This is a genomic window from Enterobacter cloacae complex sp. 385G4 (assembly GCF_057320665.1).
The window spans coordinates 57,030-113,541 of record NZ_JBXWDD010000009.1; the positions used below are offsets into that span (position 1 = coordinate 57,030).

Genomic DNA, 56,512 nt, shown 5'->3' on the forward strand with positions numbered 1-56,512 from the left:
CGACGTCAGACGCGTAATAAGTTCGTAAGCACTTACTTTTGTAATCTCAGCAATGCGTTCAACGGGCAGACCTTCACCCCACATCACCGCATCGTCGCCCGCTTTATCCTGCGCGCCGGGCCCAAGATCCACGCAAATCATGTCCATCGCCACGCGGCCGACAATTTTCACTTCACGACCATTGACCAGCACCGGCGTGCCCGTTGGTGCCGCGCGCGGATAGCCGTCGCCGTAGCCCATCGCCACCACGCCAAGCCGCGTGTCGCGCTCGCTGGTCCAGGTACCGCCGTAACCCACCGGCTCGCCCGCTTTGTGCTCCCGCACGGCAATCAGCTTTGATACCAGCGACATCACCGGCTTAAAGCCTAAGTCCGGCCCCCAGGGCTTATTCTCAAGCGGGGAAACGCCATACAGGATAATCCCCGGACGCGCCCAGTCGAAGTGGGACTGCGGCCACAGCAGAATGCCGCCGGATGCCGCAATGGAGCGCATTCCCGGCTTGCCTTCGCAGAAGGTGTTGAAGATATCAAGCTGCTGCTCGGTTGCGCCACATTCGGGCTCATCGGCACGGGCAAAGTGGCTGACGATATTGACCGGCTGACGCACATTTTTGCACTGGCACAAACGCTGATAAAACGCCTCCGCGTTTTCCGGACGCACGCCCAGCCTGTGCATGCCCGTATCGAGCTTCATCCAGACGGTGACCGGCTCGCTCAGTTCAGCCGTTTCCAGCGCGGCCAGTTGTTCTTCGTTGTGTACCGCCGTGTGCAGCTGCTGGTCTGCAATGGTCGGCAGATCCGAGGCTTCAAAAAAGCCTTCAAGGAGCAGAATCGGTTGCGTAATGCCGCCTGCGCGCAGGCGGAGAGCTTCTTCGAGACGGGCGACGCCAAAGGCGTCGGCATCGGGGAGCGTTCGCGCGGTCTCAAGAAGACCGTGTCCGTAAGCGTTCGCTTTCACGACTGCAACGAGCCTGCTGGCGGGTGCCAGTTCACGCAGACGTTGCAGGTTGTGTCGCAGAGCGCGGCGGTTAATCACAACAGTTGCCGCTTGCATTTGAATTCCTTAGAAATTACTCATCATCATATTGAGGACCGGCATAGTTGTCGAAACGCGACCACTGGCCGTTAAAGGTCAGACGTACCGTACCGATGGGGCCGTTACGTTGCTTACCAATAATAATTTCGGCGATCCCTTTCAGGTCGCTGTTCTCGTGATAGACCTCATCACGGTAGATGAACATGATTAAGTCGGCATCCTGCTCAATGGAGCCGGATTCACGCAGGTCGGAGTTGACCGGGCGTTTGTCTGCACGCTGTTCCAGGGAGCGGTTAAGCTGCGACAGCGCCACTACCGGCACGTGCAGCTCTTTAGCTAACGCCTTGAGCGAGCGGGAAATCTCTGCAATTTCCAGCGTACGGTTGTCTGAGAGCGACGGGACGCGCATCAGCTGAAGGTAGTCGATCATGATAAGGCCGATGCCGCCGTGTTCACGGGCGATGCGGCGCGCGCGGGAGCGCACTTCCGTCGGCGTCAGGCCGGAGGAGTCATCGATGTAGATGTTCCGTTTTTCCAGCAGAATACCCATGGTGCCGGAGATGCGTGCCCAGTCCTCGTCGTCGAGCTGGCCGGTACGGATGCGGGTCTGATCCACGCGCGACAGGGATGCCAGAGAACGCATCATAATCTGCTCCGAGGGCATCTCGAGACTGAAAATAAGCACCGGCTTATCCTGCAACATCGCCGCGTTTTCGACGAGGTTCATCGCAAATGTCGTTTTACCCATCGACGGACGCGCCGCGACGATAATTAAATCCGACGGCTGTAAACCGGCAGTTTTTTTGTTCAGATCGTCATAGCCTGTGTTCACCCCGGTCACACCGTCGTGCGGCTGCTGGAAAAGCTGCTCTATACGCGCAACGGTGGCGTCGAGCACGTCGGCGATGTTTTTGGGGCCTTCGTCTTTGTTGGCGCGGCTTTCGGCGATTTTGAAGACGCGGGACTCGGCAAGATCGAGTAGGTCTTCACTGGTTCGACCCTGCGGATCAAAACCGGCTTCGGCGATCTCATTCGCCACCGAGATCATCTCTCGGACAACGGCGCGTTCACGCACGATGTCAGCATAAGCGCTGATGTTCGCCGCACTTGGCGTGTTTTTTGACAGTTCTGCCAGATAGGCAAACCCGCCGACGCTGTCCAGCTGTCCCTGACGCTCCAGCGATTCCGCGAGTGTGATCAGGTCAATCGGGCTACCCGACTCCTGCAGGCGCGCCATTTCGGTAAAGATATGACGGTGCGGACGGGTGTAGAAATCCTCAGACACCACGCGCTCGGCGACGTCGTCCCAGCGTTCGTTATCCAGCATTAAACCGCCCAACACCGACTGTTCCGCTTCAATCGAGTGCGGCGGGACTTTTAACCCTGCGACCTGGAAATCACGCTCGCGAGGTTCAGTCTGTTTGTTGAAGGGTTTGTTTCCTGCCATAGTGAATGGAGTTACCGAGATAAAGAGTGGGTCGAAAGATTACCACATTCTGGAGGAAGCATGGCAACACGTATTGAATTTCACAAGCATGGTGGCCCTGACGTACTCAAGGCGGTGGAGTTCACCCCCACCGCGCCTGGTGAAAACGAAGTGCAGGTTGAAAACAAAGCCATCGGCATAAACTACATCGACACCTATATTCGCGGCGGGCTCTACCCGCCTCCGTCGATGCCGAGCGGACTGGGCACCGAGGCGGCCGGTGTCGTCGTCAAAGTGGGCAGCGCGGTTAAGCATATTAAAGAAGGCGACCGCGTGGTGTACGCGCAATCCGCGCTGGGCGCTTACAGCTCCGTCCACAACGTTCCGGCGGATAAAGCCGCCCTGCTGCCCAACGCCATCTCCTTTGAGCAGGCGGCGGCCTCCTTTCTGAAAGGGTTAACCGTTTACTACCTGCTGCGTAAAACCTATGAAATTAAACCCGATGAGCAGTTCCTGTTTCATGCCGCGGCGGGTGGCGTCGGGCTCATTGCCTGTCAGTGGGCAAAAGCGCTGGGCGCAAAACTGATCGGCACCGTGGGCAATGCCCAAAAAGCCCAGCGCGCGCTGCAGGCGGGTGCCTGGCAGGTGATTAACTACCGGGAAGAGAGCATTGTCGAACGGCTGAAGGAGATCACCAGCGGCAAAAAGGTGCGCGTCGTGTATGACTCGGTAGGGAAAGATACCTGGGAAGCGTCGCTGGACTGCCTGCAGCGTCGTGGGCTGATGGTGAGCTTCGGGAATGCGTCAGGTGCTGTCACCGGCGTGAATCTCGGCATCCTTAACCAGAAAGGCTCGCTGTACGTCACGCGCCCTTCCCTGCAGGGCTACATCACCAACCGGGAAGAACTTGAGGAAGCCAGCAACGAGCTGTTCTCGCTGATCGCCAGCGGCGTCATTAAGGTGGATGTGGCAGAAGCGCAGAAATACCCGCTAGCCGATGCGCAGCGTGCGCATGAGGTGCTGGAGAGCCGGGCAACGCAGGGGTCGAGTTTGTTGATTCCATGAGCCCCAAAAAGAAATTGGGCTTCCCGTGGGAAGCCCTTTCTTTTTTTAGTTCGGCTGTATGTAGGGTACAGCGCGATGAATTCTTTAACGGCAGTCATAGTGACAGATTCGATAAGTAAATCCTATTCTGTTCTAAGCCATGCTGCCGGAAAAGTTACAAGTATGTGACGAACCCCTCAATACCTTAGTAACGGAAGCGGTTATTGCGCTGATAAGTCGGCAGTTTTGGCGCTTTAATCGCCCGTATTACCCACACCACGGCGATAGCCAGCAGCAGCCACGGCAGCAGTTTGATCGTCAGGGCAAATAATCCGCCGATAAACATAATTACCGTGGCCACAACGAGCGCGGCCAGAATGCCGAGCAGCGACACGCCCGTGACCATCAGCATGACAAAAAAGCCAATCACAAAAAGTAGTTCAAGCATGGTGCTCTCCCACGAGTTCCCGAATGATGCTGCAATCATTACAAGAATCATGCCAAAGCTAACCTATTGTTCTTAAAGCAAAACGCCCCGCGAGGATCCGCAGGGCGTGGTGAATTTGACGATCTTTTAGCGAAATTATCGCTTATCCGCCACCAGCCGCAGCGCATGTTCCAGCACCTCAATATCGGCACCAGCTTTATGCGCGTTCTCACTGAGGTAGCGACGCCACTGGCGCGCGCCCGGAATACCCTGGAACAGGCCAAGCATATGGCGGGTGATGTGGCCAAGATAGGTGCCATTGCTCAACTCGCGCTCAATGTAAGGGTACATGGCACGCACGACGGCAACAGGATCGGTGTCTGCGCCTGCAACGCCAAAGATTTCGCGGTCGACGGTCGCCAGAATGCCCGGATTTTGATACGCCTCGCGCCCGACCATCACGCCATCCATATGCTCAAGGTGCGCTTTCGCCTCTTCCAGCGACGTAATACCGCCGTTGATTGACATCGTCAGGTGCGGGAAATCACGTTTCAGCTGGTACACGCGCGGGTAGTCCAGCGGCGGGATCTCACGGTTCTCTTTCGGGCTAAGGCCTGAAAGCCAGGCTTTGCGGGCGTGGATGATAAACATCTCACACTCGCCTTTCCCTGACACCGTATTGATGAAATCACACAGGAATTCGTAGCTGTCCTGGTCGTCGATGCCGATACGGGTTTTGACCGTCACCGGAATGGAGACCACATCGCGCATCGCTTTGATGCAGTCCGCCACCAGCTGTGCGTTGCCCATCAGACAGGCGCCGAACATGCCGTTTTGCACGCGGTCGGAAGGGCAGCCAACGTTCAGGTTGATCTCGTCGTAGCCGCGTTCTTCCGCCAGCTTTGCACACTGGGCCAGCGCGACCGGATCGCTGCCCCCCAACTGCAGCGCAACCGGATGCTCTTCTTCACTGTATGCCATGTAGTCGCCCTTACCGTGAATAATTGCGCCCGTGGTCACCATTTCGGTGTACAGCAGCGTATGGCGGGAGAGCTGGCGCAGGAAATAGCGGCAGTGTCTGTCCGTCCAGTCGAGCATCGGCGCAATAGAGAAACGGTGTGCAGGAAAAGCGGTCTGGTGTTCTGACGACATGGCGAAGTTTTAAGCATCTGGTGGAAAAGGGGCGCTACTATAGCACAAAGAAAAGCCGGAGGCGCAGCGCCTCCGGTGTACTTTAGAACGTCATGCTCAGCTGAGCCCCTGCGCCCCAGGTTTCGTCCTCGCCATACAGGCCCATCAGGTCAACATGAACGGTATTGAACGGCGCGAAACCGACACCGCCGGTAAAGACGTTGCTGTCGTTCCCTTTCATATCCGCACGATAACCGGCACGCACCGCCAGCCAGCTCAGCGGAGTCACTTCAGCACCGACCCCAACATACTGCGACGTATCTTCGCTCTTAAAGCCTTTGGTTTCGGTCAGATCGCCATCGGCGGTCAGGGTCACTAGATCGTTGTGCCAGGCAGCGCCCGCGGTCACCAGAGGACGGATCTGGTAGGTGTCTTTATAGCTCACCACTTCCCCCGTACGCCCGTTGCGGATGCGGATATCTTTGGTGTCGATATCGCGCGACATCAGGTTTTGCCCGCTCACGCCGACCGTCCAGTTTTCGCCAAAATCAGCGGCAATACCGGCATCGACGTTAAAGCCGGTATCGTCTGTACGGTAGCGGCTATCGTTCCACTTATTACTGTCGTAATCGTAGATCGAGGTGGTGTAGTTATAGATCCAGCTTTTTTGCAGTTTTGGCGTCACGCCCACGGAAACCGGAACGCCGCCAAGGTCAAACTGGCGGGCAACGGCAATACCGTAGTCGGAGATAATCGCCGCCCGACCGGACGCCGTTGAGTTGAGGTTTTTAGTGATCTGGTCCGTGCCGTTCAGCGCAGCGTCCAGGGCAACGCCGGCAGCCACCAGATTGCTTCTTTGAATACCGCGCAGATAATCAATATCCTGCTGGTCGATAGACGAACTTACCCGGCCATGGGCGTACCCTTTCGCCATAAAGGCCACGGAAAGCACATCGTTAGGGATACTCACGGCAAGGCCTGCTCCTGCCGTCGCGCGAGCGGTTTTGCCCTTGAGATAGTCCAGCTCATCGGCCAGATCTTTGGCCGCGCCCTGGAACTGGTTGATGGAGCCTAAAGGATTAGTAATAACCTCGATTGGCGTAAGGTTATCAACCACATCCTTATAGTGATTGATTTTGTCGTTGATGGTATCAATCTCATCCTGAAGATTGTCCTCATCCGTTACCTGCACCCCAACGGACGGCAAAATAACCGTCACGTCATCGTCCGGTTTTGCCTTTGCCAGCAGCGCGGGGTTAATTAACGCCCCGCTACCATAATTGCCCGAAGCAACGCCGGTGCCCCCCATCGCGTCGCTACGTGATTCTGTCCAGGTATTGGCTGCTCCCGCCTGATTTGCCATAAACAAGGAGACAGCGATGCTAACCACCGAAAATTTAAAATGTTTTTTCACAGTATGCCCGTCTTATAGTCTGTTATGAAATAACCCCTGTCTGTTATCCCCCAAACAGGCGCGAACTATTGCTGTGAATAAAGATAAAAAGACCCGCTAATTCATTCCCTAAGTAAAACTTCCTTACGGCCTGTTGTAATTTGTGACGGCCCTCAATATTTATAGAAGAGGAAATTATTTTTTCCCAGGTTTTCCATCGTGCGGCCCAAAAAACTGTGGCGGATGGTCTACCCAGCGATCTTCCCGCGTGGCGGCATAAACTGGATTGAGCGGATAGTAGATGCGGTTGTGCTTCTTGTTGGCCTCCCCCACCACCAGTAGCCGAACCTCTTCCTCTGTGTTGTTGATAAAGGTGTGGCACACCCCCGTTCCGGCGGGAAAGCCCACGCTGTCTCCGGGTTCGAGTTTCCACAAATAACCATTAATCCAGGCTTCAGGATAGCCCTCAAGCACGTAGATAAACTCTTCTTCGTCACTTTCCGCATGGGGATAGGACGTCCGACGCCCCGGCGGTAAACGTTCATGATGAATGCCTATACGCCTGAGGCCCAGGCTGCGCGCCAGCGGCGATCCAATGGAAAAAAGCTCGTTACTGTCGGGGTAGGTGGCGTCATCTGGCCCTTCTACGTCGCGCCAGTGCTTGATACAGTCTGGTTTTTTCATGGTTACATTCCCGGTTTGCGATGCGTCAGGTATAGCACAGCCTGGCGGATATCGGTGTTTTTGCCAGAACATGATAAAGTGAGGGTTTTATTTCCCAGAACATCCGAGGTGCTAAATGGATAAGTCCACAAAAGAGCTGTTAGCGCAGGCCGAAAAGCTGTGCGCGCAACGCAATGTGCGCCTGACCCCGCAGCGCCTTGAAGTCTTGCGCCTGATGAGCCTGCAACAGGGGGCGATCAGCGCCTACGATCTGCTCGACCTGCTTCGCGAAAGCGAGCCGCAGGCTAAACCGCCCACGGTGTATCGCGCGCTGGATTTCCTGCTGGAACAAGGGTTTGTGCATAAAGTCGAATCCACAAACAGCTATGTCCTGTGCCATCTTTTCGATCAGCCAACGCATACATCGGCCATGTTTATCTGCGATCGTTGCGGCGTAGTGAAAGAAGAGGGAGCGGAAGGCGTAGAGGACATTATGCACACGCTGGCGGCAAAAATGGGTTTTGCCCTGCGTCATAACGTGATTGAAGCGCACGGGCTGTGTTCTGCATGCGTTGAGGTGGAAGCCTGTCGGCATCAGGATGCGTGTCAGCACGACCACACTATTCTGGTGAAGAAAAAGCCGCGTTAAGGACAAAAAAAAGGCGGCTTAGAGCCGCCTGTGTGGGTCATTCAGCGCTACCAGCGGTAGTCGTTACGGGTTTCCCAGTCTTTGACTTCGTTTTCCGCCTGATCTTTCGCGTAGCCGTAACGTTCCTGAATTTTACCGACAAGCTGATCGCGCTTGCCTTCAATGACGGTCATATCGTCATCAGTCAGCTTACCCCACTGTTCTTTCGCTTTACCTTTGAACTGCTTCCAGTTGCCGCCGATTTCGTCTTTATTCATCATCGTGTCCTCTTAGTTAAGCGTCGGGTCGTAACGTCCGTTACGTTCTTTTCTGCTGGACGTGATAATAATTGTAGTTGAGGATTCGGCAGTTGATTTCATATTCGGAATCTTTAACCGTCACGATATATCGTGACGGGAAGGAAGCCAGGTATTATTTTGCCAGTGGCGATGCCAGATAAAGGCAAGCGAGAGGCCGCGCAGGGAGAGAAAGACCGCAAGCGCCAGCCACAAACCGTGATTACCCAGCCACGGAAGCGTCAGCAGCGTCAAACCAAACCCCGCCGCCGCAACCGCCATACTGTTGCGCATTTCCGCTCCGCGCGTCGCACCGATAAACATGCCGTCCAGCAGATAACACCACACTCCCCCCACCGGCAAGATCACCTGCCAGACGATGTAGTGGTCCGCCAGTTCGCGTAAAGCCGGGATCGAAGTGAGTAATGCAATAATGTGACGGCCAAAACAGGCATAAATCAGTGCAAACGTCAGCGCGACCAGTCCCGCTTGTCGACAGGCTGCCCGCCAGACATCCCTAAGCTGGCCACTTTCCCGCGCGCCGTACGCCTGCCCGGAATGCGCCTCAACGGCGTAGGCGAAGCCGTCCAGCGCGTAGGCGGTAAACGTCAGCAATGTCATCAGGACCGCATTCACCGCGACGATCTCAGGCCCAAGACGGGCACCAAAAACCGTCAATGCGCCAAAACAGAGTTGTAGCAGAAGCGAGCGCAGCATGATGTCACGGTTGAGCGCCAGCAGTTTACGGATATTGCCGCGCCATGCGGTTTTCAGCATTACGAGGGATATCCCGCGCAGGGCCAGCACGCGCCAGACCATCCACAGCCCAATGAGTAAGGTTCCGTATTCGGCAATCGCCGTCGCCAGTGCCGCCCCGCGCACGTCCATATGCAGGCCCATCACCAGCCAGAGATCGAGCACAATGTTGAGAAGGTTTCCCACGACCAGCAAAATCACTGGCGCACGGGCGTATTGCACACCCAGTAACCACCCCAGCAGAACCAGGTTTGCCAGCGAAGCGGGCGCGCTGAGCCAGCGGATTTCCAGGAAGCGACGCGCCTGCTCCAGTACCGCCTCGCTGCCACCAACGACATGGAGCGCAAGGTCTATCAGGGGCGTGCGCAGTAAAACAATGAGCGCCCCCGCGCCAAGCGCCAGGATCAGCGGCTGCACCAGCGCACGCGCCAGACGTAACGGATCTTTCGCACCATACGCCTGTGCCGTGAGCCCGGTAGTACTCATACGCAAAAAGAGCAGCAGCATAAACAGGAAGCTGGTTGCCGTCGCGCCAATCGCCACGCCGCCAAGATAAACAGGGGAATCGAGATGACCAATAACGGCCGTATCGACCAGACCCAGCAAGGGCACGGTGATATTGGAGAAAATCATCGGCAGGGCAAGACGCCACAATGCCTTATCAGATGCCGTCAGCAGTGACATGAGAGATACCGGGAAGGGTAAATGAAGCAGGCTACAGCGGAAGCGTAGCCTGTCAGGAAGAGATTACAGCCATTCGCCGTTACGAATCACGCCAACAGCCAGACCTTCAATAGAGAAGCTCTGTTCGCGGAGGTCGACCACAATCGGGGTGAACTCGTTGTTTTCGGGCAACAGCTGAACGGTGTTACCCTGTTTTTTCAGGCGCTTAACGGTCACTTCGTCATCAATGCGCGCAACCACCACCTGGCCGTTTCGCACATCCTGCGTTTTGTGAACGGCCAGAAGGTCGCCATCAAGAATGCCGATGTCTTTCATCGACATCCCGCTAACGCGCAGCAGAAAATCAGCGCTCGGCTTGAACATACCAGGATCGACCTGGTAGTGACCTTCAATATGCTGTTGTGCCAGCAGCGGTTCACCTGCGGCAACGCGGCCTATCAGCGGAATGCCCGTCTCTTCTTCCACCAGCAGGCGGATACCACGCGACGCGCCTGACACAATCTCAATCACACCCTTACGCGCCAGCGCTTTCAGGTGTTCCTCGGCAGCATTCGGAGAACGGAAACCCAGACGCTGCGCGATTTCCGCACGCGTGGGTGGCATACCCGTCTGGCCGATATGATCCCGAATGAGATCAAACACCTCTTGCTGCCTGGTCGTTAATGCTTTCATTCCGCCCCCTGGGTGTATATACAGTTATGCTGTGAGTATATACAGTCAAAGGCGATTTTGGAACCAAAAACTGCACAAAAAACCAGGGACTTAATTATTCCTCGAGCATCATCGGAAATGTGACCAAAGCAGCGTGACCCAGGTAATGGCTGCGGTGATAATCGCCAGCAGGACAGCGGCGGAGCCCATATCTTTCGCGCGGCCAGAGAGCTCGTGAAAATCAGAGCCGATTCGATCGACCACGGCCTCAATAGCGCTATTGAGAATTTCCACTATCATCACCAGAAGTACGGAACCGATGAGAAGCACGCGGGTAATGGCATCTACATCAAGGAAACAGGCGATGATAACCGCGACGATAGCGGCGACACCTTCCTGGCGAAAAGCAGCTTCATTGACCCACGCGGCACGGAAACCTTTCCATGAATAGCCGGCGGCTTTGATGATACGCGTCAACCCAGTGGTATTATTGGCCATTAAAAGAACCTTTTTTAAAAAAGAGCGTCAGTAACAGGAGCTGCAGCGCGTTTCGCTGCCGCCTGAAGTATGACGGGTAACAACAGAAATTTTGCGCGCTTTCTGTTATCCTTGCGCCGCAATTGCATTATTAACCAGAGGCTTTACATCGTTTATGTCCGGCTGGCCACGAATTTACTACAAATTACTTAATTTACCATTAAGCATACTGGTAAAAAGCAAGTCTATCCCAGCAGAACCCGCGCTGGAACTGGGGCTCGATACGTCGCGCCCTATTATGTACGTTTTGCCTTATAACTCTAAGGCAGACCTGCTAACGCTCCGTGCCCAGTGTCTGGCGCATGATTTACCCGATCCGCTTGAACCACTGGAAGTTGACGGCACTTTGCTGCCGCGCTACGTGTTCATTCACGGCGGGCCGCGCGTGTTTACCTATTACACACCGAAAGAAGAGTCCATCAAGCTGTTCCACGACTATCTCGACCTGCACCGCAGCAATCCTGACCTGGATGTGCAGATGGTGCCGGTATCGGTGATGTTTGGTCGCCGTCCGGGCCGCGAAAAAGGCGAAGAGAACCCGCCGCTGCGCATGCTTAACGGCATTCAGAAGTTCTTCGCGGTCTCCTGGCTGGGACGCGACAGCTTTGTGCGCTTCTCCCCTTCCGTCTCCCTTCGCCGAATGGCGGACGAGCACGGCACTGACAAGATCATCGCGCAAAAACTGGCGCGCGTGGCGCGTATGCACTTCGCCCGTCAGCGCCTGGCGGCCGTAGGGCCACGTCTTCCGGCGCGTCAGGACCTGTTCAACAAGCTGCTGGCCTCCAAAGCGATCGCCCGCGCCGTTGAAGACGAAGCGCGCAGCAAGAAAATTTCCCATGAGAAAGCCCAGCAGAATGCCATTGCGCTGATGGAAGAGATTGCCGCGAACTTCTCCTACGAGATGATTCGCCTGTCCGATCGTATTCTCGGCTTTACCTGGAACCGCCTGTATCAGGGCATCAACGTGCATAACGCTGAGCGTGTACGTCAGCTGGCGCACGATGGTCATGAGATTGTCTATGTCCCCTGCCACCGCAGCCACATGGACTACCTGCTTCTCTCCTACGTGCTCTATCACCAGGGACTGGTACCGCCGCACATTGCCGCCGGTATTAACCTGAACTTCTGGCCAGCAGGCCCGATTTTCCGCCGCCTGGGTGCGTTCTTTATTCGTCGTACCTTCAAGGGCAACAAGCTCTACTCCACCGTGTTCCGCGAGTATCTCGGCGAGCTGTTCAGCCGCGGCTACTCCGTAGAGTACTTCGTGGAGGGCGGGCGCTCCCGTACCGGTCGTCTGCTCGATCCGAAGACCGGCACGCTGTCGATGACCATTCAGGCGATGCTGCGCGGCGGTACGCGTCCAATCACGCTTGTGCCAATTTACATTGGCTATGAGCACGTGATGGAAGTGGGCACGTACGCCAAAGAACTGCGCGGCGCGACCAAAGAGAAAGAGAGCCTGCCGCAGATGCTGCGCGGCCTGAGCAAGTTACGCAACCTGGGTCAGGGCTACGTAAACTTTGGCGAGCCGATGCCGCTGATGACGTATCTGAACCATCATGTTCCGGATTGGCGCGAGTCTATCGATCCTATCGAAGCGGTGCGTCCGGCCTGGCTGACGCCAACGGTGAACGGTATCGCGTCCGAGCTGATGGTGCGCATTAACAACGCCGGTGCGGCCAATGCGATGAACCTGTGCTGTACGGCGCTGCTTGCTTCACGTCAGCGTTCCCTGACCCGTGAACAGCTCACGGAGCAGCTGGACTGCTATCTGGACATGATGCGCAACGTGCCGTACTCGGTTGATTCGACAGCCCCTTCTGCTACCGCCAGCGAGCTTATCGATCACGCGCTGCAGATGAATAAGTTCGAAGTCGAGAAAGATACGATCGGCGATATCATCATTCTGCCGCGCGAGCAGGCCGTACTGATGACGTACTACCGCAACAACATCGCTCATATGCTAATGCTGCCGTCGCTCATGGCGGCCATTATCACCCAGCATCGCCGTATTTCACGTCAGGAGCTGTTGCGCCACGTTGAGACGCTCTACCCGATGCTTAAAGCGGAGCTATTCCTGCGCTGGAGCAAGGAAGAGCTGGCCGTTGAGCTGGATAAACTGACGGAAGAGCTGCGCCGTCAGGGGCTGATCACCGTTGCGAACGACGAGCTGCACATCAATCCGTCACGCTCCCGTACCCTGCAACTGCTGGCGGCCGGTGCGCGCGAAACGCTGCAGCGCTACGCCATTACGTTCTGGCTGCTGAGCGCGAACCCGTCCATCAACCGCGGCACGCTGGAGAAAGAGAGCCGGACGCTGGCGCAGCGCCTGTCCGTTCTGCACGGCATTAACGCCCCGGAATTCTTCGACAAAGCGGTCTTCAGCTCGCTGGTGCTGACGCTGCGTGACGAAGGCTTCATCAGCGATACGGGCGATGCCGAGCCGGAAGAGACGCTGAAGGTTTACCAGATGCTGGCTGAACTGATTACCTCGGATGTGCGCTTGACGATTGAGAGCGCCACGCAGGGCGAGTAACACAATGCCGGGTTATGGCCCGGCCTGATGCCCTGGATAATAAAAAAGGCCCGGTAAGCGCTAACGCTACCGGGCCTTAGTTTTGAGCCTTGTTAAATCACCGCATTCAGCTCAGCAGCGTAAAGGCAATCATCCCGACAATGGCCCCGGTGGTGCCGAGGATGGTTTCCATCAGCGTCCAGGTTTTCAGGGTTTGCGCTTCGGTGGCGCCAGTAAACTTGCCGAACAGCCAGAAGCCAGCGTCGTTAACGTGAGAGACCACAATTGACCCGCCCGCGATGCAGATAGACAGCGCGGCCATCTGGGCACCGGAGTAGTTGAGCTGTTCAATCACCGGCATCACCAGACCCACGGCGGTTAAGCACGCCACGGTGGCGGAACCCTGAATGATACGCACCGCCGCAGCCAGCACGAAGCAGGTTACCGCAATCGGCAGGCCCATTCCGGTCAGTGCTTCACCCAGAGCCGGGCCCACGCCGGAATCCACCAGCACCTGTTTGAACACGCCGCCGGCACCGATCACCAGCAGGATAATACCCGCAGGCTGCAGCGCGGCACCACAGATCTCCATCACGCGGTCTTTCGGCATACCCTGGCGCATCGCCAGGCCGTAAATCGCCACCAGACACGCCACCAGAATCGCCGTAAACGGGTGACCGATGAACTCAAACCATTCGTACGCGGTAGAACCGACCGGCACAAAGCGCGCGGCAATGGTTTTCAGACCCACCAGCACCAGCGGGAGCAGGATCAAAGAAAGGCTAAAGCCGAATGACGGCATTTTGCCTTCGCCCAGGTGCGGCTCGGAGATGTCGTCCGGGATGTGCAACTCGACGTAGCGGCTGATGAAATTGCCCCACAGCGGCCCGGCGATAATCATCCCCGGGATGGCCGCACACAGGCCAATCAGGATCATCCAGCCAAAATCGGCGTGCATCTGGGAGGCCAGCAGCATCGGCGCCGGCCCTGGCAGCAGAAACGCCGCAGCCGCCGCCACGCCCGCAAACAGCGGAATGACCAGCTTCACGAGGTTAGTGCCGGTATGGCGCGCCATGGAGAAGGCGACGCTGATGAGCAGCACCACCGCCACTTCGAAGAACAGCGGCAGTGCGCAAATCAGACCGGCCAGGCCAATCGCGTAGTGCGCGCGGCTGTGCCCGAAGGATTTGAGCATTTTGACGGCAATCTGGTCGACCGCGCCCGTCTCATGCAGAATCTTGCCAAACATCGCGCCCAGCGCGACCACAATCGCCAGGAAGCCCAGCGTGCCTCCCATCCCTTTTTCCATCGTCGCGGCGATCTTGTCGAGCGGCATACCGGAAAAGAGACCTGCACCAATAGAAACCACCATCAAAGCAACGAAGGCGTGCATACGCGCCTTCATCACTAAAAACAGCAGCAGCAATACCGAACCCACTGCTGTCAAAACTAGCGTTAATGTACTCAAAACTTACTGCCTTTTGTTAATGACCTCGATGGTGCTGGCTACAACACCTTCCAGCGGCTGATCGATATCAACCACTAAGACGTCTTTTTCATCTTCACCCGGCTCCTGAAGCGCTTCGAACTGCGTCACCAGCATCTGGGTTTTAAAGAAGTGGCCTTTACGCGCTTTCAGACGGCTTTCAATCACCCCGAAATCGCCTTTCAGGTAGATGAACGAGAGGTTCGGATTGCCGTCGCGCAGCAGGTCGCGGTAGTTTTTTTTCAGCGCGGAGCAGACGATCAGGGAAACTTTGTTGGTGCGCTGCATCGCGAACGCGGCGTCATTCAGCGCCTGCAACCACGGTTTGCGGTCGTCATCGTTCAGCGGTTCGCCGGAGGCCATTTTCATGATGTTGCTGCGCGGATGGAGGAAGTCACCATCAAGAAACGCAGCCTGAAGTTGATGCGCCACTTCGCTCGCCACGGCAGATTTACCGCTACCGGACACGCCCATCAGGACGTAAACGTGGTGATCGTGATTAGTCGTGCTCAAAGGGTGTCCCTCAGTCAATTGTTACGGGTAACAGTTATCGGTAACATTGTCCTGCCGGGGCAAAAGAGAAGCAATATCCAAACGTGCGCGAAGTGAATAAGTGTGAGCTACTTCAAATTTGTCAGTTCAAATAGATCCACCCGGTGACAAGGTGAAACCTAAATCTAACATTTTAGGGGTAACCGTCTCTCCACGAATGCGCGCCAGCAGGCGTTCTGCGCCAATGCGGCCCATGCGTTCACGCGGTGTCAGAACGCTCGCCAGACGCGGCTCCATCACCTGACCAATATCGTGGCCGTGGAAGCCGGCAATCGCCATATCCTCAGGGATCTTCAACCCCAGACGCTGGCATTCGAACGCTGCACCGACCGCAAGGTCATCGTTGGTACAGAAAATACCGTCCAGTTGCGGATACTCGCGTCGTGCCTGACGCATCAGCTCAATACCCGAGGTGTAAGATGAGGACTGCTCAACCATCACGCTGTACGGGGTTAAATTTGCGTCGAGCATCGCCTGCTCGTATCCCTTCTGTTTGATGATAGTACGTTCATCAAGACGCGCACCCAGATAGGCAATATGACGATGACCGCGGGCGATGATCGCCGCTGTCATCTGACGAGCCGCTTCAAAGTTATCGAACCCAACGGCGATGTCGAGGCATGGCGACTGGCTGTCCATGAGTTCCACCACCGGAATACCGGCGACTTCAATCATTTTGAGCGTGCGGGCAGTGTGGGTACGTTCGGTTAAAATCAGGCCGTCAATGTTCCAGGAAAGCATTGATTCAAGACGTTCCTCTTCCAGTTCCGGCTTGTACCCGTAGTGGGCGAGCATGGTCTGATAGCCAAACGCATCGGTAACGCTTTCAATGCCGCGCAGAACTTCAGCGAAAACCTGGTTGGTCAGGGAAGGAAGCAGAACGCCCACCGCACGGCTGGTCGCATTGGAGAGAATATCGGGTGCGCGGTTGGGAATATAACCCAGTTCATCAAGGGCGGCGGCAATCTTGCCACGCAACGCCACGGAAACCTGTTCCGGGTTACGTAAAAAACGGCTGACCGTCATTTTGGTCACACCGACGCGATCGGCGACATCCTGAAGTACGGGGCGTTTCTTTTTCATCGTCCTGAGAAATCTTGAAGTGAGAGATTTGCTCAGTTTATCACGGACAAAGCTCAACCTTCCCCGTTTAAAGGGAAGGTTGAGAAATTATTTAGACCGGAGGCAGGTCAAACAGCAGGATTTCGCTTTCGCTGTCGGCGTGCACGGAGAGCGCCTGCTCATCCCAGACGGCCAGACCATCGGCGGTGGTGGCTTTGGTGCCGTTGATAGACACTTCCCCTTTCACCACCTGGATCCAGACGCGGCGGTTGGCGGCAATCTGGTGCACGGACTGTTCGTCTTTCGCCAACGCCCAGCGGTACAACTCCATATCCTGATGCACTTTCAGGGAACCTTCACGCGCGTCCGGGGACAGCACCAGCTGTTTGCCCTGTTTCGCGTCGAAGCGGCGCTGCTCGTAGCGTGGCGTGATGCCGGTCTCTTCTGGAATGATCCAGATTTGATACAGGTGCAGTTTTTCCGTTTTGCTCGGGTTGTACTCAGAGTGACGCACCCCGGTACCCGCGCTCATAATCTGGAACTCGCCCGCCGGCACCTGCTCTTTGTTGCCCATGCTGTCCTGGTGCTCAACCGCCCCTTCCAGCACGTAGGTCAGGATTTCCATGTCTTTGTGCGGGTGGGTACCGAAGCCCTGGCCTGCATCAATTACGTCGTCGTTAATCACGCGCAGCGCGGAGAAGCCCATGAAGTTCGGGTCGTAGTAGTCGGCAAACGAGAATGAATGCCATGAGTCCAGCCAGCCATGATTTGCGTGACCGCGTTCGTTTGCTTTGCGTAAGTAGATCATTGTTTTCACCCTCAGTTCGTTTCGATGGAGTAAGTGTGGACTCAAACGGTCGGGGATCATAGAGGGTGAAAATTGACTCCTCTGTTCAAAAATTATGAACAAGCCCAGAGGAGCCGTTTTTGCTTATTTCGCGAGGGTTACCGTGGCAGGAGAAGCCTGCTCGAAGGCCCGTTCAAGGATTTCAAGGTTGGTCAGAACGTCAGATTCCTTGACGTAATTCGGCGCGCCGCTGGTGAGGGTTTCATACAGTGCATCGTAGACGCGGCCATAGTCGCCGGTTTCCGGTTTCAGCTCTTCTTTGACCGTTACGCCCTCATCGTTCACATACTCCAGCACGCCCACGGAATCGTCCGCCGCAAAGCCCGGTTCGCCTGGCATGATGTTGGCCTTCAGGCTGGTCTCCTGCTGGTCAATGCCGTACTTAATGAACGAACCTTTGGTACCGTGAACGATAAATTTCGGGTAGTCGATTTTCACCAGGTGACTGGTTTTAACGATAGCCTTAAGGTCGCCGTAGAACAGCTGCGCCTCGAAGGTATCGTCCGGGTTGGCTTTATTGCGCAGGCTGCGAATGTCGTAAGCCACGTGGTCCGGGCGGCCAAACAGGGAGATGATCTGGTCCATGGTGTGTACGCCCAGACCATAGAACGAGCCGTCCTGCGGCAGGCCGGGCTGGGTTTCCGCCACCGGGCGGTAGTAATCGAAGTGGCTTTCGATTTCCACAATGTCGCCAAGCTTGCCGCTCTCAATCGCCTTTTTCGCCGTCAGAAAACAGCTGTCAAAGCGACGGTTCTGATACGGTGTGACGGTCAGCCCTTTGCTCTTCGCCAGCGTAAACAGCGCTTTTGCTTCGGCAATGGTCGGGGTGAACGGCTTTTCCACCAGCACGTTCTTGCCCGCTTCGAGCGCGCGTTTCGCATAGTCAAAATGGCTGTCGGCATGGGTGCAGACAACCACCAGCTTTACCTGCGGGTCATTCAATACTTCATCGAGATCGCTGGAGAAGTGAATGTGGGAGTACTGCGGGGATTGCTCTTCCGGCTTCGCGCGGCGGCGGTAGATATGGGCCACATGCCAGGTGTCTTTACGGTGGAGGACATACGGAAGGTGGTAACGCGTGGTGCTTTTGCCAAATCCAATAAATGCGCAATGTAGTGTCATGGCTCAGTCCTTTTGGAAGGTTACTGAATCTAACCATAACAAAAAAAAAGCCAGCGAGAAGCTGGCTAAAGTAATACTGGAAGCAATGTGAGCAATGTCGTGCTTTCAGGTTCCCGTAGGGGTCCTCCTGAATGCAAAGCAATAATAATCATTCTCATTCGCACTTGTCCAATACTTTTTGCAAAAAATAGCGGTTGACTCAAATTTTAAAGTCATTGATGTTGGAGGGGTCTTTTAACCGACTGAGGAACAAGGAATGAGTGAGATAGTGATACGCCACGCTGAACCGAGAGATTACGATGCCATTCGTCAGATCCACGCCCAGCCGGAGGTGTACCACAACACGCTACAGGTTCCTCATCCCTCAGAGCAGATGTGGCATGACCGGCTAACCGATCAGCCCGGCATTAAACAGCTGGTGGCTTGTATCGACGGGACCGTCGCCGGGCACCTGTGCATTGCCGTCGCACAACGCCCGCGCCGCAGCCACGTTGCCGATTTCGGCATTTGTGTGGGTGCGCAATGGCAAAATCGGGGCGTTGCCAGCGCGCTGATGCGAACCATGATTGATATGTGCGACAACTGGCTGCGCGTCGATCGCATTGAGTTAACGGTATTTGTTGATAACGAACCGGCAATCGCGGTGTACAAAAAGCACGGGTTCGAAATTGAAGGCACCGGCAAGCGCTACGCCCTGCGCAACGGCGAATATGTGGACGCGTACTTCATGGCGAGAATGAAGTGACTCACTCCCCTCTCCCCTATGGGGAGAGGGTTAGAGTGAGGGGAATAATCAATACCCCGCCGTCAAATCATCCACCGAACGCGGATCCGACGCGCCAAACAGCGCGCCGTCCGGCCCCACCATAATGCTCTGGGTGCTGCCCATCGCCTCTTTCACCGCAACCTTCTGTCCGCGCAGCTCCAGAAGCTTGATGGTGTCCGGGCTAAAGCCCTTTTCCACGCGCAGCTCGTCCGGCAGCCACTGGTGATGGAAACGCGGGGAGCTTGTCGCTTCGGCGACGTTCATCCCAAAGTCGATGCTGTTCACCACCATCTGCAGCACGGTAGTTATGATGCGGCTCCCGCCAGGGCTGCCGGTCACCAGCCAGGTTTTCCCGTCTTTCACCACGATGGTTGGCGACATGGACGACAGCGGACGCTTCTTCGGCCCCACCGCATTCGCATCGCCGCCGACCAGCCCGTAGACGTTTGGCACGCCCGGCTTGGCGGAGAAGTCATCCATCTCGTTGTTCAGCAGAATGCCGCTGTTGCCCGCTACGATCCCGGTACCAAAGGTAGTGTTGAGCGTGTAGGTCACCGCCACCGCATTGCCGTCTTTATCCACCACCGAGAAGTGCGTGGTCTGGTTGCTTTCATACGGCGCCAGCTTGCCGGGGCGGATCTCGCTCGACGGCTTAGCCTTGTTGATGTCGATCTGATCGGCAATGGATTTTGCATAGGCCTTGTTGGTCAGCGCCTGCCACGGCACCTTCACGAAGTCCGGATCGCCGAGGTATTCCGAGCGGTCGGCATAGGCGCGTTTTTCCGCCTCCGCCATCACCTGCATGGCATCCGCGCTGCCGAAGCCGAACTTGTGCATATCAAAGTTTTCAAGAATATTGAGGATCTGCACGATGTGAATGCCCCCGGAAGACGGCGGCGGCATGGAGAAGACCTCGTAGCCGCGGTAGGTGCCGCTAATCGGCTCGCGCTCGACCGCCCTGTATTCCGCCAGGTCAGCTTTGGTGATAAGCCCGCCGTTCTTCTGCATCTCTTCCGCAATCTGGTCGGCAATCGCCCCTTTGTAGAACGCGTCCGGGCCGTGCTCCGCAATCAGCTCCAGGCTTTTGGCGAGGTTCTTCTGCACCAGCTTATCGCCCTTCTTCAGCGGTTCACCGTCTTTCCAGAAGATCGCCTTGCTGTTTTCGTGATTGGGAATCACTTCACTGCCGTAGGTTTTGAGGTCGTCCGCCAGGGCGTCATTGACCACAAAGCCCTCCCGCGCCAGCCTGATGGCAGGCTGCACCACCTTGTTCAGCGGCATCGTGCCGTATTTTTCCAGCGCCAGCGAGAAGCCCGCAACGGTGCCCGGCGTGCCGGAGGCGAGGTGCGAGGTCAGGGATTTTTTGCTGTCCGGGTTGCCCTGGTCGTCGAGGAACATATCGCGGGACGCCTGAGAAGGCGCCATTTCGCGGAAGTCGATGGCCGTGGTTTTGCCGTCTTTGGTGCGCAGCATCATAAAGCCGCCGCCGCCCAGATTCCCCGCCTGCGGATGCGTTACCGCCAGCGCATAGCCGACGGCGACCGCTGCATCCACCGCGTTACCGCCCTGCTTAAGAATATCGACGCCCACTTGGGTCGCCAGCGCGTCAACTGAGGCCACCATGCCGTGCGTGGCCCGCACGGGGTGAAAAACATCCTCCTCCACGCCGTAAGAGACGGGAGGAGCGGCGGGCGGGTTGGCCGCCACGGTAAATGTGCCGCCTGCCATCAGCGCGGCGATGGCGACCCAGCGCAAGAAGGTTGGTTTCATGATTATTGTTCTCCAGGTGAAGGGATCCATATTCCCCGCTTAAGCCTGGTTCACAACTCCTAAAAAATCATCGTCATGGTGAAATCAGGGTAAACTTAAGAGAGGCCTCAAGAGGAGGAAATGACAATGAAACGCTTGATGATTATTGCGGCGCTGATCCCGTTTGCCGCGCTCGCACAGCCACTCAACACCCTAAACAACCCAAACCAGCAGGGTTACGTTATCCCGAGCCAGCAGCGCATGCAGACCGAGATGATGAGCCAGCAACAGCAGCAGAAAGGGATGCTCAATCAGCAGCTGAGAACGCAGACCCAGATGCAGCAGCAGAGCCTGCAAAACCAGATGAACGCCAACACCCAGCGCGTGCAGCAGGGACAGGTGCGCGAGCAGCCGCTGCCAAATAAAAACGGCGGGATGTTAGGGGGCGGGATGTCGCAAAGCAGCGGTCAGCAGCATATGCTGCCGACCCAGCAGAACGGCAGTATGCTCAATAAATAAATTTCGGGCCGATCTGGTCAATCGCATCGGTACAGATACTGTCCACGCCCCAGCGCAGCAGCTCGGCTGCGCGCTGGGGTTTGTTAACGGTGTAGACCAGAATATGCAGACCCGCGTCTTTCAGCATTTTCACCCGCGCCTCATCCAGCAGCTTGTGGTTCAGATGGATAGAGACGCAGCCTAAGCGACCCGTCAGTTCACGCCAGTCCTCACGCCACTCGTCCAGCAGCAGCCCGCGCGGCAGCTCAGGTACAGCTGCCTGTGCGGCCTCCAGCGCGTCGGTGTCAAACGACGACAGCAGCGGCGCGGTCATGCCTTCCCACAACTCGCGCGCGGCAAGGGCAATCACTTTGCCCGTCAGCGGCCCGGTGCCGGTGGTCGGTTTGATTTCGATGTTCGCCATCATGCCGTGCTGGCGACAGCGATCGGCCACTTCCGCCAGCAGGGGCAGCGGTTCGCCTTTGAACTCGCCGCTATACCAGCTTCCGGCGTCCACCTTCAGCAGATCGCGCCACGGCAGTTCACCCGCCACGCCCCAGCCGTTGCTGGTGCGTTCAAGGTTGTCGTCATGCAACAGGAAAATTTCGCCGTCCTTCGACAGCTTGGCGTCGAACTCGATCATCGTGTGGCCGTAGCGCGCGCCGACATCGATCGCCGCCAGCGTATTTTCCGGGGCCAGCTTACCGCCGCCGCGGTGGGCGACGACGTGGGGATAAGGCCAGTTGCTCATACTCGTTGTCCTGTTTCACCGTCAAAAAGGTGCAGATGGTTTTCCGGCAGGTGGAGCCACAGCGTGCTGCCCGCTTTCGGGCGCTCCTGATGCGCCAGGCGCACCACCATTTTTTGCTCGCCCCAGCGCCCGTGCGCCAGGTTATCTGCACCCAACATCTCCAGCGTGTCCATCACCAGCGGCACGCCGCCGTCCGCCTGAGAGGTTAAACCAATATGCTCGGGGCGGATACCGAGCGTCATCTTACGCCCGGCGTAGCCACGATAGTACCAGTTGATCGGCAGCGCCATCCCGCTTTCCAGTTCAAAGTGGGTGCCCGCGCTGCTGATGCGCCCTTCCAGCAGGTTCATCGCCGGGCTGCCGATAAAGCTCGCCACAAAGCGGGTGGCCGGTTTTTCGTACACTTCCACCGGGGTGCCAATCTGCTCGGCAACGCCTTTGTTCATTACCATCACGCGCTGGGCGAGGGTCATCGCTTCGACCTGATCGTGGGTCACGTACAGTGACGTGGTTTTCAGACGACGGTGCAGCTGCTGCAGCTCAAGGCGCATCTGTACGCGCAGCTTGGCGTCGAGGTTAGACAGCGGCTCGTCGAACAGGAATACCGCTGGGTCACGCACGATAGCGCGCCCCATTGCCACGCGCTGGCGCTGGCCGCCGGAGAGCTCGCGCGGACGGCGCTTCAGCAGGCCATCCAGTTCCAGAATGCGCGCGGCCTCTTTCACGCGCTCGTCTATATGGCCTTTGCCCATGCCGCGAATTTTCAGCCCCCAGGCCATGTTCTCTTCCACGCTCATGTGCGGATAGAGGGCGTAGTTCTGGAACACCATCGCGATGCCCCTGTCTTTCGGCTCCATCTCGGTGACGCGCTGGCGGTCAATCCAGATATCCCCGGACGTGACGCGCTCCAGCCCCGCCACCATGCGCAGCAGCGTGGACTTCCCGCAGCCGGACGGGCCGACCATCACGATAAATTCGCCGTCCGCCACGTCAAGCGTCAGCGGCTGAATGACCTGGGTTTTACCGTCCCAGCTTTTGGTAACTGCCTGAAGTTTTAAACCTGCCATCTTATTTCTCGCTATCGACCAGGCCGCGGACAAACGCGCGCTGCATGGCTAAAACAATGACTACGGGTGGGATTAGGGTGAGCAGCATCGCCGCCATCACCTGGTTCCAGAGGGTGGTGCCTTCGCCGGTGGCAATCATGCCTTTGATGCCCGCCACGGCGGTGCCGAGGTTGACGTCCTGAATAATCAGCAGCGGCCACAGGTACTGGTTCCAGCCGTAGATAAAGGTGATCACAAACAGCGCCGCAAGGTTGGTTTTCGACAGCGGCAGCACGATGTCGCGGAAGAAGCGCATCGGGGAGGCGCCGTCGATGCGCGCAGCCTCAATCAGCTCGTCCGGCAGGGTCATAAAGAACTGGCGGAACAGGAAGGTGGCGGTCGCCGAGGCCATCAGCGGCAGGGTTAAGCCCGCGTAGCTGTCCAGCATCTTCAGGTTGGCAATCACCTCCACCGTCGGGAAGATACGCACCTCCACCGGCAGCATCAGGGTGATGAAAATCATCCAGAAGAACAGGTTACGCAGCGGAAAGCGAAACCAGACGATGGCGAAGGCCGAGAGCATCGACACCGTGATTTTGCCCACCGTAATGCCGAACGCCATGATGAAGCTGTTGAGCATCATCAGCCAGAACGGCGCGCTGTTGGCGCCCACGCCCTGGGTCCAGATGGTTTTCATGTTCTCGAAAAGATGCCCGCCCGGGATCAGCGTCATCGGCGTGTCGAACACCGCTTTGGTGTCCAGCGTGGCGGCGACAAAGGCCACGTACAGCGGGAACAGGATGACGATAATCCCTAAAATCAGCATGGTATGGCTGAAAATCGTCAGCCCGCGACGGTTCTCAATCATTGGTAGCGCACCTTACTTTCAACATAGCGGAACTGCACCACCGTGAGGATGATGACGAGGAACATCAGCACGACGGACTGGGCGGCAGAAGCAGAGAGATCCAGCCCCGCAAAACCTTCGCGGTAGATCTTATAAATAAGCGTCGTTGTCGCCTGCACCGGGCCGCCTGCGGTGGCCGCGTCGATCACCGGGAAGGTGTCGAAGAAGGCGTACACGAGGTTAACCACCAGCAGGAAGAAGCTCACCGGGGCAATCAGCGGCAGGGACAGCCTGAAGAAGCGGCGGATCGGGCCTGCGCCGTCAATTGCCGCGGCCTCCACCAGCGAGCGCGGAATGGACTGCAGCGCGGCAAAGAAAAACAGGAAATTATAGCTGATCTGCTTCCACACCGAGGCGAACACCACCAGGAACATTGCCTGACCGCTGTTCTGGGCGTGGTTCCAGTCGTAGCCGAACTCTGCCAGGAAGTGAGTAATCAGCCCGCGTCCGGGGTTAAACAGGAAGATCCACAGCACAGCGGCAACGGCGGGGGCCACGGCGTAAGGCAGCAGCATCAGGGTCTGATACAGGCGGCTGCCGCGCACCACGTAATCCACCAGCGCGGCGAAAAACAGCGAGGCAACAAGACCGCTCACGGTCACCAGCGCGCTGAATTTCATCGTCGTCCAGAAGGAGTCCAGGTAGTAGCTGTCATGGAACAGCGCGGTAAAGTTGTCCAGCCCGACGAACTGGCTGGAGAGCCCGAACGGATCGACGCTTTGTACCGAGTACCACAGCGCTTCGCCCGCAGGCCAGATAAAGAAGATAACGGTGATGACCAGCTGAGGCGCGACCAACAGGTACGGCAGCCAGCGGGAGCGAAACACCGGACGGGATGAAGACATGGAGATTGGGTTCCTGAACAATGCCGGGTGGCGGCTGCGCCTTACCCGGCCTGGATGGGGCACGTCGTAAGCCCGGTAAGCGCAGCGCCACCGGGCGAATCACAAATTACGATTTCGTCGACTGCTCAAAGCGGCGCAGCAGCTGATTCCCGCGCTCTACTGCGGAATCCAGCGCCTGCTGTGGCGTTTTCTTCCCGGTCCAGACGCTTTCCAGCTCTTCATCTACGATGGTGCGGATCTGCGGCATGTTGCCCAGACGCAGGCCTTTAGTGAACGGCAACGGCGGCTTGTTCAGCATCTGACGCGTCGCGATGTCCGCACCCGGGTTTTTGCTGTAGAAGCCCTGCTCGCGGGTCAGATCGTACGCGGCTTTGGTGATCGGCAGGTAGCCGGTCTTCTGGTGCCACTCGGCGGCATTTTCCGGCTTCGCCAGGAAGTCGAGGAACTCGGCGACGCCTTTATAGGTGCCCTTATCTTTACCCTGCATCACCCACAGGCTCGCCCCGCCGATGATGGCGTTCTGCGGCGCGCCTTTTACGTCGGCGTCGTACGGCATCATGCCCACGCCGTAGTTGAATTTGGCGTAGTGGCGGATATCCGCCAGCGAGCCGGACGAGGCGGTGGTAATGGCGCAGTCGCCGTTGTAGAACTTCTCGGTGGATTCGTCTTTACGCCCGAAGTAGCTGAAGTCGCCCTTCTTGTTCAGATCGGCAAGCAGCGCAATGTGCTTCACCTGCTCCGGCTTGTTGAACTCGAGTACCGCATCGGTGCCGTCGAAGCCATTGTTTTTGGTGGCAACCGGCAGGCCGTGCCAGGCGCTGAAGTTTTCAATCTGGATCCAGCCCTGCCAGCCGCTGGCGTAGCCGCACTTCATCCCCGCCGCTTTCAGCTTCGCGGTGTATTCGGCCAGGTCCTGCCAGGTTTTTGGCGGCTGCTCCGGATCTAAACCGGCTTTTTTGAAGGCGTCTTTGTTGTAGTACAGCACCGGCGTGGAGCTGTTAAACGGCTGGGACAGCAGGTGACCGGTTTTAGAATCGGTGTAGTAACCCGCTACGGTCGGCACGAACCGGGATTCATCGAAGTTGATACCCGCTTCTTTGAACACTTCGTAGACCGGCTTGATGGCTTTCGAGGCCATCATGGTCGCGGTGCCCACTTCATAAACCTGTAACAGTGCAGGCGCGTTGCCGGTACGGAAGGCGGCAATGCCCGCGCTCAGGCTCTGCTCGTAGTTACCTTTGTACACCGGCACAATTTTGTAATCCGGGTGGGTGTCGTTGAAACGCTGCGCCAGGGAGTCAACCTCTTTACCCAACTCCCCTTCCATGGAATGCCAGAACGGAATGGTGGTCACAGCCATTGCGTTCGTCGCAAAAGCCAGACCCAGTGCCAGACTCAAAGCTGTGTGTCGTAACGATGTCATTGTCATCTCTCTTATTGTGCCGGATGCGCGATATCACGCGTTTTATGCTCGCGAGGTAACATGACATGCTCGAATGACAGAAAAATAACTGTTTGTTTACAGATAAGTGACAGTAAAGGGTCAGGGGGATGATGGTTGTGTGAAGGGGTTAATGCAAAAAAAGCCGGGTCGCGGCTGCGCCTTACCCGGCCTACATGGTATCCGTAGGCCCGGTAAGCGTAGCGCCACCGGGCAATACAGACGGCTCAGCCGCCCAGATACGCGCTCCGCACCGCTTCGTTCGCCAGCAGCGCGTCGCCGGTGTCTTCCAGCACCACGCGGCCGTTCTCCAGCACGTAGCCACGGTCAGCGAGCTTCAGCGCCTGGTTGGCGTTCTGCTCGACGAGGAAGATGGTCATCCCCTCTTTGCGCAGCTGCTCAATGGTGTCGAATATCTGCTGGATGATGATTGGTGCCAGGCCGAGCGACGGCTCGTCCAGCAGCAGCAGGCGCGGCTGGCTCATCAGCGCGCGGCCAATCGCCAGCATCTGCTGTTCACCGCCGGACATGGTGCCCGCACGCTGAATGCGGCGCTCCCACAGACGCGGGAAGAGTTCGTACACCCACTTGATGCGGTTCTGGTATTCATCGCGGTGAGCGAAGAACCCGCCCATCGCCAGGTTCTCTTCAACCGTCATGCGGGAGAAGACGCGGCGCCCTTCCGGGACAATAGCCACCGCCTCACGCATGATTCTGGCGGTCTGCCAGTCGGTAATGTCTTTACCATCGAACACAATCCGCCCGCTGGTGGCGCGCGGGTCGCCGCACAGGGTGCCGAGCAGCGTGGTTTTGCCCGCGCCGTTGGCGCCAATCAGGGTGACGATTTCACCCTGATTGATGTGCAGGCTGACGTCGTGCAGCGCCTGGATCTTGCCGTAGTGCGCATTGACCTTGTCGAACGTTAACATCGCTTTTTCCATCTTATGCCTCACCAAGGTATGCGCGGATCACGTCCGGGTTGTTGCGGATCTCTTCCGGCGTGCCGTTTGCCAGCGGCGTGCCCTGGTTTACCACGTAGATACGGTCCGAAATACCCATTACCAGCTTCATGTCGTGCTCAATCAGCAGGATGGTGGTGTCGTGATGATCGCGCAGCTCGGCAATCAGCTCGTCCAGCTCTTTGGTCTCTTTTGGGTTGAGGCCCGCCGCCGGTTCGTCAAGCATCAGGATCTCCGGCTGGGTCACCATGCAGCGCACAATCTCCAGCCGACGCTGATCGCCATAGGCCAGGTTGCTCGCCTGCCGGTTGGCGTGCTGCAGCAGGCCGATGCGGTCGAGCCAGGTGGCGGCGCGGTCGAGCGCCTCCTCCTGCGCGCGGCGGAAGGCCGGGGTTTTCAGCAGGCCGGAGAACAGGCCGGTTTTCAGCTGCTGATGCTGTGCCACCAGCAGGTTCTCAATCACCGTCATCTCGCGGAACAGGCGCACGTGCTGGAAGGTACGTACCACGCCCATGCGGGCAATCTGCTGGCCCGGCAGCCCTTCCAGGTGCTGGTCGCGCAGCATGATGGTGCCGCCCGTCGGCTTGTAGAAACCGGTCAGGCAGTTAAAGACCGTGGTTTTCCCCGCGCCGTTCGGGCCAATCAGGGAGACGATCTCTTTTTTATGCAGGTCCAGGTTCACGTTGTTGACCGCCAGCAGGCCGCCAAAACGCATCATCAGACCGTTTACGGATAATAATGGCTGACTCATGCCTGCTCTCCTTTCGCTTCCACATTCTTAAGCTTCAGCTGTGGACGCGTCATCGGCAGCAGACCCTGCGGACGCCAGATCATCATCAGCACCATCAAACCACCCAGCATCAGCATGCTGTATTCGTTAAAGTCGCGCATCAGCTCGCGGGAGACCACCAGCAGGATGGCCGCGAGGATAACGGCGAACTGCGAGCCCATCCCGCCGAGTACCACAATCGCCAGCACAAAGGCCGATTCGGCAAAGGTGAACGACTCGGGGCTGACGAAGCCCTGACGCGCGGCGAACAGCGTGCCGGCGAAACCGGCAAACGCGGCGCTGATGGTGAACGCGGTCAGCTTGATGCGGGTCGGGTTCAGGCCCAGAGAGCGGCAGGCGATCTCATCTTCGCGCAGCGCTTCCCACGCTCGGCCCAGCGGCATACGCAGCAGGCGGTTGATCACGAACAGGGTGATGACCACCAGCAGCAGCGCCACCAGATAGAGCCAGATCACACGGTCAGAGGGATCATATTTGATGCCGAAGAAGTTGCTGAAGGTATCCCAGCCGCCTTCGCGGGCGGTACGGCTGAACTCCAGGCCAAAGAAGGTCGGTTTTGGGATCTGGCTGATGCCGTTCGGTCCGCCGGTCACTTCGGTGTTGTTGAGCAGCAGGATACGGACGATTTCGCCGAAGCCTAAGGTCACAATCGCCAGATAGTCGCCGCGCAGACGCAGCACCGGGAAGCCGAGCAGGAAGCCCGCGGCGGCAGAGACCAGCCCCGCCAGCGGCAGGCAGGTCCAGAAGCCCAGGCCGTAATAGTGGTTCAGCAGCGCGAAGGTGTACGCGCCGATAGCGTAGAAACCGCCGTAGCCCAGCACCAGCAGGCCGGACAGTCCCACCACCACGTTCAGACCGAGGCCGAGGATCACGTAAATCATGGTCAGGGTGGCGATGTCCACCGTGCCGCGCGACACCATAAACGGCCACGCCACGGCAGCCACCAGCAGCGCCACGAGGAACAGCTTCTGCTTAACGGTAGAACCGTCGATAGCCGGCAGGACGAATTTCGGTCCGGAGACATTTTTCAGCGTTTTCTGGAACAGCGGGCGCAGCAGTTGGAACAGGAACACCACGGCGGTGCCGATAAAGACCCACTGCCAGCGAATATCAGCTGCAGTATCGACAACGAGTTTGGTGCCATTCAGCTCAAGCTGGACGCCCATGAAGACGCTGGCCAGCACGAAGAACATGGCGGCAGAGAGCAGCGCCATTGCAAAATGCATCGGTTTCATACTTTCTCTACCTCCGGACGGCCCAGAATACCGGTAGGCATCACCAGCAGAACCAGAATCAGCAGGGCAAACGACACCACGTCTTTATATTCGGTGCTCAGGTACGCCGAGGAGAGCGCTTCCGCCACGCCCAGGATCAGGCCGCCGATCATCGCGCCCGGAATGCTGCCGATGCCGCCCAGCACCGCCGCGGTGAAGGCTTTCATCCCGGCCATAAAGCCGATGTACGGGTTAATTACGCCGTAGAACTGGCCGAGCAGCACGCCAGCTACCGCCGCCATCGCCGCGCCAATCACGAAGGTCAGGGCGATTACGCGGTCGGTGTTGATGCCGAGCAGGCTCGCCATCTTCAGGTCTTCCGCGCACGCGCGGCAGGCGCGTCCCATGCGGGAGTAGCGGATGAACAGGGTCAGGGCGAGCATGGCGACAAAGGTCACGACCCAGATCACCAGCTGCATCGTGGTAATAGAGGCAGAGAAGTTTTCGCTGGCCCCCACAATCCACTGGCCGTTAAACAGGCTTGGCAACGCCACGTCGCGCGAACCTTCGGTCAGGCTGACGTAGTTTTGCAGGAAGATCGACATCCCGATCGCGGAAATCAGCGCAATAAGACGCTTGGAGCTGCGCACCGGCCGGTAGGCCACGCGTTCGATGCTCCAGCCGTAGGCGCTGGCGATCACGATCGCGCCAACAAACCCGGCGGCGACCAGCAGCCAGCTGCTGTCGATGCCCATCATCATCAGCGCGGCGATAATCATAAAGGAGACGTAGCTACCGATCATGTACACCTCGCCGTGGGCGAAGTTGATCATGCCGATAATGCCGTAAACCATCGTATAGCCGATGGCGATCAGCGCGTAGGTGCTTCCCAGCGTGACGCCGTTAAACATCTGCTGCAAAAAGTAGAGAAACTGCTCGGACATATGCAAACCTTTTTATACCCGCCCGGTGAGCCGGGCGGTGGGATAATTATTTGGCGACCGAGGACGAACCGTCGGCGTGCCACTTAAAGACACCAAACTCAAATCCCTTCAGATCGCCTTTCTCATCCCAGTTCAGCGGCCCAATCACGGTGTTCGCCCCGTGTGCTTTTAAATCTTTCACCAGATCCAGCGGCTCTTTGCTGCCGGTACGCTCCAATGCGGTTGCCAGAGACTGCACGGCAGCGTAGGTGATCCAGACGTATGGACCACTCGGATCTTTCTTCTGCGCCTTGAGCGCATCCACGATAGCCTTGTTGGCCGGATCCTGGTCATAGCGTTTTGGCATCGTCACCAGCATGCCTTCGGCAGAATCCCCTGCGATGTTTGACAGGGAGGCGTTGCCCACGCCCTCTGGCCCCATAAACTGGGTTTTCAGACCGGTGGCGCGCGCCTGGCGCAGCATCTGGCCCATTTCCGGGTAGTAGCCGCCGTAGTAGACGAAGTCGATGTTCTCTTTTTGCAAACGGGCGATCAGCGCGGAGAAGTCTTTTTCGCCTGCGGTAATGCCGTCGAAGAAGACGATGTTCGCGCCGCCTTTTTTCAGGCCGTCCTGCACGGAGCGCGCCAGGCCTTCGCCGTACTGCTGCTTGTCATGAATGATGGCGATACGCTGTGGCTTAACGGTCTCGAGGATGTATTTGGCCGCGGTTGGCCCCTGGGAGGAGTCCAGCCCGGCGGTACGCATGATGTGCTGGTAACCGCGCTGGGTCAGCTCTGGGTTGGTGGCGCCCGGAGTGATCATCAAAATACCTTCGTCTTCGTAAATATCGGACGCGGGCTGGGTGGAGGATGAGCACAGGTGGCCGATGACGTACTGAATCCCGTCGTTGACGATTTTGTTGGCGACCGCAACGGCCTGTTTCGGATCGCAGGCGTCGTCATACTCCACGCCTACCAGCTTGTCGCCCTTGATGCCGCCTTTGGCGTTGATGTCTTTGATGGCCTGACGCGCGCCGTTAAACTCCATGTCACCCCACTGGGCAACAGGGCCGGACATCGCACCGACTACCGCAACTTTAATCTCTTCCGCCATGGCCGCATGCGAGATCGCCAGTGCAACCATTCCCGCGATAAATGTCTTCGCGTTCCTTTTCATCTCAGAATCCCCATTCGTGATGTCGTGTTTATATTTTGTTTTATTATGGTTAAAAAGCATTCTGTACTTTTAATGAACAACGCTATTTTTACCAGTGCCTTTAATGGTTTAGCGCAGTTTTTTGTCAAAAACCAGACTAAAATCTCTATTTTTCAGGCGATTAAGGAAAGATAATATTCTGAAATCAGGCAGAGATAAACAAATAAAAGTGCAGTTTGCAGCATAAAATAACGGTACAAAGCGCCGAATAAATCGCTGCCATTCAGGTTAAAATTCTGCTTATTTTTCGATCCATGTGTTTTCACACTGCCCATTGCATTGCTAAAAAACTAATCACCTGGTTAATGAGAATAAAAAGAGGAAGCCGCTGAGTGAATAAATTGAGTACACTGCCTCTACTCAATTTGATTTGGACAAGCTGCTAATGAAACTGACTATCGTGCGTCTGGTGACCTTTAGCGACCAGGATCATATCGACCTGGGCAAGATCTGGCCGGAATATTCCCCTTCGTCGCTGCATGTCGACGAGAACCATCGCATTTATGCCGCGCGCTTCAACGAGCGCCTGCTGGCCGCGGTTCGCGTGACCCTGAGCGGCACGGAGGGAGCTCTGGACTCGCTGCGCGTGCGTGACGTAACCCGTCGTCGCGGTGTGGGACAGTATTTAATTGAAGAAGTGATCCGCGAAAACCCGAACGTAAACTCATGGTGGATGGCCGACGTGGGCGTGGAAGACCGCGGCGTGATGGCAGCGTTTATGCAGGCGTTAGGGTTTACGGCGCAGGAGAGCGGGTGGGAGAAGCGTTTGGGATGAATTGTGCGGTGCGGCATGATGCCCTCACCCCGGCCCTCTCCCACGGGGAGAGGGAGAAAACATTAAAAAAGGCAACTTAAGTTGCCTTTTTGCTTTTATTTGGCGTCTGTCGCCGTTCCGTTAGCATGCCAGTCAAACACGCCGAACTCGAAGCCTTTCAGATCGCCCTTCGCGTCCCAGGAGAGCGGCCCCATCACGGTTTCCACCGTGTTGGCTTTCAGCCAGGTGGCAATCTCAGCCGGATCGGCTGACTGATTCAGACCTGCCTGCAGAGACTGCAGCGCTGCGTAGGTGGTCCAGACGAACGCGCCGCTTGGATCCTGCTTCTTCGCCTTGATGGCATCTACGATAGGTTTGTTCGCTGGCACCTGGTCGTAGTTCTTAGGCTTGGTCACCAGCAGACCTTCGGCAGATTCACCCGCGATGTTAGACAGGGAAACGTTCGCCACGCCTTCCGGGCCCATGAACTGGGTTTTCAGACCCGCCGCGCGCGCCTGGCGCAGGATCTGGCCCATTTCCGGGTGGTAGCCGCCGTAGTAAACGAAGTCGATATTCTCTTTCTTCAGACGCGCCACCAGGGTGGAGAAGTCTTTCTCGCCAGCGGTGATCCCATCAAAGAAGACCACGTTGGCATTGCCTTTTTTCAGACCGTCCTGCACCGCACGGGCCAGACCTTCACCATACTGCTGTTTGTCATGAACAATCGCGATACGCTGCGGCTTCACTTTTTCCAGAATGTACTTAGCCGCCGTTGGGCCCTGATCGGAGTCCAGACCGGTGGTACGCAGGGTCAGCTTGTAGCCGCGCGCGGTCAGCTCCGGTGCGGTCGCAGCCGGGGTGATCATCAGAATACCTTCGTCTTCGTAGATGTCAGACGCGGGCTGAGTAGAAGAGGAGCACAGGTGACCGATAACGTATTTGATGCCGTCGTTGACCACTTTGTTCGCCACCGCGACCGCTTGCTTCGGGTCACAGGCATCGTCGTATTTTACGATCTGCAGTTTTTCGCCCTTGATGCCGCCCTTAGCATTAATGTCTGCAACTGCCTGTTCTGCGCCCGTAAATTCCTGGTCGCCGTACTGTGCTACCGGACCGGACATTGCGCCCACCACGGCCACTTTAATATCTGCCTGCGCCATGGTGCTGAATGCCAACGCGATACATCCTGCCAGTAACGCTTTACCCTTCATGTTCATCCTGAGATTCCCCATTATTATGGTTATTACGATTGTTGTGATGTTGTTGTGCAGCGCTTTATTTCAGTTATTGGTGTGCTGTTCGCGCTTTTTCAGCATACTCTGCTAAAACATACCCCATTTTTATGATTTTGGAATAGCTAATTTGAAATGAATATATGATAAGCCCGACAGGATTTACCGCCGGGCTGGTGGCTTTAACGTGTCAGCGACGCGAAGATAATGTCCAGCGCTTTACGGAACTGCGCTTCTGGGATGGTAAGCGGATAAAGGAAGCGGATCACGTTGCCGTAAACGCCGCAGCTCAGGAGCAGCAGCCCTTCGTTCAACGCGCGCTCCTGCACCTGACGGGTAAATTCCGGCGACGGTTGCCCGGATTGCGGATCGTTAAACTCTACCGCGACCATCGAGCCCTGGGCACGGATGTCGGCGATGAACGGGCAGTTTTCCTTCGCTTTGTTGAGCACTTCTACCAGATGATGGCCGAGATGCGCCGAGCGCGTGCAGAGATCTTCCTCATCAATCACGTCCAGCACCGCGTGGGCCGCGGCAATCGCCAGCGGGTTACCTGCGTAGGTACCGCCCAGTCCGCCAGGTGCAGGCGCGTCCATCACCTCGGCGCGGCCCGATACTGCTGAGAGCGGCATCCCGCCCGCGAGGCTTTTTGCCATGGTGATCAGGTCCGGCTTCACGCAGTGGTGTTCCATCGAGAACAGCTTGCCGGTGCGGGCGAAGCCGCTTTGCACCTCGTCGGCAATCAGCAAAATCCCGTGGGTATCGCACAGGGCGCGCAGCGCCTGCATAAAATCAGCGGGCGCAATGTTGAACCCGCCCTCCCCCTGAACCGGTTCGAGAATAATGGCCGCCACCTGATCTGGGGCGATATCGGCCTTAAAGATGCGCTCCAGGCTTTTTAATGCTTCCGCCGTGCTGATGCCGTGCAGATCATCAGGGAATTGAGCGTGGTATACCGAACCGGGGAACGGGCCGAAACCCAGCTTGTACGGCGCGACCTTACCGGTCAGCGCCATGGTCATAAAGGTGCGCCCGTGGAACGCGCCGCCGAAGGTGATAAGGCCGGGGCGTCTGGTATACGCGCGGGCAATTTTGACCGCGTTTTCGACCGCTTCAGCACCCGTCGAGAAGAAGGCGGTTTTGGCCGGGCCGTCAATCGGCACGCGCTGGTTGATGCGCTCGGCAAGCGCCACATAGCCCTCATACGGCACAATCTGGTAGGCCGTGTGGGTAAAAGCGTGGAGTTGTTTTTCGATAGCGGAGATAACTTTGGGATGGCGATGGCCAGTATTCAGCACCGCGATCCCGGCGGCGAAGTCGATGTACTCATTGCCTTCCACGTCCCACACCGTGGCGTTTTCGGCTTTATCAGCATAGAAGTGACACATCACGCCGATGCCGCGCGGCGTCGCCTGTAAACGCCGGTCATTCAGTTCGTTATTTTTCACCCTGACCCCCTGAGAAAATCGCCTGCTTAGCGCATCAGTAAGTGTTTGCCAGGGGGGAGAAATTCGCCAGAGCGGGCGCTAAAAAAACAAAACCCCCGAATTTGCATTCGAGGGCTCTCGGTGTACTTCGCGGTGATTACGCTTCGATAGCGGCGCGAAGTTTTTTCATGGCATTCTTTTCAAGCTGACGGACACGTTCAGCAGAAACGCCGTAGCGGTCGGCCAGCTCCTGCAGCGTGGACTTGTTGTCTTCGTCCAGCCAGCGGGCGCGGATAATGTCCTGGCTACGCTCGTCGAGGCCTTCCATCGCATGGGTCAGCTTGTTCGCGGCCTGATCTTCCCAGTTGTCCTCTTCAATGCCGTCGGCAAAGTTAGAGGTTTTATCCTGCAGATACAGAACCGGTGCCATCGGCTGGCTGTCAGATGCGTCGTCGTCGGAGGACATATCAAAGGTCATGTCCTGCGCGGCCATACGGGATTCCATCTCACGGACGTCTTTGCTGGATACACCCAGCTCGCGCGCCACCATTTCCACTTCATCCTGATTGAACCAGCCCAAACGCTGCTTGGTTTTACGCAGGTTGAAGAACAGCTTACGTTGCGCTTTTGTCGTGGCGACTTTCACGATACGCCAGTTGCGCAGCACGTATTCATGAATTTCTGCTTTGATCCAGTGTACGGCGAAGGAGACCAGTCGCACGCCCACTTCCGGGTTAAAGCGACGTACAGCCTTCATCAGGCCGATGTTACCTTCCTGAATCAAGTCCGCCTGCGGCAGGCCATAGCCCGCATAGTTACGAGCAATGTGAACAACAAAGCGCAGGTGAGACAGGATCAGCTTTTTCGCTGCTTCCAGATCGCCCTGGTAATGCAGCTTTTCAGCAAGCTCCTTTTCTTCCTCGGCCGTTAACATCGGCCAGGTGTTCGCAGCCCGGATGTAAGATTCCAGGTTACCAACAGGGGCTAAAGCTAAAGTTTGCATTTCTTTGGTCATTCATTCCTCTCAATGTTTCTTCTGGTCCAGGCTGTCCCCGTCAGGCAACAACCATGCCAAAGCGTTTGAGCAACGAGATTAGCATTCACTCTTTTATCAGACAGTGATTTTATCCACAAGTTCCAGGTGCAACAGTGAATAAATTACGCACAAAATGTGACATGGAGATGATAACAGGGGAAGAGACAACAGGGACGCTTTCCCTGCAGAGCGAACATCTCGGTGCAGGGAAAGATTATATCACGCTTTTATTAGTCGGGAGTAAAGTGGCGTAAATGTTGAACCGTTGCCAGCCATGCGGCAATCCAGCCGATCATGGAGCACACCAGCAGCAACAGAAGGCATTCATCGAAGCCTAAGCCACTGATATCAAACTTAGTTCCGAAAACCTGCGCCACTTCTGTGACGGCAGACGAAAGCCGCATCACCAAAATTTCTGACAATATCAGTGAAAGAAATGCGCCGGAGAAACCGAGCAGTGCGCCACCGTAGAGGAACGGACGCAGGATGAAACCATCCGTTGCGCCAATCAGTTTTTGCACGTTGATGGTATCGCGACGCGCAAAGATGCTCAGACGCACGCTGTTACCGATGACGAGGAACACCGCCGCCACCATCAGCACGCCGATCATCGCCGACACGCGCCCCACCAGCCCGGTCAGCGCCGCAAGACGGGCAAACCAGCTGTCGTCCATGCGCACTTCATCAATCCCGTTGATGCGTGTGATCCGGTCGCGCAGGGTATTCAGCGAATCGGTACCCTGGAAATCCAGCTTCGGGATCACCACCGCCACGGCGGGCAGCGGGTTCTCTTCCAGCATGTCCAGCGCGCCGCCAAAGCCTGACCAGTTACGGAACTCGCCCAACGCTTCTTCACGGGAGAGATAATTCACCTTCTCCACGCCCTGCTCGGCCTGGATTTGCCCGACCACCTGCGCCGCCGCGTTATCGTCGAGCGCTTTATCCAGATAAACGGTGATCTGCGGTGACGGGTAATACTGCGACGCCGCCTGGTTGACGTTCTTATAGACCATGTAGCAGACGCTTGGCAGCGTCAGGGAGATGGCGATCACCATCACCGTCAGGAACGTCGCCAGCGGTTTGCTTTTCAGGTCCTGCAGCGCGCCGTGGAAGGCGTAGCGCACCTGTTCGTTAAACACGTTGGTCTTGCGGGAGGCCGGTTTCGGCGCCGCTTTCTGGCGCTTAGGCGCATTACGATTGCCGTCACCGCCGCCCTGCGGCTTACGGAAACGGTCGAACCGGTTCCCGAACTGCCGAATCTGGTTCATTGCATCACGCTTGTTCACCGTGGCCTCCGTGCAAATGCCCGTCGCTCAGGGTCAGCATGCGGTACGAACGACGGGAAATCAGCCCCATGTCGTGCGTCGCCATCAGTACCGTTACCCCTACGCGGTTGAATTCCTCAAACAGACGCAAAATCCCTTCGGACAGGGCATCGTCCAGGTTACCGGTCGGTTCATCCGCCAGCAGTACGGCAGGCTTGTTCACCACCGCGCGGGCGATGCCCACGCGCTGCTGTTCACCGCCGGAAAGCTGGATCGGGAAGTTCTTCGCTTTGTCCAGCAGCCCGACCTTGTCCAGCGCCGCAGAGACGCGACGGCGGATATCGTCATAGCTGGCGCCGGCAATAATCAGCGGGATCGCCACGTTATCGAAAACGGTGCGATCCATCAGCAGGTGGTGATCCTGGAAAATCATGCCGATCTGACGACGCAGAAACGGCACTTCACGGTTTTTCAGACGGCTAATTTCGTGGCCGCTGAACCAGATTTTCCCGGCGCTTGGCCGTTCGATCCCACAGATAAGCTTGAGCAGGGTACTTTTCCCCGCGCCGGAATGGCCGGTCAGGAATGCCATCTCGCCTGGCTGCAGGTGGAACGTCACCCCCTGCAGCGCTTGTCTCCCACCGAGATAGGCCTTGCTGACGTGTTCAAAGCGAATCATTGTTAGTCCTCTCGGGCAAATAATGCCTCAATAAAGTCGTCCGCCTTAAACGGACGCAAATCCTCAATACGCTCGCCCACACCGATGTAGCGGATAGGAATGCCGAACTGGTCGGCCACGGAGAAGATCACCCCGCCTTTCGCGGTGCCGTCCAGTTTGGTCAGCGTGATCCCCGTCAGCCCTACCGCTTCATGGAACAGCTTCGCCTGGCTAATGGCGTTCTGCCCGGTGCTGGCGTCGATAGTCAGCATAATTTCATGCGGTGCATCTTCGTCCAGCTTCTTCATGACGCGAACGATTTTCTTCAGCTCTTCCATCAGGTGCGATTTGTTTTGCAAACGCCCTGCGGTGTCGGCAATCAGCACGTCCACGTTGCGCGACTTCGCCGCCTGGATGGCGTCGAAAATCACGGATGCGGAATCTGCGCCGGTGTGCTGGGCAATCACCGGAATGTTGTTGCGCTGGCCCCACACCTGGAGCTGCTCAACCGCTGCCGCACGGAAGGTATCGCCCGCCGCCAGCATCACCGATTTGCCCTGCTGCTCAAACTGGCGCGCCAGCTTGCCGATGGTGGTGGTTTTACCCACGCCGTTAACGCCAACCATCAGAATAACAAATGGCGTTTTGCCTTCAATATTAAGCGGTTCGTCAACTTTTGCGAGAATTTCACCCATCTCGTCTTTCAGCAGGCCGTACAGCGCCTCGGCGTCGCGCAGCTGTTTGCGGCTCGCCCCTTCGGTCAGGTTGGCGATGATCTTACGGGTAGTTTCCACGCCCACGTCCGCAATCAGCAGCTGCTCTTCCAGCTCTTCAAACAGATCGTCGTCGATCTTCTTGCCGCGGAAAAGACTGATAAATCCGGAACCTAAGTTTTCTTTGGTTTTGAGCAGGCTGCGCTTCAGGCGCGCGAAGAAACCTTCTTTGGTCGGTTTTTCCTGCTCCTGAACGATCTCTTCTTCGGCCTGCTCTTCCACCGGCACGACGATTACCGCTTCTTCAGCCGCTTCCGCCGCCAGCGCCTGAGCTTCCAGCTCTTCGTCGGTCAGCTCTGGCTCAAGTGCCGCCTCTTCTTCCACCGCCTCAACGATTTCAACGGTTTCCGCTTCAGCCTGCCACTCTTCGGCAGAAACCTCTTCAGCTTTAACCTCTTCGGGCAGCGGCAGCGCTTCGTGTTCGATAGCGGCCTGCGGCGCTTCGGTAAGGGTTTCTACGATAACCGGCTCTGGCTTCTCGCTCTCCTGAACCTGCTCAGTGACCTCAACCACCTCTTCAGCAAAGGATTCAATCTCTTCTTTGCTGTGCGCTGGTTCTTCCGCTTCGACAACCGCAGCGGTTTCGACAGGCGTTTCAGGCTGTGACTGCTCTTCTACAACCTGTTGCTCTTCGGTTTTCTGTTCTGTTTCTTGCTCTTTTTCACCGAAACCCAACCAGGAAAAGAAGCCACGTTTTTTTTGTTTTGCCATCTGCGACTACACTCCTCGCGGCGCTATATACAGGGAAGCTAAAAAAATGATGAAATAGTCTAACACTTTACTTAATTGACATCACCGCCCGCAATCGCAGGGCTATGGTTAACAGAGCTTTCCAGAGATGAAGAAACCCACCCGCGCCCCGGCCGGTCAAATTCGCATTATCGGCGGTCAGTGGCGAGGCCGGAAATTACCGGTGCCGGACAGCCCCGGTTTACGCCCTACAACCGACCGCGTTCGCGAGACGCTGTTTAACTGGCTTGCCCCATCAATGGTAGACGCCCACTGCCTGGACTGCTTCGCCGGAAGCGGTGCCTTAGGGCTGGAGGCGCTGTCGCGCTACGCCGCCAGCGCCACGCTGCTGGAGATGGAGCGCGGCGTTGCGCAGACGCTGCAGCAAAATCTGGCGACGCTGAAGGCGACGAACGCGAAAGTGGTCAACACCAATACGCTGAGCTTCCTCGCGCAGCAGGGTACGCCGCATAACGTGGTCTTTGTCGACCCGCCGTTCCGCAAGGGGTTGCTGGAAGAGACGTTATCCCTGCTGGAGCACAATGGCTGGCTGGCGGATGACGCGCTGATTTATGTAGAAAGCGAAGTGGAAAACGGCCTGCCACCCGTTCCCGTTCACTGGGATCTGCACCGCGAAAAGGTCGCAGGCCAGGTGGCTTATCGTTTGTATCACCGTCAGGCACAAGGAGGATCCGATGCCGGTACTGATTAACCTGGGACGCTTGCTGATGCTGGGCGTCTGGGCATTTTTGATTTTGAATCTGGTGCACCCGTTCCCGCGCCCGTTGAACATCTTTGTTAACGTGGCGCTGATTTTCACCTCGTTCATGCACGCCCTGCAGATGGTGATGCTGAAAAACGGCCTGCCGAAAGATGGCCCGCCGATGACCGGCTGGCAGCAGCTGCGGGTGTTTATTTTCGGCGTGTTTGAACTGCTGGTGTGGATGAAGAAGTTTAAGGCGCAGGTGAAGAAGTAAGGTGCGGTGTGATGCCCTCACCCTAACCCTCTCCCACGGGAGAGGGGACCGATCGCGCATTATTCAGCCCTAAAACCTACAAAACGCGACCCTTTATAGCTCAGCGTGCCTTTCTCTCCCACCGTCAGCTGATGGTATTGCTGCGCCTCCAGGCGGAAGGTCATCTCCAGACCGCCGGTTTCCGGCTTAAAGCTGGCTTCATAGCGCATGCCGGTGCCCGCAGGCGTCACCTGCTGCTGGCGAGAGCGGCGGTCGTTAAGCGGTTTCTCGCGTTTGTTCGCCACCACTACGCGCTTTTGCATCAGCGGCGCGGCGTCGTTGTCCGCCTTTTCGCGGCGCTGCTGCACGAAGCGAAACGAGGCGGCAATGACGATGATCGCCACCACGATGATGAAAAATAGCGGCATCTTGCTCATTGAAAAATCCCATCAGATTATGCGGAATTCAGGATACCTCGCCTGCCCCGGCATTGCCAAACGCCCGCTCGCGTCACTACACTGGATCAGAAACTGATTATTCAGCCTCAACAGTTACAGGGAGTTAATATGCTTTGGTCATTTATCGCTGTCTGTTTTTCCGCATGGCTTTATGTCGATGCGTCCTATCGCGGTCCAGCCTGGCAGCGCTGGTTGTTTAAACCCGTCACGCTGCTGTTGCTTCTGCTGCTCGCCTGGCAGGCTCCGATGTTTAACGCCATCAGCTATCTGGTGCTCGCCGGGCTGTGTGCCTCCCTGATTGGTGATGCCTTAACCCTGCTGCCGCGTCAGCGCCTGCTGTATGCCGTGGGGGCATTTTTCCTCTCCCATCTGCTGTATACCATCTACTTTGCCAGCCAGATGACGCTCTCCTTCTTCTGGCCGCTGCCGCTGGTGCTGCTGGTGATTGGCGCGCTGCTGATTGCGGTGATCTGGTCGCGTCTGGAAGAGATGCGTCTGCCGGTATGCACGTTTATCGCCATGACGCTGGTGATGGTGTGGCTGGCCGGTGAACTGTGGTTCTTCCGTCCGACATCTCAGGCGATGTCCGCGTTCTTCGGCGCGGCGCTGCTGTTAATCGGCAATATCGTCTGGCTGGGCAGCCACTATCGCCGCCGCTTCCGCGCGGATAACGCGATTTCGTCCGCCTGCTACTTTGCCGGGCACTTCCTGATCGTGCGTTCATTGTATATCTAAATAACGCTTGACTCTGGAGTCGACTCCAGAGTGTATGCTGCGGTTAATGAGAAAATTATCATTACCGGAGACTGCCATGTCGACTCCAGAAATTCCAAAAAAAGTCCCACAATTCTCGGCGCTTAAGCTCAGCCCGGTTCCGCCGAAAGACGACTGCTGCTGCGAGGGCGCGTGCGAAACGCAGGTCGACGCGCTGCCTGAAGGCGGCAACCGCTACAGCTGGGTCATCAACGGCATGGACTGCGCGGCCTGCGCCCGCAAAGTGGAAAACGCGGTGAGGCAGGTACCGGGCGTGAACCACGTTCAGGTCCTGTTCGCCACCGAAAAGCTGCTGGTCAGCGCCGAAAAAGACGTCAGCAAGCAGGTTGAAGCCGCCGTCAGCAAGGCGGGCTATACCCTGCGCAGCGAAACGGCACCTGCCGAAAAAACCTCTCCCCTGAAAGAAAACCTGCCGCTTATTACCCTCATCATCATGATGGCCCTGAGCTGGGGGCTGGAACAGGTTAACCACCCGTTCGGTAATCTGGCGTTTATTGCCACTACCCTGGTCGGCCTGTTCCCGATTGCCCGTCAGGCACTGCGCCTGATGAGAAGCGGCAGCTGGTTTGCCATTGAAACGTTGATGAGCGTGGCGGCCATTGGCGCGCTGTTCATTGGCGCGACGGCGGAAGCGGCGATGGTGCTGCTGCTGTTCCTGATCGGCGAACGCCTTGAAGGCTGGGCAGCGAGCCGGGCGCGCAAAGGGGTGAGCGCGCTGATGGCGCTGAAGCCAGAAACCGCCACGCGGGTTAACGAAGGCAAACGTGAAACGGTCGCCATCAACACGCTGCGCCCGGGCGACGTGATTGAAGTCGCCGCGGGTGGGCGTCTGCCTGCCGATGGGGCTCTCGTTACCGCCACCGCGAGCTTTGACGAAAGCGCCCTGACCGGGGAATCCATTCCGGTGGAGCGTGCGGCAGGAGAAAAAGTCCCTGCCGGTGCCACCAGCGTCGACCGCCTGGTGCAGCTCAAAGTCCTGTCCGAGCCGGGCGACAGCGCCATCGACCGTATCCTGAAGCTGATTGAAGAGGCCGAGGAGCGCCGCGCGCCGGTCGAACGCTTTATTGACCGCTTCAGCCGGATTTACACACCCGCCATCATGCTGGTGGCGCTGCTAGTCACCGTCGTTCCACCGCTGTTCTTCGGCGCGCCGTGGGAGGGCTGGATTTATAAAGGGCTGACCCTGCTGCTGATCGGCTGCCCGTGCGCGCTGGTGATCTCTACGCCCGCGGCGATTACCTCGGGGCTGGCGGCGGCGGCACGTCGCGGGGCGCTGATTAAGGGCGGCGCGGCGCTGGAACAGCTGAGCCAGGTTCAGCACATCGCCTTCGATAAAACCGGCACGCTGACGGTTGGCAAGCCGCAGGTTACCGGCATCTATCCGCAGGGCATCAGTGAAGACGAACTGCTGATAATAGCCGCCGCCGTTGAGCAGGGCTCCACTCACCCGCTGGCGCAGGCGATAGTGCGTGAAGCGCAGAGACGCGGGCTGGCTGTCCCTTCGGCAACCGCCCAACGGGCGCTGGTCGGGTCAGGGATTGAGGCCGTCGTCGACGGCAAAAAAGTGCTGATTGTTGCGGCGGGCGCGTTCTCTCATCCACAGGTTGAGGCGTTAGAGCAGGCCGGGCAGACGGTCGTTGCCGTGATGCAGGACGGCGTGTCGAAGGGCATGCTGGCACTACGCGACACTCTGCGCGATGACGCCAAAGACGCCGTGGCGGCGCTGCATCAGTTGGGCGTACAGGGCGTGATCCTCACCGGCGATAACCCGCGCGCGGCGGCCGCGATTGCAGGCGAGCTTGGGCTGGCGTTTAAGGCCGGATTACTGCCTGCGGACAAGGTCAGCGCGGTAACCGAACTGAACAGCCGCGCGCCGCTGGCGATGGTCGGTGACGGAATTAACGATGCCCCGGCGATGAAGGCCGCCACCCTCGGTATTGCGATGGGCAGCGGCACCGACGTAGCGCTGGAGACGGCGGATGCGGCGCTGACGCATAACCGTCTGACCGGGCTGGCGCAGATGATAGATCTTGCGCGGGCGACGCGCGCCAATATTCGCCAGAACATCGGCATTGCGCTGGGGCTGAAGGGGATATTTCTCGTCACCACGCTGCTCGGCATGACCGGACTGTGGCTGGCGGTGCTGGCGGACACCGGGGCGACGGTGCTGGTCACGGCGAACGCATTGAGATTATTACGGCGGAAATAAAAACGCCCGGTAGCGGCTGCGCCTTACCGGGCCGATAACAACTCTGAACCGTAGGCCGGGTAAGGCGCAGCCGCCACCCGGCAAAAAACGGCGTTACTGCATCCCTAACATCCTCGGCAGCCACAATGATATCGCCGGGATATACGTCACCATTCCCAGCACTACCAGCAGGATGCCGTAAAATGGCAGCATCGCCCGCACCACGGTTTCAATCTTCTGCTTACTCACCGCGCTCGCCACAAACAGCACCGATCCGACCGGCGGGGTGATCAGCCCGATCCCCAGGTTAACCATCATGATCATCCCGAAGTGCACCGGGTCGATCCCCAGCGCGTTGGTCACCGGCAGCAGCACCGGCGTCAGGATCAGGATGATCGGCGCCATGTCCATCAGCGTGCCGATCAGCAGCAGCATGATGTTGAGATACATCAGGATCACGTACTTATTATCAGAGAGCGACGTGAAGAACTCGGTGATGCGCATCGGCAGCTGCATGTAAGTCATCACCGCGCCAAACGCCGCGGCAAAGCCGATTAAAATCATCACGATGGTGACGGTTTTCACCGTGCGGCACATCAGCTTCGGCAGTTCGCTCCATTTGTAGTCGCGGTAGATAAACATGGTGACGAAAAACGCCCACAGGCAGGCCACGGCGGCAGATTCGGTGGCGGTAAAAATCCCGGACAAGATCCCGCCGAGGATAATCACCACCGTCATCAGCCCCCACAGGGCATCGAGCATGATTTTCAGCGCCTGTCTGAACGGGATTTTATCCCCCTTCGGGTAGCCGCGTTTGCGGGCGAAGCACAGGCAGAGCACCATCAGGCTCACGCCCAGCAGCAGGCCCGGCAAAACGCCCGCGATAAACAGCGTGGCGATGGAGACCGTTCCCCCCGCCGCCAGGGAATAAATCACCGAGTTGTGGCTGGGCGGGATCAGAATCGCCTGCACCGACCCGCTCGCCGTGACCGCCGCCGCGTATTCGCGCGGATAGCCCTTCTTCTCCATCTCCGGGATCATCACGCTGCCGATGGACGCTGTATCCGCCACCGACGAGCCAGAAATCGCGCCGAAGAACGTCGAGGCGACGATGTTCACCAGCGACAGCCCGCCGCGGATAAAGCCGACAAACACATAGGCGAAGTTAACCAGCCGTCGGGCAATGCCCCCTTCCGCCATAATCGCTCCGGCAAGGATGAAGAACGGGATCGCCAGCAGGGTAAATTTGTTCACCCCACTGGTGATCTGGATCATCAGCGCCTCCAGCGGTAAATCAATCCACAGCGCACCTGCCACGGCGCTCAGCCCCACGGCGAAGGCCACCGGCATCCCCAGCGCCAGCAAAATGGCGAGGGTGAATAACAAAACAAAAGCATCCATTGTTCACCCCTTAACTGTGATTGCCGATCAGCACGACCGGACGGTTTTCCTGCGCGCCAAACAGCAGGCGTTCAAGCACGAACAGAATCAAAATCGCCGACCCGATCGGCAGCGGCAGGTAGCTTTCGCCGGAAGTCAGGATCGGGAACTCCGCCACCGGCTGCTCCCACAGCTCGACGCACAGCCAGTAGCTGTACCAGCACATCAGACCGGAAATCAGCAGCATCAGCAGATCAACCACACGTACACACAGCTTTTGCAGCGACGCGGGCAGACGGTCGGTGAGCATATTGACCGCAATGTGCGACCCGGCGCGGTAGCTCACCGCCGCGCCGATGAAGGTGAACGTCACCATGCAGATAATGGCGACGGGCTCCGGCCAGGATTCGCCGCGGTTGAGCACGTAGCGTGAAAAGATGCCGATGGGGATGACAATCGTCATCACCAGCAGCGAGACACCCGCCACCGCCATGGCGAGCAGGTACAGACGGTCCATCCACTTCAGGTAGAGTTCGGACATACGTGCTCCGTATTACTGGACGTCAGCGATGGCTTTCATCAGATCCTGATGCTTGTCGCCATACTGGGCGCGCACCGGCTCTGTGGCCTTGATGAATACCGTCTTATCGATATCGTGGAACTGCACGCCGCCCGCCTTCATTTTCGCCAGCGCCTGGTCGTTATACGCATTCCACAGCTTGCGCTGTTCGAACTGCGCTTCACGGGCCAGGGTCAGGATTTTTTGCTGTTCATCAGCGCTCAGCTTGTCCCATTTCACTTTTGAATAGAGCAGCATTTCCGGAGTGATAAAGTGGCCGCTGAGGGTGTAGTTTTTAGCAACTGGCATGTAGTTGTGGGCGATAAAGGTGGGCGGGTTATTCTCCGCGCCGTCGATCACGCCGGTCTGCATGCCGCTGTATACCTCGCTTACGCCCATCGCCACCGAGTTCGCCCCCATGTCCTTCAGCGTGGCGAGTGCCACCGGGCTGCCCTGCACGCGGATTTTCTTCCCTTTCAGATCTTCAGGTTTGACGATCGGCTCTTTGGTGATCAGGTTGCGGGTGCCGGAATCCATCCAGCCGAGGAACACCAGGCGGGATTTCGGGTTCGCGGTCAGCTTGTCGCCGATCTGCTTGCCGATATCCCCGTCGATCACTTTATGCATATGATCCTCATCGCGGAAAACGTACGGCAGGGTGAAGACTTCGATATCCGGCAGGATGGCGGCAACCGGCGCCATGGAGACGCGGATCATGTCAATCGCCCCCATCTGCGCCTGCTCAATCATCTGCTTTTCATCCCCCAGCACGCCGCCGGGGAAGACCTTAATCTCCAGCTTGCCGTCGGTTTGTTGTTTGAGTTTTTCACCCATGTGCTGTACCGCGACCACGTTCGGGTAGCCTTCAGGATGCACATCGGCGGCTTTGATGGTTTGGGCAGAAACGGTGCAGGCAAAAGCAGACAGGCACAGCGCGGCCAGTAACGGCTTGAGGGTCGTATTCATTGAGTCAGCTCCAGGGTAGCGATGTCAGCGTTAAAACAGTGTTTTATTTTTTTACGCTTAGAAAATAGACTAGCCCGGGAGAAGCGTAGGTGAAGCGCCTCACAAAAGCGCGAATTTATGAAACGATGGTTTAAATTTGTGAGGGCGGTAATGCCGGGTAACGATGCGGCCATACCCGGCGGGGCATGACCGCGCGTCAATCAGGAAAAATAGCTCATGACCAGGCCTAAAAACAGCACCAGACCGACATAGTTATTGTTCATAAACGCTTTAAAGCAGGCTTCACGTTCGCGTTTTGCAATCAGCTTCTGCTGGTAGGCAAACAGCAGCCCTGCTACCAGTATCGACCAGTAAAATTCCCAGTTCAGTCCGTTCAGGCGCGCAATCGCGACCATCAGCGCCAGTACCGCAACCTGCAGAATGCCAATGATAAGTTTGTCCTGGCGTCCAAAGAGAATGGCGGTGGATTTAATGCCAATTTTCAGGTCATCGTCGCGGTCAACCATCGCATATTGCGTGTCATACGCTACGGCCCAGAGGATGTTCGCCAGGAACATCAGCCAGCAGCTAAGCGGTAAGGACTCACTAACTGCCGCAAACGCCATCGGAATCGACCAGCCAAACGCCGCCCCCAGCACCACCTGAGGCAGATGGGTGTAGCGCTTCATAAAGGGATAAACCCAGGCCAGAGCAAGCGCCGCGACGGACAGCAGAATCGTCATGGTGTTCAGGGTTAATACCAGCAGGAAAGAGAGCAGCACCAAAACGATGAACAGTACGCGCGCTTCTTTCCCGGTCACCTGGCCGCTGGGTAGCGGGCGGTTGGCAGTGCGCTTTACGTGGCCGTCGAATTTACGATCGGCATAGTCATTCACCACGCAGCCCGCCGCGCGCATCAGCCAGACGCCGGCAACGAATACGCCCAGGATCCACAGCGGCGGCATGCCCGGCGTGGCCACCCACAGCGCCCATAAGGTCGGCCACAGCAGCAGCAACGCGCCAATGGGTTTATCGGTACGCATTAAGCGGTGATACGCCAACAGCTTATTCTGCGTCAGGGTCCACTCCATTTTTTCTTCCTCTTAGTACAACGGTGATGCCGGTAAAAATAGCTCCGTCAGGATTAACGGCTTACCGCTCAGGCGAAGGCGGGAACGGCGCCCCCACAGTTCGGCATCACGCCCAATTTCAATGAAATCCCTGGTCAGCTCAGATGAGGTGAAAAGATAACGTCCCAGCGGCGTTTTCCCCAGCCGCTGCAGCGCCAGCTCAGGCCCGGATAGGGTAGATTCGGGCACCACCGTCCGCCCGGCAAGCCAGGGTTCGCCATCGGCACAGAGTAAAATTTCACGCAGCCAGTAGCGCTCCTCTTGCGGCAACAGCGGCAGCTCGCTGGCGATCTCATCGCCGGAGACAAACCCTTCCTGTATCAGGGTTACCGTGACCGTTTTACCCTGTTGCTCAAAACGTTTTGTCATGGAATCTTCCAGCAGCAACCATTCCAGCTGCTGCGGATCAAGCGCAGGTATTTGGTCGAAATAGCGCAGCGCACGCAGTTGCGTTAGCGCGGGGTGTGACATGCCAGACTCTCCGATACATAACGTAATGGCATTGTATCGCAGAAACGGGCAATGAGGGGGGGCCAAACGTTATTTAACGATCACTATCGCAACATGGGCGCAACAGCCTGGCGAATACGAAAAAAAGTGCGCCCACTCAGGCGCACTAAACTACTAACAAATCAGCACTGTGGGGAACAGTTACCCCTTGCCTTTTACACTGCTGATAAAGGTGGAACGGGCAGTGGTTGAACCTAAACGTTCGGCTTCATCAAGCAGTTTCAGCGCTTTATCGACATCGCCGCGCTTCACCGCCTGCTTAATGGCGTTGTTGAAGTACTCTTCGGTGTCGTTCAGTACGGGCTCGGCTTTCTTCGCCGGGGCTGGCGCTGCTGCGGCGACCGGTGCGGCTGCCGTGGCAGCAGCAGGTGCGGCATAGACTGGTGCTGCGGTGTTTCCTACCGTCACAGGTCCCGGGCCGGATGAGCCGAACAGAGGGCCGACGAGTACGCTTGAAGCACTGTTGGTAGAGACTTTCAGTTTGACCAGGCCATCCGTGGTATGACGGGCAAGCGGATCAGGGATATCAGGAACAGAGTTGCCGGTACCTTTTGCGTAGGCTTTCGCCGGGTCAACCAGCTTGGTTGTCTGCTGCAAATCTTTTTCTGTCGTGAATACCAGGACGTAAATCTTCTGCTGTCCCAGCGCTGGCGTCAGGCGCATCACGCCTTCCAGTCGGTCAGCGCTCATTACACCCGGTTCCTGATAGCTAAAATAGTCGCTCGGGAAGTAGGCTGATGGCGTCATGTTTTGATCGAGGATCAGCACGTTAGGCGCGAATACGCTGGTTTGCTTGTTCACTTCGCTGGTCAGCGTCAGGGTCAGTTCGCCAATATTGGCGGGCACGCTAAAAGCCGCAACCGGACCGCTGATACCAGGCACGTTCAGGGATTGACCACCGGCAGAAAGCTGAGTGGTTTGTACTTTTGATTGATCAACTGGCGTCCACACCAGTTGCTGGAGTGCCGCCGCCGGAATCGCTGGCGCAGCACTGGTATTTTGCGGAACGAAATTGACGTCTGCAAAGGTGACGGCCGGAGCACAGGCCAGCAGCCCCGCAGAGAGGCACAGCGCGACGAGACTTTTCTTCATTTTCATTGTTATTACCTCTGATAGCGTGAGCACTGCGGTGGCCAGGCAATAGCGCGCAGCACCCTAAGGAGAGAGGGGCTTGCGCCCCTCTTTTTAGGTCATTACGTCAGGTCTTGCGAATTACCACCAGATTTCCATCTGGGCACCGAAGGTCCACTCATCGTTGTCGCCGCGGCTGAAGGTCTTCGCAGAGGTGTCACTGTAAGCCACGCCAGAGGTGTAGCCAGTGTCGCCGTTATTTGCGTAGCCCCATTTTTCATCCCACTTCGCGTAGGTTGCGAAGACACGGATAGCCGGACGAGACCAGATGCTGTCGCCAGCCTGCCACTGTTGCGCCAGGGTGATTTTGTATTGGCTGTTTTTCTCGTCAGTTTTCTGAGATTTGACGTTGTCGTAGCCGACTTCCAGTAAGGTACTCATGATCGGCGTCCATTTGAACATTGGACGAACGCCCACGGTCCACCACTCGGTACCGTTGTTGTTGTCACGATCGATGTTCTGGTACATACCGACATACATCAGGTCCCAACGGTCTGCCAGGGTGATTGCACCGTGGTCCAGCACGCGCCACATAGAACCGTCGTTATCAATGCTACCGCCCTGCGGAATACCTTTGCCGTTAGAGGTCATGGAGTCCGTACCGTACTGCAGTACAAACTTGTTGAAGCCTTTCAACATGCTCTGGGTATGTTCAGCAGTGAACAGCCAGCCATCTTTAGAGGCGCCAGGCTGCAGGTAGTAGTCATCAGGAATGTTGGTGTGACCGTAATCAACACCCAGCTCCAGCGTACCGCCTGGGTTGGTTTCCAGACCCGCTAAACGGACATCGAAGACATCGTTTGGCACGACGTTGTCGTAAATACGGTCGCCGTTCGCATCACGATCGGCGAAGGTTGCAGAACCGCCGGATTCAGAAGAACGGGTTGCAGCCAGAGACAGTTTGCCGAAGCCCAGATCGATGTTTTCGATACCCGCACCAGGACCAGAGATATCCCAGTAGTAGAAGTCGATCATGTGGACGTCATGACGTTGATAGAAGCGCTTACCGGCCCAGATGGTGGAGCCTGGCAGCCATTCAATCAGGTTTTTACCCTGCACGTTAGCTTCACGGAAGGCCGGGCTGGTGGATTCCCAGTCGTTCTGCTGAGAAACGGAATACGCTACGTTAGTGTCGAAATAGAAGCTCTTATCGCCTTCTTTCCACACTTCCTGGCCAAGTTTCAGCTCGGCATAGGTTTCACATTCGTTACCGAGACGGTATTTACTTTGTGCACCTGTTGCCTGGAAACATTGTTGTTCACCGCCACTCCCGGTCCAGCCAATGCCGGAACGAGCATAACCTTTAAAGTCCACGGCGCCTGCCTGGGCAGACAGGATGCCTGCCGCAACGGCGATTGCCAGAGGGACTTGTTTGCGCAGAGTAATCATCATTCTATCTCCTGAGATCATTGCTTTTCTTTGAACACTTCACCTGTCGGTTTCGTGTCTTCTTTTGGGATTGCTTAAACGCCTGGCTCTTTGTGCAGCCGACGACATGCGGTGCCATCCTCACGGAACAGATGGCAACGCTCTGGCGGCAAGCCGATAGCGAATGTGGCACCCTCTTCTACCAACACCACGTCATTCTGGCGGTAGACCAGGTTCTGACGGATGGCGGGGATCTGGATATGAATCTGTGTTTCGTGACCAAGCTGTTCGACGACCTGAACTTCACCTTCCAGCGTCACATCCGCAATGTGGCTTGGCAGTAGATGCTCAGGACGGATACCGAGGGACATATTTGCCCCAACCTGTACGTTGGCGCTGTCGACCGGCAGCCAGACCTGCTGGCGGTTTGGCAGCTCCACCTGTACCTGTTCAATGGCTGTCGCCGTCACTTTGACGGGCAGGAAGTTCATCTTTGGCGAGCCAATGAAGCCCGCAACAAAGCGGTCTGCCGGGTAGTGATACAGCTTCAGCGGTTTGCCCACCTGCGCCACGCGACCGGCGTCCAGCACCACGATTTTGTCGGCGAGGGTCATCGCTTCGACCTGATCGTGGGTGACGTAAATCATCGTGCGGCCAAGGCGCTTATGCAGACGGGAGATTTCAATACGCATCTGGACGCGCAGGGCGGCATCCAGGTTAGAGAGAGGTTCATCAAGCAGGAACACGCGCGGCTCGGCCACCAGCGTACGGCCAATCGCCACACGCTGACGCTGACCGCCGGAAAGCGCTTTCGGTTTACGCTCCAGCAGGTGCGCCAGCTGCAACACTTCAGCCACCTGCGTGACGCGCTGGTTAATGACCTCTTTTTTCGCCCCGGCCAGCTTCAGGCCAAAGGACATGTTCTCGGCAACGGAAAGATGGGGATAAAGCGCATAAGACTGGAACACCATGCCTACGCCGCGTTCGGCTGGCGGGACGTCATTCATTCGGGTATCACCGATCAACAGGTCGCCGCTGGTGATAGTTTCAAGACCGGCAATCATACGCAGCAGAGTTGATTTACCACAGCCTGATGGGCCGACAAACACCACAAACTCGCCTTCAGTGATGTCCAGATTGATGTCTTTCGACACCACTACGTCGCCCCAGGCTTTCGTTACATTACGCAGCTGTACGCTCGCCATGCCCTTCTCCCTTCGTTACAACCTGTCACCGACAGAAACATTCAAGATAAGTTCACTATGGGGTATCCATTACTTTCGTGAATCCTCCACCCCCCGCCTTTTTTATGGGGGAGGAGGCGGGAGGATGAGAGAACAGGCTCTGCGACCGCAGCCGGGGGGCTGAGGCGAAATTCGTGAAGCCGCCTGCAAAATTCGGTGGGTTTTTATGTGCGCCAGCACTCATAACTTAAATTTATGCAACGGAGATCACACAAACGGGGGGTGGGGCGTAGGGGTTGGGAGGATGGAAAGAGGATGTCAAATAAGGAGACTGAGTCACGTTGAACCACCTTATGTATCCACGAGCACATCACCAAAAAGGATGGCAGATATGAATATCAAGACTGGCGCACGCGTTTTCGCATTGTCCGCCCTTGCAGCAATGATGGTTTCCGCCCCAGCGCTCGCCAAAATTGAAGAAGGCAAGCTGGTTATCTGGATTAACGGCGACAAGGGCTATAACGGCCTGGCCGAAGTGGGCAAAAAATTCGAGAAAGACACCGGTATCAAAGTCACCGTAGAGCACCCGGACAAACTGGAAGAGAAATTCCCACAGGTTGCAGCAACCGGCGACGGCCCTGACATCATCTTCTGGGCACACGACCGTTTCGGCGGTTACGCGCAGTCTGGCCTGCTGGCTGAAGTCACGCCAGACAAAGCTTTCCAGGACAAACTGTTCCCGTTCACCTGGGACGCCGTTCGCTATAACGGCAAGCTGATCGCCTACCCAATCGCGGTTGAAGCCCTGTCACTGATTTACAACAAAGACCTGGTGCCAAACCCACCAAAAACCTGGGAAGAGATCCCGAAACTGGATAAAGAGCTGAAGGCGAAAGGTAAATCCGCCCTGATGTTCAACCTGCAAGAGCCGTACTTCACCTGGCCGCTGATTGCTGCCGACGGCGGCTACGCGTTCAAGTTTGAAAACGGCAAATATGACGTGAAAGACGTGGGCGTGGACAACGCGGGCGCGAAAAAAGGCCTGACCTTCCTGGTTGACCTGATTAAGAACAAACACATGAACGCGGATACCGACTACTCCATCGCGGAAGCGGCGTTCAACAAAGGCGAAACCGCGATGACCATCAACGGTCCGTGGGCCTGGGCCAATATCGACAAGAGCAAAATCAACTACGGCGTGACCCTGCTGCCAACCTTCAACGGCAAGCCGTCTAAACCGTTCGTGGGCGTGCTGAGCGCGGGCATCAACGCCGCCAGCCCGAACAAAGAGCTGGCGAAAGAGTTCCTGGAAAACTACCTGCTGACCGATCAGGGTCTGGGTGAAGTGAACAAGGACAAACCGCTGGGCGCCGTGGCGCTGAAATCCTTCCAGGATCAGCTGGCAAAAGATCCACGCATCGCGGCAACCATGGATAACGCTCAGAAAGGCGAAATCATGCCGAACATCCCACAGATGGCCGCGTTCTGGTACGCCACCCGTACCGCCGTCATCAACGCTGCAAGCGGTCGCCAGACTGTCGATGCCGCGCTGAAGGATGCTCAGGGTCGTATTACTAAGTAAGAAGAAAGACGGCGGGTGGCGCGTGCGCTTACCCGCCCTACGACTACGGCACGATCCGTAGGTCAGGTAAGCGCAGCGCCACCTGACGAAAAGTTTCCACCGTTGTAGAGGAAGAACCCCATGGATGTCATTAAAAAGAAGCACTGGTGGCAAAGCGACGCGCTGAAGTGGTCAGCGATCGGTCTGCTGTGTCTGCTGGTGGGTTACCTTGTTGTTTTAATGTACGTACAAGGGGAATATCTGTTCGCCATCATGACGCTGATCTTAAGCTCTGCTGGCCTGTATATTTTCGCCAACCGTAAAGCCTATGCCTGGCGCTATGTCTACCCGGGCGTGGCCGGGATGGGGCTGTTTGTCCTGTTCCCGCTGATCTGCACCATCGCCATTGCGTTCACCAACTACAGCAGCACCAACCAGCTCGCGCAGGAGCGCGCCACTCAGGTGCTTCTGGATCGCTCTTATCAGGCGGGTAAAACCTTCAACTTCGGCCTGTATCCTGCAGGTGACGAGTGGAAGTTAGCGCTCACTGACGGTGAGAGCGGCAAAAACTATCTTTCCGACGCGTTCAAATTTGGCGGCGAGCAGAAGCTGGTCTTAAAAGAGGCCGCGGCCCTGCCGGAGGGTGAACGTGCGAACCTGCGTATCATTACCCAGAATCGCCAGGCGCTGACCCAGCTCACCGCCGTGCTGCCCGATGACAGCAAAGTGACCATGAGCTCGCTGCGCCAGTTCTCCGGCACGCAGCCGCTATATACCCTGGCGGACGACGGCACGCTGACCAACAACCAGAGCGGCGTGAAGTACCGTCCGAATAACGACATTGGTTTTTATCAGTCTGTAAATGCCGATGGCAAATGGGGTGATGACAAGCTCAGCCCTGGCTATACCGTCACCATCGGCTGGGACAACTTTACCCGCGTGTTTACCGACGAAGGTATCCAGAAACCGTTCTTCGCCATCTTCGTCTGGACGGTGGTCTTCTCGGTGCTGACGGTGATCCTGACCGTTGCCGTAGGCATGGTACTGGCCTGCCTCGTGCAGTGGGAGTCCCTGAAAGGCAAAGCGATTTACCGCGTGCTGCTGATTCTGCCTTACGCCGTACCGTCGTTTATCTCGATTCTGATTTTCAAAGGGCTGTTTAACCAGAGCTTCGGTGAAATCAACATGATGCTGAGCGCGCTGTTCGGTATCAAACCGGCATGGTTCAGCGACCCGACCACCGCCCGCTCGATGATTATCATCGTCAACACCTGGCTGGGCTATCCGTACATGATGATCCTGTGCATGGGGCTGCTGAAGGCGATTCCGGACGATCTGTATGAAGCCTCGGCGATGGACGGCGCGGGTCCGTTCCAGAACTTCTTTAAAATTACGCTGCCGCTGCTTATTAAGCCGCTGACGCCGCTGATGATTGCCAGCTTCGCCTTTAACTTTAACAACTTCGTGCTGATTCAGCTGTTGACCAACGGCGGCCCGGACCGTCTCGGCACCACCACGCCGGCAGGCTATACCGACCTGCTCGTGAGCTACACCTACCGTATCGCCTTTGAAGGCGGCGGCGGCCAGGACTTTGGTCTGGCGGCGGCGATTGCCACCCTGATCTTCCTGCTGGTTGGCGCACTGGCGATTGTGAACCTGAAAGCCACACGTATGAAATTTGATTAAGGAGGGCACTGAACATGGCAATGGTACAACCCAAATCTCAGAAGCTGCGCCTCCTCGCGACGCACTTAGGCCTGCTGATTTTCATCGCGGCCATCATGTTCCCGCTGCTGATGGTTATCGCCATCTCCCTGCGCTCGGGTAACTTTGCGACCGGGAGCCTGATCCCGGATGAAATCTCCTGGGAGCACTGGAAGCTCGCGCTGGGCTTCAGCGTGGAGCACGCCGATGGCCGCGTCACCCCGCCGCCGTTCCCGGTGCTGCTGTGGCTGTGGAACTCGGTGAAGGTAGCAACCATCACCGCGATCGGCATCGTGACGCTCTCCACCACCTGTGCTTATGCCTTCGCCCGCATGCGTTTCCCGGGCAAAGCAACGCTGCTGAAAGGCATGCTGATTTTTCAGATGTTCCCGGCGGTGCTGTCGCTGGTGGCGCTGTACGCCCTGTTTGACCGTCTGGGCCAGTACGTGCCGTTTATCGGTCTGAATACCCACGGCGGCGTGATCTTTGCCTATCTCGGCGGTATTGCCCTGCATGTGTGGACCATTAAAGGCTATTTCGAAACCATCGACGGCTCGCTGGAAGAGGCGGCGTCGCTGGATGGTGCTACCCCGTGGCAGGCGTTCCGTCTGGTGCTGCTGCCGCTGTCCGTGCCGATTCTGGCGGTGGTGTTTATCCTGTCGTTTATCGCGGCGATCACCGAAGTACCGGTCGCCTCACTGTTACTGCGCGATGTGAACAGCTACACCCTGGCCGTAGGTATGCAGCAATACCTCAACCCGCAAAACTACCTGTGGGGCGATTTTGCCGCGGCGGCCGTACTGTCCGCCATCCCGATTACCGTGGTGTTCCTGCTGGCCCAGCGCTGGCTGGTGAATGGCCTGACGGCGGGCGGCGTGAAAGGTTAAGTTTCATTTGTTATGCCACTGCAACCCTCAACTTTAGACGTATTGTATTGACCCAACTTGTGACTGTTGTTAGGCGGCCTCCGGGCCGCCATTTTTTTATTCCCGTTTCAGCCGCTTCGAGTTACACAGCCAGAGGGTGATCACCAGCAGCAGGATCGCCGCCGAGTAGATCAGCACGTCGAGCGGGGATTTATGATCGACGATGATCAGCCGCACAATGGCGGTGATGCCAATGTAAACAAAATAGCGTAGCGGGAAGTGAAAGCCGGACTGGAAGTACTTCACAATCAGGGCGATAAATTCAAAGTAGAGAAAGTAGACCACCAGGCCTTCCACCAGCGCATATTTGCTGGTTTGCTCAGGGGCAAATAGCACATCCGCCAGATGCACCGTCTCTTTGCCGAGAAAGACGACCAGGATCAGGCCAAGGCTCAGCAGACCGAGGTTCAGCACGGTCTGGAGTATCGTTGAGATGAACTCAACGCGCGGGCGAGTCAGGGATGTCATACAGCACCTCATTCTCCAGGGCGAGGTTCCTGTATA

General features: G+C 57.1%; 55 protein-coding genes and 1 pseudogene (1 of these 56 running past the window's edge). 13 read left to right on the forward strand and 43 right to left on the reverse strand.

The annotated features are described in order from the left end of the window. Both alr and dnaB read right to left on the reverse strand, forming a co-directional pair. A protein-coding gene (gene alr, locus AC2FAJ_RS19380; RefSeq protein ID WP_028015170.1) for an alanine racemase crosses the window boundary here: on the reverse strand, window positions 1-1,053 show its 5' portion. 27 nt of this gene lie to the left of the window's left edge; 1,053 of the gene's 1,080 nt are visible here — the first part of the coding sequence; its start codon is at window positions 1,051-1,053; the stop codon falls past the left edge of the window. Window positions 1,054-1,069: 16 nt separating this feature from the next. Further along, a complete protein-coding gene (dnaB, locus tag AC2FAJ_RS19385) occupies window positions 1,070-2,482 on the reverse strand; it encodes a replicative DNA helicase (protein WP_008503375.1) in 1,413 nt (470 codons plus the stop codon). Between the two features lie 60 nt (window positions 2,483-2,542). On the opposite strand from dnaB, the gene AC2FAJ_RS19390 reads away from it, so the two are divergent. Then, window positions 2,543-3,526, forward strand: coding sequence for a quinone oxidoreductase (locus AC2FAJ_RS19390; protein ID WP_047073096.1), 984 nt, complete (start codon window positions 2,543-2,545; stop codon window positions 3,524-3,526). A gap of 184 nt (window positions 3,527-3,710) precedes the next feature. Here the strand turns inward: AC2FAJ_RS19390 and pspG are convergent, their stop codons facing one another. The 4 genes from pspG to AC2FAJ_RS19410 all read right to left on the reverse strand — a co-directional run bounded on the left by pspG (window position 3,711) and on the right by AC2FAJ_RS19410 (window position 7,140). Then, window positions 3,711-3,953 carry an envelope stress response protein PspG gene (pspG, locus tag AC2FAJ_RS19395; RefSeq protein WP_041912090.1) on the reverse strand — a complete coding sequence of 81 codons (243 nt, stop codon included), beginning with the start codon at window positions 3,951-3,953 and terminating at the stop codon, window positions 3,711-3,713. Window positions 3,954-4,088: 135 nt separating this feature from the next. Continuing rightward, window positions 4,089-5,084, reverse strand: a complete 996-nt coding sequence (dusA, locus tag AC2FAJ_RS19400; RefSeq protein WP_041911540.1) for a tRNA dihydrouridine(20/20a) synthase DusA — start codon at window positions 5,082-5,084, stop codon at window positions 4,089-4,091. A gap of 82 nt (window positions 5,085-5,166) precedes the next feature. After that, window positions 5,167-6,426 (reverse strand): conjugal transfer protein TraF, encoded by a 1,260-nt coding sequence (locus AC2FAJ_RS19405; RefSeq protein WP_153657273.1) that lies wholly within the window; start codon window positions 6,424-6,426, stop codon window positions 5,167-5,169. Window positions 6,427-6,651: 225 nt separating this feature from the next. Next, entirely contained in the window at window positions 6,652-7,140 is a 489-nt protein-coding gene (locus AC2FAJ_RS19410) for a cupin domain-containing protein (RefSeq protein WP_045260944.1), read from the reverse strand. A 115-nt stretch (window positions 7,141-7,255) separates the two neighbouring features. Between AC2FAJ_RS19410 and zur the strand changes: the two genes are divergently transcribed. Next, on the forward strand, window positions 7,256-7,768 hold the full coding sequence (gene zur, locus AC2FAJ_RS19415) for a zinc uptake transcriptional repressor Zur (protein WP_163333482.1): 513 nt from the start codon (window positions 7,256-7,258) through the stop codon (window positions 7,766-7,768). Window positions 7,769-7,815: 47 nt separating this feature from the next. On the opposite strand, the gene AC2FAJ_RS19420 is transcribed toward zur, so the two are convergent. The 5 genes and pseudogenes from AC2FAJ_RS19420 to AC2FAJ_RS19440 form a co-directional block, all read right to left on the reverse strand. Beyond that, window positions 7,816-8,025 (reverse strand): CsbD family protein, encoded by a 210-nt coding sequence (locus tag AC2FAJ_RS19420; protein ID WP_014882139.1) that lies wholly within the window; start codon window positions 8,023-8,025, stop codon window positions 7,816-7,818. 49 nt (window positions 8,026-8,074) lie between these two features. Then, window positions 8,075-8,149, reverse strand: a pseudogene (locus tag AC2FAJ_RS19425) (hypothetical protein); the annotation flags it as partial. Beyond that, window positions 8,146-9,483 carry an MATE family efflux transporter DinF gene (gene dinF / locus AC2FAJ_RS19430; protein WP_485454426.1) on the reverse strand — a complete coding sequence of 446 codons (1,338 nt, stop codon included), beginning with the start codon at window positions 9,481-9,483 and terminating at the stop codon, window positions 8,146-8,148. The gene dinF and the pseudogene AC2FAJ_RS19425, both read right to left, overlap by 4 nt. Before the next feature lie 63 nt (window positions 9,484-9,546). After that, window positions 9,547-10,155: a transcriptional repressor LexA gene (lexA, locus tag AC2FAJ_RS19435; protein ID WP_028015162.1), complete on the reverse strand. Its 609-nt coding sequence runs from the start codon at window positions 10,153-10,155 to the stop codon at window positions 9,547-9,549. 108 nt (window positions 10,156-10,263) lie between these two features. Beyond that, window positions 10,264-10,632: a diacylglycerol kinase gene (locus AC2FAJ_RS19440; RefSeq protein ID WP_014830281.1), complete on the reverse strand. Its 369-nt coding sequence runs from the start codon at window positions 10,630-10,632 to the stop codon at window positions 10,264-10,266. A gap of 154 nt (window positions 10,633-10,786) precedes the next feature. On the opposite strand from AC2FAJ_RS19440, the gene plsB reads away from it, so the two are divergent. Then, window positions 10,787-13,207 carry a glycerol-3-phosphate 1-O-acyltransferase PlsB gene (gene plsB, locus AC2FAJ_RS19445; protein WP_028015161.1) on the forward strand — a complete coding sequence of 807 codons (2,421 nt, stop codon included), beginning with the start codon at window positions 10,787-10,789 and terminating at the stop codon, window positions 13,205-13,207. Between the two features lie 106 nt (window positions 13,208-13,313). On the opposite strand, the gene gntU is transcribed toward plsB, so the two are convergent. The 5 genes from gntU to AC2FAJ_RS19470 form a co-directional block, all read right to left on the reverse strand. Next, window positions 13,314-14,654 carry a gluconate transporter gene (gntU, locus tag AC2FAJ_RS19450; protein WP_023295539.1) on the reverse strand — a complete coding sequence of 447 codons (1,341 nt, stop codon included), beginning with the start codon at window positions 14,652-14,654 and terminating at the stop codon, window positions 13,314-13,316. A 3-nt stretch (window positions 14,655-14,657) separates the two neighbouring features. Beyond that, window positions 14,658-15,185, reverse strand: coding sequence for a gluconokinase (gntK, locus tag AC2FAJ_RS19455; RefSeq protein WP_028015160.1), 528 nt, complete (start codon window positions 15,183-15,185; stop codon window positions 14,658-14,660). 126 nt (window positions 15,186-15,311) lie between these two features. Further along, window positions 15,312-16,307, reverse strand: coding sequence for a gluconate operon transcriptional repressor GntR (gntR, locus tag AC2FAJ_RS19460; RefSeq protein WP_014882133.1), 996 nt, complete (start codon window positions 16,305-16,307; stop codon window positions 15,312-15,314). A gap of 91 nt (window positions 16,308-16,398) precedes the next feature. Continuing rightward, window positions 16,399-17,094, reverse strand: a complete 696-nt coding sequence (locus AC2FAJ_RS19465; RefSeq protein WP_003861565.1) for a pirin family protein — start codon at window positions 17,092-17,094, stop codon at window positions 16,399-16,401. A gap of 123 nt (window positions 17,095-17,217) precedes the next feature. Further along, window positions 17,218-18,255: an oxidoreductase gene (locus AC2FAJ_RS19470; protein WP_485454427.1), complete on the reverse strand. Its 1,038-nt coding sequence runs from the start codon at window positions 18,253-18,255 to the stop codon at window positions 17,218-17,220. A 256-nt stretch (window positions 18,256-18,511) separates the two neighbouring features. Here AC2FAJ_RS19470 and yhhY point away from each other — a divergent pair, with 256 nt between their 5' ends. After that, on the forward strand, window positions 18,512-19,000 hold the full coding sequence (yhhY, locus tag AC2FAJ_RS19475) for an N-acetyltransferase (RefSeq protein WP_028015158.1): 489 nt from the start codon (window positions 18,512-18,514) through the stop codon (window positions 18,998-19,000). Window positions 19,001-19,048: 48 nt separating this feature from the next. Here the strand turns inward: yhhY and ggt are convergent, their stop codons facing one another. Continuing rightward, window positions 19,049-20,791 carry a gamma-glutamyltransferase gene (gene ggt, locus AC2FAJ_RS19480; protein WP_485454428.1) on the reverse strand — a complete coding sequence of 581 codons (1,743 nt, stop codon included), beginning with the start codon at window positions 20,789-20,791 and terminating at the stop codon, window positions 19,049-19,051. A 126-nt stretch (window positions 20,792-20,917) separates the two neighbouring features. Here ggt and AC2FAJ_RS19485 point away from each other — a divergent pair, with 126 nt between their 5' ends. Continuing rightward, window positions 20,918-21,289, forward strand: coding sequence for a DUF2756 family protein (locus AC2FAJ_RS19485; protein WP_041911550.1), 372 nt, complete (start codon window positions 20,918-20,920; stop codon window positions 21,287-21,289). Here AC2FAJ_RS19485 and ugpQ read toward each other — a convergent pair. The 10 genes from ugpQ to livK form a co-directional block, all read right to left on the reverse strand. Further along, window positions 21,279-22,019: a glycerophosphodiester phosphodiesterase gene (ugpQ, locus tag AC2FAJ_RS19490; protein WP_047366853.1), complete on the reverse strand. Its 741-nt coding sequence runs from the start codon at window positions 22,017-22,019 to the stop codon at window positions 21,279-21,281. The genes AC2FAJ_RS19485 and ugpQ overlap by 11 nt on opposite strands. Beyond that, window positions 22,016-23,086: a sn-glycerol-3-phosphate import ATP-binding protein UgpC gene (locus AC2FAJ_RS19495; protein WP_047362620.1), complete on the reverse strand. Its 1,071-nt coding sequence runs from the start codon at window positions 23,084-23,086 to the stop codon at window positions 22,016-22,018. Before AC2FAJ_RS19495 ends, ugpQ begins: the two co-directional genes overlap by 4 nt. Window position 23,087: 1 nt before the next feature. Continuing rightward, the gene (gene ugpE, locus AC2FAJ_RS19500; RefSeq protein WP_028015153.1) at window positions 23,088-23,933 is read right to left on the reverse strand and encodes a sn-glycerol-3-phosphate ABC transporter permease UgpE; all 846 of its coding nucleotides are present in this window, start codon (window positions 23,931-23,933) and stop codon (window positions 23,088-23,090) included. Next, window positions 23,930-24,817 carry a sn-glycerol-3-phosphate ABC transporter permease UgpA gene (gene ugpA, locus AC2FAJ_RS19505; RefSeq protein WP_023618241.1) on the reverse strand — a complete coding sequence of 296 codons (888 nt, stop codon included), beginning with the start codon at window positions 24,815-24,817 and terminating at the stop codon, window positions 23,930-23,932. Before ugpA ends, ugpE begins: the two co-directional genes overlap by 4 nt. 106 nt (window positions 24,818-24,923) lie before the next feature. Next, the gene (ugpB, locus tag AC2FAJ_RS19510; protein ID WP_045631382.1) at window positions 24,924-26,240 is read right to left on the reverse strand and encodes a sn-glycerol-3-phosphate ABC transporter substrate-binding protein UgpB; all 1,317 of its coding nucleotides are present in this window, start codon (window positions 26,238-26,240) and stop codon (window positions 24,924-24,926) included. A gap of 245 nt (window positions 26,241-26,485) precedes the next feature. Continuing rightward, window positions 26,486-27,199, reverse strand: coding sequence for a high-affinity branched-chain amino acid ABC transporter ATP-binding protein LivF (gene livF, locus AC2FAJ_RS19515; protein WP_080339204.1), 714 nt, complete (start codon window positions 27,197-27,199; stop codon window positions 26,486-26,488). A gap of 1 nt (window position 27,200) precedes the next feature. Next, on the reverse strand, window positions 27,201-27,968 hold the full coding sequence (gene livG / locus AC2FAJ_RS19520; RefSeq protein ID WP_028015149.1) for a high-affinity branched-chain amino acid ABC transporter ATP-binding protein LivG: 768 nt from the start codon (window positions 27,966-27,968) through the stop codon (window positions 27,201-27,203). Further along, window positions 27,965-29,242: a branched chain amino acid ABC transporter permease LivM gene (gene livM / locus AC2FAJ_RS19525; protein WP_041911555.1), complete on the reverse strand. Its 1,278-nt coding sequence runs from the start codon at window positions 29,240-29,242 to the stop codon at window positions 27,965-27,967. The genes livG and livM overlap by 4 nt, the downstream gene beginning before the upstream one ends. After that, on the reverse strand, window positions 29,239-30,165 hold the full coding sequence (gene livH, locus AC2FAJ_RS19530) for a high-affinity branched-chain amino acid ABC transporter permease LivH (RefSeq protein WP_028015147.1): 927 nt from the start codon (window positions 30,163-30,165) through the stop codon (window positions 29,239-29,241). Before livH ends, livM begins: the two co-directional genes overlap by 4 nt. A gap of 46 nt (window positions 30,166-30,211) precedes the next feature. Beyond that, complete coding sequence (gene livK / locus AC2FAJ_RS19535) at window positions 30,212-31,321, reverse strand: high-affinity branched-chain amino acid ABC transporter substrate-binding protein LivK (RefSeq protein WP_028015146.1); 1,110 nt, start codon at window positions 31,319-31,321, stop codon at window positions 30,212-30,214. 424 nt (window positions 31,322-31,745) lie between these two features. On the opposite strand from livK, the gene panM reads away from it, so the two are divergent. Continuing rightward, on the forward strand, window positions 31,746-32,135 hold the full coding sequence (panM, locus tag AC2FAJ_RS19540) for an aspartate 1-decarboxylase autocleavage activator PanM (RefSeq protein ID WP_028015145.1): 390 nt from the start codon (window positions 31,746-31,748) through the stop codon (window positions 32,133-32,135). Between the two features lie 95 nt (window positions 32,136-32,230). Here panM and livJ read toward each other — a convergent pair whose 3' ends face one another. From livJ to ftsY, 6 genes are all read right to left on the reverse strand, one after another. Beyond that, complete coding sequence (gene livJ / locus AC2FAJ_RS19545; protein ID WP_072201786.1) at window positions 32,231-33,331, reverse strand: branched chain amino acid ABC transporter substrate-binding protein LivJ; 1,101 nt, start codon at window positions 33,329-33,331, stop codon at window positions 32,231-32,233. Window positions 33,332-33,528: 197 nt separating this feature from the next. Then, the gene (locus tag AC2FAJ_RS19550) at window positions 33,529-34,794 is read right to left on the reverse strand and encodes a 4-aminobutyrate--2-oxoglutarate transaminase (RefSeq protein ID WP_045631386.1); all 1,266 of its coding nucleotides are present in this window, start codon (window positions 34,792-34,794) and stop codon (window positions 33,529-33,531) included. 136 nt (window positions 34,795-34,930) lie between these two features. After that, complete coding sequence (rpoH, locus tag AC2FAJ_RS19555; protein WP_028015143.1) at window positions 34,931-35,788, reverse strand: RNA polymerase sigma factor RpoH; 858 nt, start codon at window positions 35,786-35,788, stop codon at window positions 34,931-34,933. 251 nt (window positions 35,789-36,039) lie between these two features. Further along, window positions 36,040-37,095, reverse strand: coding sequence for a permease-like cell division protein FtsX (ftsX, locus tag AC2FAJ_RS19560; RefSeq protein WP_028015142.1), 1,056 nt, complete (start codon window positions 37,093-37,095; stop codon window positions 36,040-36,042). Beyond that, window positions 37,082-37,753: a cell division ATP-binding protein FtsE gene (gene ftsE, locus AC2FAJ_RS19565; RefSeq protein WP_003861525.1), complete on the reverse strand. Its 672-nt coding sequence runs from the start codon at window positions 37,751-37,753 to the stop codon at window positions 37,082-37,084. The genes ftsX and ftsE overlap by 14 nt, the downstream gene beginning before the upstream one ends. A 2-nt stretch (window positions 37,754-37,755) precedes the next feature. Continuing rightward, a complete protein-coding gene (ftsY, locus tag AC2FAJ_RS19570; RefSeq protein ID WP_045631387.1) occupies window positions 37,756-39,216 on the reverse strand; it encodes a signal recognition particle-docking protein FtsY in 1,461 nt (486 codons plus the stop codon). A gap of 127 nt (window positions 39,217-39,343) precedes the next feature. On the opposite strand from ftsY, the gene rsmD reads away from it, so the two are divergent. Both rsmD and AC2FAJ_RS19580 read left to right on the forward strand, forming a co-directional pair. Continuing rightward, on the forward strand, window positions 39,344-39,946 hold the full coding sequence (gene rsmD / locus AC2FAJ_RS19575) for a 16S rRNA (guanine(966)-N(2))-methyltransferase (RefSeq protein WP_028015140.1): 603 nt from the start codon (window positions 39,344-39,346) through the stop codon (window positions 39,944-39,946). Next, window positions 39,930-40,211, forward strand: a complete 282-nt coding sequence (locus AC2FAJ_RS19580; RefSeq protein ID WP_014882110.1) for a DUF1145 family protein — start codon at window positions 39,930-39,932, stop codon at window positions 40,209-40,211. Before rsmD ends, AC2FAJ_RS19580 begins: the two co-directional genes overlap by 17 nt. A gap of 59 nt (window positions 40,212-40,270) precedes the next feature. Here the strand turns inward: AC2FAJ_RS19580 and AC2FAJ_RS19585 are convergent, their stop codons facing one another. Further along, on the reverse strand, window positions 40,271-40,627 hold the full coding sequence (locus AC2FAJ_RS19585) for a DUF2500 domain-containing protein (protein WP_028015139.1): 357 nt from the start codon (window positions 40,625-40,627) through the stop codon (window positions 40,271-40,273). A 129-nt stretch (window positions 40,628-40,756) separates the two neighbouring features. Between AC2FAJ_RS19585 and AC2FAJ_RS19590 the strand changes: the two genes are divergently transcribed. Next, window positions 40,757-41,383 (forward strand): lysoplasmalogenase, encoded by a 627-nt coding sequence (locus AC2FAJ_RS19590; RefSeq protein ID WP_028015138.1) that lies wholly within the window; start codon window positions 40,757-40,759, stop codon window positions 41,381-41,383. Window positions 41,384-41,459: 76 nt separating this feature from the next. After that, window positions 41,460-43,631 carry a Zn(II)/Cd(II)/Pb(II) translocating P-type ATPase ZntA gene (gene zntA / locus AC2FAJ_RS19595; RefSeq protein ID WP_485454429.1) on the forward strand — a complete coding sequence of 724 codons (2,172 nt, stop codon included), beginning with the start codon at window positions 41,460-41,462 and terminating at the stop codon, window positions 43,629-43,631. 93 nt (window positions 43,632-43,724) lie between these two features. Here zntA and AC2FAJ_RS19600 read toward each other — a convergent pair whose 3' ends face one another. The 8 genes from AC2FAJ_RS19600 to malK all read right to left on the reverse strand — a co-directional run bounded on the left by AC2FAJ_RS19600 (window position 43,725) and on the right by malK (window position 51,838). After that, window positions 43,725-45,011, reverse strand: a complete 1,287-nt coding sequence (locus AC2FAJ_RS19600) for a TRAP transporter large permease (protein ID WP_045260960.1) — start codon at window positions 45,009-45,011, stop codon at window positions 43,725-43,727. A 10-nt stretch (window positions 45,012-45,021) separates the two neighbouring features. After that, a complete protein-coding gene (locus AC2FAJ_RS19605) occupies window positions 45,022-45,531 on the reverse strand; it encodes a TRAP transporter small permease (protein WP_045260961.1) in 510 nt (169 codons plus the stop codon). Between the two features lie 12 nt (window positions 45,532-45,543). Continuing rightward, complete coding sequence (locus AC2FAJ_RS19610; RefSeq protein ID WP_028015134.1) at window positions 45,544-46,515, reverse strand: TRAP transporter substrate-binding protein; 972 nt, start codon at window positions 46,513-46,515, stop codon at window positions 45,544-45,546. A 200-nt stretch (window positions 46,516-46,715) separates the two neighbouring features. Then, window positions 46,716-47,585 (reverse strand): 4-hydroxybenzoate octaprenyltransferase, encoded by an 870-nt coding sequence (ubiA, locus tag AC2FAJ_RS19615; RefSeq protein ID WP_028015133.1) that lies wholly within the window; start codon window positions 47,583-47,585, stop codon window positions 46,716-46,718. Window positions 47,586-47,597: 12 nt separating this feature from the next. After that, on the reverse strand, window positions 47,598-48,095 hold the full coding sequence (gene ubiC / locus AC2FAJ_RS19620; RefSeq protein WP_485454430.1) for a chorismate lyase: 498 nt from the start codon (window positions 48,093-48,095) through the stop codon (window positions 47,598-47,600). 180 nt (window positions 48,096-48,275) lie between these two features. Beyond that, window positions 48,276-49,232 (reverse strand): maltose operon protein MalM, encoded by a 957-nt coding sequence (malM, locus tag AC2FAJ_RS19625; protein ID WP_041911566.1) that lies wholly within the window; start codon window positions 49,230-49,232, stop codon window positions 48,276-48,278. A gap of 114 nt (window positions 49,233-49,346) precedes the next feature. Next, entirely contained in the window at window positions 49,347-50,657 is a 1,311-nt protein-coding gene (locus AC2FAJ_RS19630; protein WP_041911567.1) for a maltoporin, read from the reverse strand. Between the two features lie 71 nt (window positions 50,658-50,728). Further along, entirely contained in the window at window positions 50,729-51,838 is a 1,110-nt protein-coding gene (gene malK, locus AC2FAJ_RS19635; protein WP_041911568.1) for a maltose/maltodextrin ABC transporter ATP-binding protein MalK, read from the reverse strand. Between the two features lie 370 nt (window positions 51,839-52,208). Here malK and malE point away from each other — a divergent pair, with 370 nt between their 5' ends. The 3 genes from malE (at window position 52,209) to malG (ending at window position 55,969) form a co-directional block, all read left to right on the forward strand. Then, a complete protein-coding gene (gene malE, locus AC2FAJ_RS19640) occupies window positions 52,209-53,399 on the forward strand; it encodes a maltose/maltodextrin ABC transporter substrate-binding protein MalE (RefSeq protein ID WP_041911569.1) in 1,191 nt (396 codons plus the stop codon). Between the two features lie 120 nt (window positions 53,400-53,519). Then, on the forward strand, window positions 53,520-55,064 hold the full coding sequence (gene malF / locus AC2FAJ_RS19645) for a maltose ABC transporter permease MalF (protein ID WP_136344130.1): 1,545 nt from the start codon (window positions 53,520-53,522) through the stop codon (window positions 55,062-55,064). A 14-nt stretch (window positions 55,065-55,078) separates the two neighbouring features. Continuing rightward, window positions 55,079-55,969: a maltose ABC transporter permease MalG gene (gene malG, locus AC2FAJ_RS19650; RefSeq protein WP_006810496.1), complete on the forward strand. Its 891-nt coding sequence runs from the start codon at window positions 55,079-55,081 to the stop codon at window positions 55,967-55,969. A 96-nt stretch (window positions 55,970-56,065) separates the two neighbouring features. Here the strand turns inward: malG and psiE are convergent, their stop codons facing one another. Continuing rightward, a complete protein-coding gene (gene psiE / locus AC2FAJ_RS19655) occupies window positions 56,066-56,476 on the reverse strand; it encodes a phosphate-starvation-inducible protein PsiE (RefSeq protein WP_000202963.1) in 411 nt (136 codons plus the stop codon). Between the last annotated feature and the right edge of the window lie 36 nt (window positions 56,477-56,512).

Coding starts and splice junctions, on each gene's coding strand:
- AC2FAJ_RS19600 (WP_045260960.1), bottom strand. CDS start 45,011: ATGGATGCTTTTGTTTTGTTATTCACCCTCGCCATTTTGCTGGCGCTG.
- yhhY (WP_028015158.1), top strand. CDS start 18,512: ATGAGTGAGATAGTGATACGCCACGCTGAACCGAGAGATTACGATGCC.
- AC2FAJ_RS19610 (WP_028015134.1), bottom strand. CDS start 46,515: ATGAATACGACCCTCAAGCCGTTACTGGCCGCGCTGTGCCTGTCTGCT.
- rpoH (WP_028015143.1), bottom strand. CDS start 35,788: ATGACCAAAGAAATGCAAACTTTAGCTTTAGCCCCTGTTGGTAACCTG.
- ugpE (WP_028015153.1), bottom strand. CDS start 23,933: ATGATTGAGAACCGTCGCGGGCTGACGATTTTCAGCCATACCATGCTG.
- AC2FAJ_RS19585 (WP_028015139.1), bottom strand. CDS start 40,627: ATGAGCAAGATGCCGCTATTTTTCATCATCGTGGTGGCGATCATCGTC.
- AC2FAJ_RS19495 (WP_047362620.1), bottom strand. CDS start 23,086: ATGGCAGGTTTAAAACTTCAGGCAGTTACCAAAAGCTGGGACGGTAAA.
- ugpQ (WP_047366853.1), bottom strand. CDS start 22,019: ATGAGCAACTGGCCTTATCCCCACGTCGTCGCCCACCGCGGCGGCGGT.
- AC2FAJ_RS19630 (WP_041911567.1), bottom strand. CDS start 50,657: ATGATGATTACTCTGCGCAAACAAGTCCCTCTGGCAATCGCCGTTGCG.
- ugpB (WP_045631382.1), bottom strand. CDS start 26,240: ATGACATCGTTACGACACACAGCTTTGAGTCTGGCACTGGGTCTGGCT.
- livH (WP_028015147.1), bottom strand. CDS start 30,165: ATGTCCGAGCAGTTTCTCTACTTTTTGCAGCAGATGTTTAACGGCGTC.
- AC2FAJ_RS19580 (WP_014882110.1), top strand. CDS start 39,930: ATGCCGGTACTGATTAACCTGGGACGCTTGCTGATGCTGGGCGTCTGG.
- livF (WP_080339204.1), bottom strand. CDS start 27,199: ATGGAAAAAGCGATGTTAACGTTCGACAAGGTCAATGCGCACTACGGC.
- livG (WP_028015149.1), bottom strand. CDS start 27,968: ATGAGTCAGCCATTATTATCCGTAAACGGTCTGATGATGCGTTTTGGC.
- lexA (WP_028015162.1), bottom strand. CDS start 10,155: ATGAAAGCATTAACGACCAGGCAGCAAGAGGTGTTTGATCTCATTCGG.
- livJ (WP_072201786.1), bottom strand. CDS start 33,331: ATGAACATGAAGGGTAAAGCGTTACTGGCAGGATGTATCGCGTTGGCA.
- AC2FAJ_RS19590 (WP_028015138.1), top strand. CDS start 40,757: ATGCTTTGGTCATTTATCGCTGTCTGTTTTTCCGCATGGCTTTATGTC.
- ftsY (WP_045631387.1), bottom strand. CDS start 39,216: ATGGCAAAACAAAAAAAACGTGGCTTCTTTTCCTGGTTGGGTTTCGGT.
- ubiC (WP_485454430.1), bottom strand. CDS start 48,095: ATGTCACACCCCGCGCTAACGCAACTGCGTGCGCTGCGCTATTTCGAC.
- malE (WP_041911569.1), top strand. CDS start 52,209: ATGAATATCAAGACTGGCGCACGCGTTTTCGCATTGTCCGCCCTTGCA.
- AC2FAJ_RS19465 (WP_003861565.1), bottom strand. CDS start 17,094: ATGATCTACTTACGCAAAGCAAACGAACGCGGTCACGCAAATCATGGC.
- livM (WP_041911555.1), bottom strand. CDS start 29,242: ATGAAACCGATGCATTTTGCAATGGCGCTGCTCTCTGCCGCCATGTTC.
- panM (WP_028015145.1), top strand. CDS start 31,746: ATGAAACTGACTATCGTGCGTCTGGTGACCTTTAGCGACCAGGATCAT.
- ugpA (WP_023618241.1), bottom strand. CDS start 24,817: ATGTCTTCATCCCGTCCGGTGTTTCGCTCCCGCTGGCTGCCGTACCTG.
- AC2FAJ_RS19470 (WP_485454427.1), bottom strand. CDS start 18,255: ATGACACTACATTGCGCATTTATTGGATTTGGCAAAAGCACCACGCGT.
- malF (WP_136344130.1), top strand. CDS start 53,520: ATGGATGTCATTAAAAAGAAGCACTGGTGGCAAAGCGACGCGCTGAAG.
- AC2FAJ_RS19440 (WP_014830281.1), bottom strand. CDS start 10,632: ATGGCCAATAATACCACTGGGTTGACGCGTATCATCAAAGCCGCCGGC.
- psiE (WP_000202963.1), bottom strand. CDS start 56,476: ATGACATCCCTGACTCGCCCGCGCGTTGAGTTCATCTCAACGATACTC.
- malG (WP_006810496.1), top strand. CDS start 55,079: ATGGCAATGGTACAACCCAAATCTCAGAAGCTGCGCCTCCTCGCGACG.
- AC2FAJ_RS19390 (WP_047073096.1), top strand. CDS start 2,543: ATGGCAACACGTATTGAATTTCACAAGCATGGTGGCCCTGACGTACTC.
- ggt (WP_485454428.1), bottom strand. CDS start 20,791: ATGAAACCAACCTTCTTGCGCTGGGTCGCCATCGCCGCGCTGATGGCA.
- AC2FAJ_RS19605 (WP_045260961.1), bottom strand. CDS start 45,531: ATGTCCGAACTCTACCTGAAGTGGATGGACCGTCTGTACCTGCTCGCC.
- zntA (WP_485454429.1), top strand. CDS start 41,460: ATGTCGACTCCAGAAATTCCAAAAAAAGTCCCACAATTCTCGGCGCTT.
- dusA (WP_041911540.1), bottom strand. CDS start 5,084: ATGTCGTCAGAACACCAGACCGCTTTTCCTGCACACCGTTTCTCTATT.
- livK (WP_028015146.1), bottom strand. CDS start 31,321: ATGAAAAGGAACGCGAAGACATTTATCGCGGGAATGGTTGCACTGGCG.
- plsB (WP_028015161.1), top strand. CDS start 10,787: ATGTCCGGCTGGCCACGAATTTACTACAAATTACTTAATTTACCATTA.
- pspG (WP_041912090.1), bottom strand. CDS start 3,953: ATGCTTGAACTACTTTTTGTGATTGGCTTTTTTGTCATGCTGATGGTC.
- dinF (WP_485454426.1), bottom strand. CDS start 9,483: ATGTCACTGCTGACGGCATCTGATAAGGCATTGTGGCGTCTTGCCCTG.
- malK (WP_041911568.1), bottom strand. CDS start 51,838: ATGGCGAGCGTACAGCTGCGTAATGTAACGAAAGCCTGGGGCGACGTA.
- zur (WP_163333482.1), top strand. CDS start 7,256: ATGGATAAGTCCACAAAAGAGCTGTTAGCGCAGGCCGAAAAGCTGTGC.
- AC2FAJ_RS19485 (WP_041911550.1), top strand. CDS start 20,918: ATGAAACGCTTGATGATTATTGCGGCGCTGATCCCGTTTGCCGCGCTC.
- AC2FAJ_RS19405 (WP_153657273.1), bottom strand. CDS start 6,426: ATGGCAAATCAGGCGGGAGCAGCCAATACCTGGACAGAATCACGTAGC.
- AC2FAJ_RS19420 (WP_014882139.1), bottom strand. CDS start 8,025: ATGAATAAAGACGAAATCGGCGGCAACTGGAAGCAGTTCAAAGGTAAA.
- ftsE (WP_003861525.1), bottom strand. CDS start 37,753: ATGATTCGCTTTGAACACGTCAGCAAGGCCTATCTCGGTGGGAGACAA.
- dnaB (WP_008503375.1), bottom strand. CDS start 2,482: ATGGCAGGAAACAAACCCTTCAACAAACAGACTGAACCTCGCGAGCGT.
- malM (WP_041911566.1), bottom strand. CDS start 49,232: ATGAAAATGAAGAAAAGTCTCGTCGCGCTGTGCCTCTCTGCGGGGCTG.
- ubiA (WP_028015133.1), bottom strand. CDS start 47,585: ATGGAGTGGACCCTGACGCAGAATAAGCTGTTGGCGTATCACCGCTTA.
- rsmD (WP_028015140.1), top strand. CDS start 39,344: ATGAAGAAACCCACCCGCGCCCCGGCCGGTCAAATTCGCATTATCGGC.
- AC2FAJ_RS19410 (WP_045260944.1), bottom strand. CDS start 7,140: ATGAAAAAACCAGACTGTATCAAGCACTGGCGCGACGTAGAAGGGCCA.
- gntR (WP_014882133.1), bottom strand. CDS start 16,307: ATGAAAAAGAAACGCCCCGTACTTCAGGATGTCGCCGATCGCGTCGGT.